Annotated in this window: 72 protein-coding genes and 2 pseudogenes (1 of these 74 cut by a window edge); 31 read left to right on the forward strand and 43 right to left on the reverse strand. The window is 49.2% G+C overall.

The genetic code is table 11. From position 1 onward, the window contains the following. Positions 1 to 136: 136 nt before the first annotated feature. A complete protein-coding gene (locus DFR47_RS19560; RefSeq protein ID WP_170137569.1) occupies positions 137 to 1507 on the forward strand; it encodes a DUF6538 domain-containing protein in 1371 nt (456 codons plus the stop codon). A 283-nt stretch (positions 1508 to 1790) separates the two neighbouring features. On the opposite strand, the gene DFR47_RS19565 is transcribed toward DFR47_RS19560, so the two are convergent. From DFR47_RS19565 to DFR47_RS19635, 16 genes are all read right to left on the reverse strand, one after another. Next, positions 1791 to 5402, reverse strand: coding sequence for an SIR2 family protein (locus DFR47_RS19565; RefSeq protein ID WP_113946199.1), 3612 nt, complete (start codon positions 5400 to 5402; stop codon positions 1791 to 1793). Between the two features lie 107 nt (positions 5403 to 5509). After that, complete coding sequence (locus DFR47_RS19570) at positions 5510 to 6607, reverse strand: ATP-dependent DNA helicase (protein ID WP_113946200.1); 1098 nt, start codon at positions 6605 to 6607, stop codon at positions 5510 to 5512. Next, positions 6604 to 7176, reverse strand: coding sequence for a hypothetical protein (locus DFR47_RS19575; RefSeq protein ID WP_147245649.1), 573 nt, complete (start codon positions 7174 to 7176; stop codon positions 6604 to 6606). Before DFR47_RS19575 ends, DFR47_RS19570 begins: the two co-directional genes overlap by 4 nt. 1 nt (position 7177) lies before the next feature. Beyond that, entirely contained in the window at positions 7178 to 7576 is a 399-nt protein-coding gene (locus DFR47_RS19580) for a hypothetical protein (protein WP_147245652.1), read from the reverse strand. Next, positions 7563 to 7988 (reverse strand): hypothetical protein, encoded by a 426-nt coding sequence (locus DFR47_RS19585; protein WP_113946203.1) that lies wholly within the window; start codon positions 7986 to 7988, stop codon positions 7563 to 7565. The genes DFR47_RS19580 and DFR47_RS19585 overlap by 14 nt, the downstream gene beginning before the upstream one ends. Continuing rightward, positions 7985 to 8302, reverse strand: a complete 318-nt coding sequence (locus tag DFR47_RS19590) for a hypothetical protein (protein ID WP_113946204.1) — start codon at positions 8300 to 8302, stop codon at positions 7985 to 7987. Before DFR47_RS19590 ends, DFR47_RS19585 begins: the two co-directional genes overlap by 4 nt. A gap of 2 nt (positions 8303 to 8304) precedes the next feature. Further along, positions 8305 to 8445 carry a hypothetical protein gene (locus tag DFR47_RS21890; protein ID WP_170137570.1) on the reverse strand — a complete coding sequence of 47 codons (141 nt, stop codon included), beginning with the start codon at positions 8443 to 8445 and terminating at the stop codon, positions 8305 to 8307. Continuing rightward, positions 8442 to 8870 (reverse strand): hypothetical protein, encoded by a 429-nt coding sequence (locus DFR47_RS19595; protein ID WP_113946205.1) that lies wholly within the window; start codon positions 8868 to 8870, stop codon positions 8442 to 8444. Before DFR47_RS19595 ends, DFR47_RS21890 begins: the two co-directional genes overlap by 4 nt. After that, positions 8845 to 9045 (reverse strand): hypothetical protein, encoded by a 201-nt coding sequence (locus tag DFR47_RS19600; RefSeq protein WP_113946206.1) that lies wholly within the window; start codon positions 9043 to 9045, stop codon positions 8845 to 8847. The genes DFR47_RS19595 and DFR47_RS19600 overlap by 26 nt, the downstream gene beginning before the upstream one ends. 10 nt (positions 9046 to 9055) lie before the next feature. Beyond that, positions 9056 to 9796, reverse strand: a complete 741-nt coding sequence (locus DFR47_RS19605; RefSeq protein ID WP_113946207.1) for an exonuclease domain-containing protein — start codon at positions 9794 to 9796, stop codon at positions 9056 to 9058. Continuing rightward, complete coding sequence (locus DFR47_RS19610; RefSeq protein ID WP_113946208.1) at positions 9793 to 10092, reverse strand: hypothetical protein; 300 nt, start codon at positions 10090 to 10092, stop codon at positions 9793 to 9795. Before DFR47_RS19610 ends, DFR47_RS19605 begins: the two co-directional genes overlap by 4 nt. A gap of 75 nt (positions 10093 to 10167) precedes the next feature. Next, the gene (locus tag DFR47_RS19615) at positions 10168 to 11400 is read right to left on the reverse strand and encodes a RecT family recombinase (protein ID WP_113946209.1); all 1233 of its coding nucleotides are present in this window, start codon (positions 11398 to 11400) and stop codon (positions 10168 to 10170) included. Next, positions 11378 to 12514 (reverse strand): exonuclease family protein, encoded by a 1137-nt coding sequence (locus DFR47_RS19620; RefSeq protein ID WP_113946210.1) that lies wholly within the window; start codon positions 12512 to 12514, stop codon positions 11378 to 11380. Before DFR47_RS19620 ends, DFR47_RS19615 begins: the two co-directional genes overlap by 23 nt. Continuing rightward, the gene (locus tag DFR47_RS19625; protein WP_113946211.1) at positions 12511 to 13791 is read right to left on the reverse strand and encodes an ATP-binding protein; all 1281 of its coding nucleotides are present in this window, start codon (positions 13789 to 13791) and stop codon (positions 12511 to 12513) included. The genes DFR47_RS19620 and DFR47_RS19625 overlap by 4 nt, the downstream gene beginning before the upstream one ends. Beyond that, positions 13788 to 14009, reverse strand: a complete 222-nt coding sequence (locus DFR47_RS19630) for a hypothetical protein (protein WP_113946212.1) — start codon at positions 14007 to 14009, stop codon at positions 13788 to 13790. Before DFR47_RS19630 ends, DFR47_RS19625 begins: the two co-directional genes overlap by 4 nt. Before the next feature lie 824 nt (positions 14010 to 14833). Continuing rightward, positions 14834 to 15484 carry a LexA family transcriptional regulator gene (locus tag DFR47_RS19635; protein WP_113946213.1) on the reverse strand — a complete coding sequence of 217 codons (651 nt, stop codon included), beginning with the start codon at positions 15482 to 15484 and terminating at the stop codon, positions 14834 to 14836. Positions 15485 to 15604: 120 nt separating this feature from the next. Between DFR47_RS19635 and DFR47_RS19640 the strand changes: the two genes are divergently transcribed. From DFR47_RS19640 to DFR47_RS19690, 12 genes and pseudogenes are all read left to right on the forward strand, one after another. Then, entirely contained in the window at positions 15605 to 15883 is a 279-nt protein-coding gene (locus DFR47_RS19640) for a helix-turn-helix domain-containing protein (RefSeq protein WP_113946214.1), read from the forward strand. A 17-nt stretch (positions 15884 to 15900) separates the two neighbouring features. Next, entirely contained in the window at positions 15901 to 16230 is a 330-nt protein-coding gene (locus DFR47_RS19645; RefSeq protein WP_113946215.1) for a hypothetical protein, read from the forward strand. 10 nt (positions 16231 to 16240) lie between these two features. Then, on the forward strand, positions 16241 to 16726 hold the full coding sequence (locus DFR47_RS19650) for a ribosome modulation factor (RefSeq protein ID WP_113946216.1): 486 nt from the start codon (positions 16241 to 16243) through the stop codon (positions 16724 to 16726). A 173-nt stretch (positions 16727 to 16899) separates the two neighbouring features. Continuing rightward, complete coding sequence (locus tag DFR47_RS22405) at positions 16900 to 17283, forward strand: HNH endonuclease (protein ID WP_113946217.1); 384 nt, start codon at positions 16900 to 16902, stop codon at positions 17281 to 17283. Continuing rightward, positions 17280 to 17849 (forward strand): class I SAM-dependent methyltransferase, encoded by a 570-nt coding sequence (locus DFR47_RS19660; RefSeq protein WP_113946218.1) that lies wholly within the window; start codon positions 17280 to 17282, stop codon positions 17847 to 17849. The genes DFR47_RS22405 and DFR47_RS19660 overlap by 4 nt, the downstream gene beginning before the upstream one ends. Further along, complete coding sequence (locus DFR47_RS19665; protein ID WP_113946219.1) at positions 17842 to 18426, forward strand: hypothetical protein; 585 nt, start codon at positions 17842 to 17844, stop codon at positions 18424 to 18426. Before DFR47_RS19660 ends, DFR47_RS19665 begins: the two co-directional genes overlap by 8 nt. Next, positions 18426 to 18776: pseudogene (locus tag DFR47_RS22195) on the forward strand (CHC2 zinc finger domain-containing protein); the annotation flags it as partial. The gene DFR47_RS19665 and the pseudogene DFR47_RS22195, both read left to right, overlap by 1 nt. A 75-nt stretch (positions 18777 to 18851) precedes the next feature. Further along, positions 18852 to 19538, forward strand: a pseudogene (locus DFR47_RS22410) (DUF7146 domain-containing protein); the annotation flags it as partial. Then, positions 19501 to 20898 carry a replicative DNA helicase gene (locus DFR47_RS19675; protein WP_170137572.1) on the forward strand — a complete coding sequence of 466 codons (1398 nt, stop codon included), beginning with the start codon at positions 19501 to 19503 and terminating at the stop codon, positions 20896 to 20898. The pseudogene DFR47_RS22410 and the gene DFR47_RS19675, both read left to right, overlap by 38 nt. A gap of 9 nt (positions 20899 to 20907) precedes the next feature. Next, positions 20908 to 21231 (forward strand): hypothetical protein, encoded by a 324-nt coding sequence (locus DFR47_RS19680; protein WP_113946221.1) that lies wholly within the window; start codon positions 20908 to 20910, stop codon positions 21229 to 21231. Next, positions 21216 to 21527 carry a hypothetical protein gene (locus DFR47_RS19685; protein WP_113946222.1) on the forward strand — a complete coding sequence of 104 codons (312 nt, stop codon included), beginning with the start codon at positions 21216 to 21218 and terminating at the stop codon, positions 21525 to 21527. Before DFR47_RS19680 ends, DFR47_RS19685 begins: the two co-directional genes overlap by 16 nt. Before the next feature lie 9 nt (positions 21528 to 21536). Then, positions 21537 to 22325 (forward strand): hypothetical protein, encoded by a 789-nt coding sequence (locus tag DFR47_RS19690; RefSeq protein ID WP_113946223.1) that lies wholly within the window; start codon positions 21537 to 21539, stop codon positions 22323 to 22325. A gap of 159 nt (positions 22326 to 22484) precedes the next feature. Here the strand turns inward: DFR47_RS19690 and DFR47_RS19695 are convergent, their stop codons facing one another. Together DFR47_RS19695 and DFR47_RS19700 are read right to left on the reverse strand one after the other, a co-directional pair. After that, positions 22485 to 22934: a hypothetical protein gene (locus DFR47_RS19695; RefSeq protein ID WP_113946224.1), complete on the reverse strand. Its 450-nt coding sequence runs from the start codon at positions 22932 to 22934 to the stop codon at positions 22485 to 22487. Between the two features lie 25 nt (positions 22935 to 22959). Beyond that, positions 22960 to 24567, reverse strand: coding sequence for a DUF4942 domain-containing protein (locus DFR47_RS19700; protein ID WP_113946225.1), 1608 nt, complete (start codon positions 24565 to 24567; stop codon positions 22960 to 22962). A gap of 88 nt (positions 24568 to 24655) precedes the next feature. Here DFR47_RS19700 and DFR47_RS19705 point away from each other — a divergent pair, with 88 nt between their 5' ends. Then, positions 24656 to 25669, forward strand: coding sequence for a hypothetical protein (locus tag DFR47_RS19705; RefSeq protein ID WP_147245656.1), 1014 nt, complete (start codon positions 24656 to 24658; stop codon positions 25667 to 25669). A 47-nt stretch (positions 25670 to 25716) separates the two neighbouring features. Here DFR47_RS19705 and dnaN read toward each other — a convergent pair whose 3' ends face one another. Next, the gene (dnaN, locus tag DFR47_RS19710) at positions 25717 to 26877 is read right to left on the reverse strand and encodes a DNA polymerase III subunit beta (protein WP_170137573.1); all 1161 of its coding nucleotides are present in this window, start codon (positions 26875 to 26877) and stop codon (positions 25717 to 25719) included. An 86-nt stretch (positions 26878 to 26963) separates the two neighbouring features. On the opposite strand from dnaN, the gene DFR47_RS19715 reads away from it, so the two are divergent. Next, positions 26964 to 27296, forward strand: a complete 333-nt coding sequence (locus DFR47_RS19715) for a hypothetical protein (protein ID WP_113946228.1) — start codon at positions 26964 to 26966, stop codon at positions 27294 to 27296. Positions 27297 to 27351: 55 nt separating this feature from the next. On the opposite strand, the gene DFR47_RS19720 is transcribed toward DFR47_RS19715, so the two are convergent. The 24 genes from DFR47_RS19720 to DFR47_RS19830 form a co-directional block, all read right to left on the reverse strand. Beyond that, positions 27352 to 27690, reverse strand: a complete 339-nt coding sequence (locus DFR47_RS19720; RefSeq protein ID WP_113946229.1) for a hypothetical protein — start codon at positions 27688 to 27690, stop codon at positions 27352 to 27354. A gap of 115 nt (positions 27691 to 27805) precedes the next feature. Continuing rightward, positions 27806 to 28330, reverse strand: a complete 525-nt coding sequence (locus DFR47_RS19725; protein WP_113946230.1) for a hypothetical protein — start codon at positions 28328 to 28330, stop codon at positions 27806 to 27808. Between the two features lie 24 nt (positions 28331 to 28354). Continuing rightward, entirely contained in the window at positions 28355 to 29218 is an 864-nt protein-coding gene (locus tag DFR47_RS19730) for a hypothetical protein (RefSeq protein ID WP_113946231.1), read from the reverse strand. Positions 29219 to 29250: 32 nt separating this feature from the next. Further along, entirely contained in the window at positions 29251 to 29589 is a 339-nt protein-coding gene (locus tag DFR47_RS19735) for a hypothetical protein (protein ID WP_147245658.1), read from the reverse strand. Continuing rightward, the gene (locus DFR47_RS21645) at positions 29555 to 29890 is read right to left on the reverse strand and encodes a hypothetical protein (protein WP_147245660.1); all 336 of its coding nucleotides are present in this window, start codon (positions 29888 to 29890) and stop codon (positions 29555 to 29557) included. Before DFR47_RS21645 ends, DFR47_RS19735 begins: the two co-directional genes overlap by 35 nt. Then, positions 29874 to 30065 carry a hypothetical protein gene (locus DFR47_RS19740; RefSeq protein WP_113946233.1) on the reverse strand — a complete coding sequence of 64 codons (192 nt, stop codon included), beginning with the start codon at positions 30063 to 30065 and terminating at the stop codon, positions 29874 to 29876. The genes DFR47_RS21645 and DFR47_RS19740 overlap by 17 nt, the downstream gene beginning before the upstream one ends. A 177-nt stretch (positions 30066 to 30242) precedes the next feature. Next, positions 30243 to 31394 (reverse strand): vWA domain-containing protein, encoded by a 1152-nt coding sequence (locus tag DFR47_RS19745; RefSeq protein ID WP_113946234.1) that lies wholly within the window; start codon positions 31392 to 31394, stop codon positions 30243 to 30245. A 413-nt stretch (positions 31395 to 31807) separates the two neighbouring features. Continuing rightward, on the reverse strand, positions 31808 to 32182 hold the full coding sequence (locus DFR47_RS19755) for a hypothetical protein (RefSeq protein WP_113946236.1): 375 nt from the start codon (positions 32180 to 32182) through the stop codon (positions 31808 to 31810). Further along, positions 32179 to 32511: a hypothetical protein gene (locus DFR47_RS19760; protein ID WP_113946237.1), complete on the reverse strand. Its 333-nt coding sequence runs from the start codon at positions 32509 to 32511 to the stop codon at positions 32179 to 32181. The genes DFR47_RS19755 and DFR47_RS19760 overlap by 4 nt, the downstream gene beginning before the upstream one ends. After that, the gene (locus tag DFR47_RS19765) at positions 32504 to 33505 is read right to left on the reverse strand and encodes an AAA family ATPase (RefSeq protein ID WP_170137575.1); all 1002 of its coding nucleotides are present in this window, start codon (positions 33503 to 33505) and stop codon (positions 32504 to 32506) included. The genes DFR47_RS19760 and DFR47_RS19765 overlap by 8 nt, the downstream gene beginning before the upstream one ends. A 41-nt stretch (positions 33506 to 33546) precedes the next feature. Continuing rightward, positions 33547 to 33918 carry a hypothetical protein gene (locus DFR47_RS19770; protein ID WP_113946239.1) on the reverse strand — a complete coding sequence of 124 codons (372 nt, stop codon included), beginning with the start codon at positions 33916 to 33918 and terminating at the stop codon, positions 33547 to 33549. Further along, on the reverse strand, positions 33915 to 34157 hold the full coding sequence (locus DFR47_RS19775; RefSeq protein ID WP_113946240.1) for a hypothetical protein: 243 nt from the start codon (positions 34155 to 34157) through the stop codon (positions 33915 to 33917). Before DFR47_RS19775 ends, DFR47_RS19770 begins: the two co-directional genes overlap by 4 nt. After that, positions 34154 to 34693 carry a hypothetical protein gene (locus DFR47_RS19780; RefSeq protein WP_113946241.1) on the reverse strand — a complete coding sequence of 180 codons (540 nt, stop codon included), beginning with the start codon at positions 34691 to 34693 and terminating at the stop codon, positions 34154 to 34156. The genes DFR47_RS19775 and DFR47_RS19780 overlap by 4 nt, the downstream gene beginning before the upstream one ends. Next, a complete protein-coding gene (locus tag DFR47_RS19785) occupies positions 34690 to 35082 on the reverse strand; it encodes a hypothetical protein (protein ID WP_113946242.1) in 393 nt (130 codons plus the stop codon). Before DFR47_RS19785 ends, DFR47_RS19780 begins: the two co-directional genes overlap by 4 nt. 43 nt (positions 35083 to 35125) lie before the next feature. Next, a complete protein-coding gene (locus DFR47_RS19790) occupies positions 35126 to 35314 on the reverse strand; it encodes a hypothetical protein (protein ID WP_113946243.1) in 189 nt (62 codons plus the stop codon). A gap of 214 nt (positions 35315 to 35528) precedes the next feature. Further along, a complete protein-coding gene (locus DFR47_RS19795) occupies positions 35529 to 36434 on the reverse strand; it encodes a hypothetical protein (protein ID WP_170137576.1) in 906 nt (301 codons plus the stop codon). A gap of 34 nt (positions 36435 to 36468) precedes the next feature. After that, positions 36469 to 36771 (reverse strand): hypothetical protein, encoded by a 303-nt coding sequence (locus tag DFR47_RS21900; RefSeq protein WP_170137577.1) that lies wholly within the window; start codon positions 36769 to 36771, stop codon positions 36469 to 36471. A gap of 36 nt (positions 36772 to 36807) precedes the next feature. After that, positions 36808 to 37110, reverse strand: coding sequence for a hypothetical protein (locus DFR47_RS19800; protein ID WP_113946245.1), 303 nt, complete (start codon positions 37108 to 37110; stop codon positions 36808 to 36810). 116 nt (positions 37111 to 37226) lie between these two features. Beyond that, the gene (locus tag DFR47_RS19805) at positions 37227 to 37466 is read right to left on the reverse strand and encodes a hypothetical protein (protein WP_147245664.1); all 240 of its coding nucleotides are present in this window, start codon (positions 37464 to 37466) and stop codon (positions 37227 to 37229) included. A gap of 261 nt (positions 37467 to 37727) precedes the next feature. After that, the gene (locus tag DFR47_RS19810; protein WP_113946247.1) at positions 37728 to 37919 is read right to left on the reverse strand and encodes a hypothetical protein; all 192 of its coding nucleotides are present in this window, start codon (positions 37917 to 37919) and stop codon (positions 37728 to 37730) included. 47 nt (positions 37920 to 37966) lie between these two features. Further along, entirely contained in the window at positions 37967 to 38293 is a 327-nt protein-coding gene (locus DFR47_RS19815; protein WP_113946248.1) for a hypothetical protein, read from the reverse strand. Beyond that, complete coding sequence (locus tag DFR47_RS19820) at positions 38290 to 38475, reverse strand: hypothetical protein (protein WP_147245666.1); 186 nt, start codon at positions 38473 to 38475, stop codon at positions 38290 to 38292. The genes DFR47_RS19815 and DFR47_RS19820 overlap by 4 nt, the downstream gene beginning before the upstream one ends. 91 nt (positions 38476 to 38566) lie before the next feature. After that, entirely contained in the window at positions 38567 to 38812 is a 246-nt protein-coding gene (locus DFR47_RS19825; RefSeq protein WP_113946250.1) for a hypothetical protein, read from the reverse strand. A gap of 132 nt (positions 38813 to 38944) precedes the next feature. Next, entirely contained in the window at positions 38945 to 39445 is a 501-nt protein-coding gene (locus tag DFR47_RS19830) for a hypothetical protein (RefSeq protein WP_147245668.1), read from the reverse strand. 1497 nt (positions 39446 to 40942) lie between these two features. Between DFR47_RS19830 and DFR47_RS19835 the strand changes: the two genes are divergently transcribed. The 16 genes from DFR47_RS19835 to DFR47_RS19910 form a co-directional block, all read left to right on the forward strand. Continuing rightward, positions 40943 to 41635, forward strand: a complete 693-nt coding sequence (locus DFR47_RS19835) for a hypothetical protein (RefSeq protein ID WP_113946252.1) — start codon at positions 40943 to 40945, stop codon at positions 41633 to 41635. Between the two features lie 89 nt (positions 41636 to 41724). Next, positions 41725 to 42201, forward strand: coding sequence for a hypothetical protein (locus DFR47_RS19840; RefSeq protein ID WP_147245670.1), 477 nt, complete (start codon positions 41725 to 41727; stop codon positions 42199 to 42201). Next, entirely contained in the window at positions 42095 to 44167 is a 2073-nt protein-coding gene (locus DFR47_RS19845) for a terminase gpA endonuclease subunit (RefSeq protein ID WP_374788384.1), read from the forward strand. The genes DFR47_RS19840 and DFR47_RS19845 overlap by 107 nt, the downstream gene beginning before the upstream one ends. After that, positions 44167 to 44418 (forward strand): phage head-tail joining protein, encoded by a 252-nt coding sequence (locus tag DFR47_RS19850; RefSeq protein ID WP_210207352.1) that lies wholly within the window; start codon positions 44167 to 44169, stop codon positions 44416 to 44418. Before DFR47_RS19845 ends, DFR47_RS19850 begins: the two co-directional genes overlap by 1 nt. Next, positions 44418 to 45992, forward strand: a complete 1575-nt coding sequence (locus tag DFR47_RS19855) for a phage portal protein (protein WP_113946255.1) — start codon at positions 44418 to 44420, stop codon at positions 45990 to 45992. Before DFR47_RS19850 ends, DFR47_RS19855 begins: the two co-directional genes overlap by 1 nt. Further along, positions 45985 to 48162 (forward strand): prohead protease/major capsid protein fusion protein, encoded by a 2178-nt coding sequence (locus DFR47_RS19860; protein WP_113946256.1) that lies wholly within the window; start codon positions 45985 to 45987, stop codon positions 48160 to 48162. The genes DFR47_RS19855 and DFR47_RS19860 overlap by 8 nt, the downstream gene beginning before the upstream one ends. 67 nt (positions 48163 to 48229) lie before the next feature. Next, the gene (locus DFR47_RS19865; protein WP_113946257.1) at positions 48230 to 48556 is read left to right on the forward strand and encodes a DUF2190 family protein; all 327 of its coding nucleotides are present in this window, start codon (positions 48230 to 48232) and stop codon (positions 48554 to 48556) included. A 102-nt stretch (positions 48557 to 48658) separates the two neighbouring features. Next, on the forward strand, positions 48659 to 48829 hold the full coding sequence (locus tag DFR47_RS21905; protein WP_210207353.1) for a hypothetical protein: 171 nt from the start codon (positions 48659 to 48661) through the stop codon (positions 48827 to 48829). 10 nt (positions 48830 to 48839) lie between these two features. After that, positions 48840 to 49262 (forward strand): hypothetical protein, encoded by a 423-nt coding sequence (locus tag DFR47_RS19875; RefSeq protein ID WP_113946259.1) that lies wholly within the window; start codon positions 48840 to 48842, stop codon positions 49260 to 49262. Further along, positions 49259 to 50017 (forward strand): hypothetical protein, encoded by a 759-nt coding sequence (locus DFR47_RS19880; protein ID WP_113946260.1) that lies wholly within the window; start codon positions 49259 to 49261, stop codon positions 50015 to 50017. Before DFR47_RS19875 ends, DFR47_RS19880 begins: the two co-directional genes overlap by 4 nt. Then, positions 50014 to 50604: a phage baseplate assembly protein V gene (locus DFR47_RS19885; RefSeq protein ID WP_113946261.1), complete on the forward strand. Its 591-nt coding sequence runs from the start codon at positions 50014 to 50016 to the stop codon at positions 50602 to 50604. Before DFR47_RS19880 ends, DFR47_RS19885 begins: the two co-directional genes overlap by 4 nt. 17 nt (positions 50605 to 50621) lie before the next feature. Continuing rightward, positions 50622 to 50846, forward strand: a complete 225-nt coding sequence (locus DFR47_RS19890; protein ID WP_113946262.1) for a hypothetical protein — start codon at positions 50622 to 50624, stop codon at positions 50844 to 50846. 128 nt (positions 50847 to 50974) lie between these two features. Then, positions 50975 to 51268 carry a GPW/gp25 family protein gene (locus DFR47_RS19895; protein ID WP_147245674.1) on the forward strand — a complete coding sequence of 98 codons (294 nt, stop codon included), beginning with the start codon at positions 50975 to 50977 and terminating at the stop codon, positions 51266 to 51268. Between the two features lie 13 nt (positions 51269 to 51281). Further along, complete coding sequence (locus DFR47_RS19900; RefSeq protein ID WP_113946264.1) at positions 51282 to 52154, forward strand: baseplate assembly protein; 873 nt, start codon at positions 51282 to 51284, stop codon at positions 52152 to 52154. Further along, positions 52154 to 53272, forward strand: coding sequence for a phage tail protein (locus DFR47_RS19905; protein WP_113946265.1), 1119 nt, complete (start codon positions 52154 to 52156; stop codon positions 53270 to 53272). The genes DFR47_RS19900 and DFR47_RS19905 overlap by 1 nt, the downstream gene beginning before the upstream one ends. Continuing rightward, positions 53272 to 54517, forward strand: the start of a protein-coding gene (locus DFR47_RS19910) for a DUF4815 domain-containing protein (protein WP_113946266.1). 1898 nt of this gene lie beyond the right edge of the window; the window shows 1246 of its 3144 coding nt (coding positions 1-1246); it begins with the start codon at positions 53272 to 53274; its stop codon lies beyond the right edge, outside the window. The genes DFR47_RS19905 and DFR47_RS19910 overlap by 1 nt, the downstream gene beginning before the upstream one ends.

Raw genomic sequence — 54517 nt, forward strand, 5'->3', positions numbered from 1 at the left:
CGCCGTCCGCACCACCCTTTAATCTACATTTTATTGTTTTCATTCAGCTTTTTCACTACGATTTGACAAAGCCGTTTCGTTCTGCAATTTTTTGTGTAAGAATTTGTGCAAGTTTCTGTGTAAGAAGATGTTGCGGATGAAGCCTTCTAAAACAAACTACAAGACAGGATCCCACCCTGATCGCTTCCTATCATTAAGAGGGGGAACGTATCAGTATCTGCGTCATATTCCTTCAGAAGTGAAAGAGATGGACAAGCGTGGCCCTGTGATACGCCTCTCCTTGCGTACCAATGATCTCGCAAAAGCTAGAGCACTGAGAGACATTCACGAGGAAGCTGACAATATCCTTTGGGCCTCACTTACCATGAATGAGGAAAACCCGTGGGAGAAACATGAAGCGCGTATTCGTCTGGCGCGTGCGATGGGGTTCAGCCATAGACCGGCAGCTGAAATTTCTGCAGGTTCGATCGAATCTATCCTTGAGCGTATTGAGGCAATCCCAAGAACAGCACAATCAAAACCAGTGATTGAAGCAATCCTGGGCGACGCAGATACACCGAGTGTCAGCGTGCGCGAAGCCTTCGACATCTATGTTGAAAAGATTGAGGCGCATAAGTTGCGCAGCAAAAGTGCCAATCAAAAAATCAGATGGCGGCAAAGCAAGCTACAGTCGATCATCAATTTCGTGGATGTCTGTGGCAACCTCGATATTCATTCCATTACAAGAGCGGAAGCTCGCAAGTTTTATGACTATTGGATGCAGAAGATTGCTCCAATGGAAGGCCAAGGAACACACTCTCCAGATACGGGCAACCGACGACTTGGCGATATGAGCGAGCTGTATAAGTCCTATTTCACCTACATAGAAAATCCGGACAAGGAGAATCCCTTCGAGGCTCTACGCTTTAAAAGAACGGGCAAGCTGCGCCGTAAGCGCCTTCCCTTCTCCCATGAATGGATCACAGACAAACTGTTGAAGCCAGGTGCATTGTCCGGCTTAAATGATGAAGCCAGAGGCATCTTCCTCGTGATGGCAAACATAGGTGCGCGACCAAGTGAGATCGCCAATCTTTCGGCCGACCGGATCATACTGGATCACGAAGTCCCTCACATTAAAATTGAACCGGACGATGATCCGGATGATCCTCGCGAAATCAAAACGGAAACGTCGATCCGCATCATCCCACTCGTGGGGCTGGCGCTTGATGTAATGAAAAAATATCCGAACGGGTTCCCACGGTATCGCGATAAAGGAGACACGCTCTCAGGCGCCGTTGGGAAATATTTGCGTGAAAATAACTTATTCGAAATGCCGCGGCAAACATTCTATTCGCTGAGGCACTCCTTTGAAGATCGAATGAAAAACGCAAAGATCGATGCGGAAGTCCGTAAAATTTTGATGGGGCATTCCATCGATCGGCAAAGCTATGGCGAAGGTGGATCCCTGAAGCTTCGCCAAGAAGCTATGCAAGCAGTGAGCCTGCCTTACGATCCTGTGATCGTTTAAGTCTGGCGTGCACAGCTGACATCTTGTTATCAGCAGACTGCATTTGCTCTAACTCTTGCTCAAGTCTTTCATATATAGGGAGATAGATATGGCCTTTATCTCCCATGAGAACCATAATCTCGGCCAAACGATCGAGCGCATTGTCTATCCGCTCTGGTGTTACAATCATCTCATAGGTTCCATAATTGGAGGGGGTATTTAACCAAAGTATGCTGGTAAATATTCTAGTCAGAAAAGGTGGACTTTGCTTACAGATAAAACAAAGCCCAAGATGCCATTTGGATTATTTATATTGTGTGGTGCGTCGTTTCAAAGACTGAAATCTTCGATCAATTTTAATATTATTATCTGCAGCATAAAGACGATCAAGTAACTCTGCCATATAATAATTAGTTTCTCCGTCTGGCCCACAGACTAACCAAAGCAGGTCAAGAACAGATGCAGGAAAATTCTCTGGCACTTTACTCTTTATAATCCAGTGAAGCCCCGCCAACTCACCTGAACCAACATGAAAGTATGGTCTTAATCTAGCGCAAGCTTCAGGAAAAATTTGACCTGCATATGCCACTAAATAAAAAAGATGACGATTATGAGCGTTATCAATATAGCGACGCTCCTTTGGCCATATGAGGTCAAAGAATGGGAATATAGTTTTTTCCCAGACCTTGGCTGGTTCATGTTTCAAATTCTGTATCCATCGCACAAATGCATCAAGCATACCGGAGCGGATATAATTAGGAGCTTCTTTTAACACTTGCCTTACATCAACAAAGTTAATACCCCATCCATCAGAATTATCGCCGTGTAGTGTGTGGATGGCTGGTCGCAACACACTTAATGCAGTCTGCGTAGAGAAGTTTGAATTTACTCCTCCTTCAATAACTCCAAGCAACACAACATCACGCGCAAATTTAGTTATTTCAGGTGTGATATTGCTATGAGAAACTAATACTGCGCGCAACGCACGCGCTTCATCAGTATTTTGATTAAGCAACGGTATCAGATATTTCACAGCCAACGCTTCATCAGCATGCAGTATAAAAGCAAGATCATGAATTAAAGCCGAACGGGCGATTACTCCAACTTGGCTTTTGTCCAGAGATATAGATATTAACCGTTCACACTGACGTTTCAGGTACGGTCCACTATTCTTAATTGTATGATTTAACTCGGCAAGGAGTACGTGAACGAGTCGACCTGCCGAACAATTTATCGCACGCTCATAAATGTTTCGCTTAAAGTCAATCTGCTGGTCAGTTTTTTTGATTGCAGCCCAAAGCCGATCACACCAATTCTCTAAGTTAGAGATATCTCGTCTCGGCCCTGAGACTAAAGTTTCTACAATATTGCTCGCAAGGATTTCAAGAGAGGAATCATCCAGCTTTTCAAGGTGAGCCAGAGCTTGAACAATCAAAACGCGACTTGTATCCTCTTGTTTCGGATCATTTTGATACGCTAATAATGGAAGAAAAATATTCCACAATTCGAGATTAGAGCCTTCTAATGAAGAGCCCTTCAGTACTTGAAACGCCCCCTGCAGGTCAGAACGACAATAATTTTCCCACCCCATTTTCTGATGTATATTAGGGCTACGAATTAAATCTGTTGCAACTTTTAGACGATCCGCAGGTTCAGCCTCAATAATTTGACTGCTATCACCTTCAACAGTGGTGATTCCACTACTGTAAGAATTGAAAAAATCGCTATCCTCAACCTTTCGATTTAGATATGAATGCCGTACTACTATTGCTTCAAGTTCCGCACGTCCTTGCTCAGAGAGTACCTCGGCCTCATCGAGCATGTTGAGATGTAACCACACTTTAATATCTAGAGAGTGTTTTCGCCAATCAACCTCTCCTTCAGCTATTGAATAGCGAGAATAGTAGGCTTCACCAGTACTTAAAATACGCCTTACAACAGCATCTAGAATTTCGGGATCGGCCTCAGCAGCTCTGTCACGTAGCAGCAAGGCGAACTCCCGGCGGATGGTCCAAAAATCCGTTTCGTTCAGGTCAAGTAAGAGCTGCAACGCTTCATTTGCAGAGCACGTCTGTGTATTACGAGCAGCATGAAGCATTAGTCGTTTACCCAAACGGCCCGGTAATGAGCGCCATTGCGATATCAAGTCTTTAGTGCGGTTTTGATCCATAGCAATAGCTTTTGGTAGACCTTGCACTATCATACTAAGAAGAAAAAGCATTCCATTGTGATGCTCATTTTGTTTATGCCTCTCAATAGAAGGCACTGTATAATCAGTGAGATCGTAATCTTGTAAGATTAACTCAATCTCTACTGCCTGGTACAATGTAGATCTTAGGGATTCAGTGCATAGTTCAAGGACGCGCAACATATGTTCTTCGCGTTCAATCAAAGTCTCAATAGTTTGGTTCGCATCATATTCATCAGTAACTATTAATTCTAACGATACATATTTTGAAATACGTAAGTTGGAACTGTGCACATCCTCTGGTGTAACATAGGGCCGTCTTGCTTTTAGCACAGGTGTAAGAAGCGCTATAGCTTGTGTTAATTCACGATCTAGAATCAAACCACTTCCAAATGCATGCTTTAACTCTAGAGCTCCACGATCGAATATGCGATGTCCAACGTGACTATCTGGTTTCGTTAAAAATAAAAGGCGCCACAATTTAAGCCAGAAAGGTGAGACTGAAGGTGTTTGCCTTAAAAACTGATCGAGCTTTGCAAGAAAATCACTTTCAAGAATATTACTCCACTCAATGGCAACCATATAACGTTGCCGGTCTTCAAAATTGCGGGCAACCCAAGAAGCGATCACCCTGGATGCATCTGTTTTGGTCCATAATTTATTCTCATCAAGTAAGTGAAACCAGCTTGGATCGGTCACGGCTGTAATAACAACCGGCCAAAGATCGTTGTGATCTGATAAAAGCCAAGAAAGTTCCCTTAACTGTTGAGGGGAGATATCAGTATTTTCCCTGGAGAGCATTTGCTTTGTGCGCTCAGCACTCAATAGCTGTGGAGTCTCAACAAGGTCTGCTAGTTGCGCAAGATCTTGCCATAGCGGCGAATGATCTTCTCCTCCCGTCTGGGGATTGCGTTTACAATATGATAAGGGGGTAACTGCTAATGTACCCCACCTCGCTTCTGCTTCATTAGGATCATGCTCGAAGGTATCGAACGCATAAACCGGTTTCAAATCAGGAAAGCGTGCTCGATCAGATTCAAGAACATTGAGAAAATAACGAACCGGAGCATCGTTAGCACTATAACCAATCAGAACAATTGTTTTGCAACGTGCAAGGTCAAAGAGAAAACGGGAAGCCCAGCCTGATCGCATATAAGCATCACCGTAATCTGCACTAGTCAGAATGAGTGGCGTTGAATCCAGATCAAGCTGCGTGTCTTCTAACCTACCGTGAATGTGAATGACGCCAGAAAAACTTGCTCCTCCTGGGGCAGGCAATGACTGACCTGCATAACTGGGTGTTCGAATATTCTCTGCTAAACTCTCAGAAGCGCGTTCAAGCAAAGTGTCGAAATTGGTAGTAACAACGACAATTTTGTTATTAATATCACGTGAAAGTCTTAATACAATGTTGTGTTGATTGAGGTTTATATTATCTGGAACCGCGAGTAATTCTGAGACGGTGCTGATCATGTTCTCAGGCTCAGCTAAACGGCGGCTAAGTGATCCTAGAACCTCTTCATATCGTCCTCCTATGAAAGAGCTTTCCTCAGAAGGATTTTTGTCGATTCCTAGTTTGCTATACGTATCTGCAACCAATGTTTCAAAACCTGGCAGCTGCGGCGCACTAATACCTGCACCACATAAAAATACTACTTCACCAGCCTTTAGCGCCTGAATAAAAGGACGAGGGAATTCGGGGCCAAGATTAGAAAAGCGCAAAGCCATAACGAAACCTTTCAATAATTCGATTATCTAAAGCGAATTCACACTGCGATTTATTGTTTTTACTCATAACTGATTCACAGGATTTTACTTCAATCATAAGGCCGACTTTAAATAACAAGTGTCAGGTGTTCGGCAGCCCGTGTAACTGCCGTGTAAAGCCACCGTGCTCGGTCCTCACGAAACACGGAGGATTCATCGAACACACAGACGTTGTCCCACTGAGACCCCTGTGACTTGTGGCAGGTGATGGCATAGCCGTAGGTGAATTGTTGCGTTCCGCGGAGCTCTGAATATGGAAGCTGCAGAGCAACCGCTTCATCTTGGAAAAACTCTTTTCGGACTTGAACCTTAAACGCTTTACGATCTGTGTCCGGATCATCAAGCAGCAGGTTAACCTTGGTTTTATGCAGCCGACTTTCCTGCACTCGCAGAATGTCGCCATTGAAAATCTTGACGAGCTTATCGTTGCGAAGACAGATCAATGGTTCACCCTTGTCGGGCGTGCTTTTCTTATGGCCAGCTAACTCTCTGAGCCGGTCATTGTACCGTTGCCGCGTATCATTACGGCCGACAATAACCATATTGGCATGAGTAACAGCATGCGGATCCAAATGTTTCCGCTCAGTGATAATCAGCCCATCGGTCTGCATTTCATCAAATTGCGTAGTCCCGGTTCTGATCTGAGTAGCAAGCCAGATGATAGGTGACTCTGCAGCTTGGCGATGCACCTCTGTCAGCATGTGGTCAGGCTTACCTGACGTGAAATAACCGCCGCCAGTTACTGGAGGAAGCTGTGCAGGGTCACGAAGGACGAGAACGGGAATCCCAAACGCGAGCAGATCTTTACCAATCTCCTCGTTCACCATTGAGCATTCATCAATCACTATAAGACTGATGTTCGCCAAGTCAGATGATGGTCGGCGCTGAAAACGCACCTCCCCATCTTCCATTTCCTGTGGTGAATAGATTAACGAGTGGATTGTTCTTGCCCCAACACAGCCTTTCGACTGCATCACTCGTGCCGCTTTACCGGTGAAGGCAGCGAATGCCACCTTCCCTCTGGTATTTTTTGCAAGGTCGATTGCAAGTGTGGTTTTACCAGTGCCGGCATAGCCAGCCAGATAAAAGACAGGATTGGACCGCGAGCGCATCCATGCACTACACTTCGCAAGGGCGCTCTCTTGTTGCGGAGACCAACTTCTCATGATGGATCCCTCCACCCTTTGAAGCCTTCCATCTCTTCACCCAACGCATTGAGTTTGCGGAGGGAGGTCACACGGGTATAAAAACCACCCCTGATGTATTTGATAGCCTCTTCCATACACTCAGAAAGTTTGGCCATGTAATGGCGATTGTATTTATCTGCTTCCAGACTGTTCGCGTTGACTTGTCGCAAGTGAATGACTTCCTCTTGCAATCTACGCAGTTCGCCTTTCAGACCTCCAGACATAGCGGCTCCAGGTAGCGGGGCATAATCTTCATCAATCCCCAGCACCACTTCCAAATAACGAGCTTTGCTGGCGGCTAATTTCTTATTGACTTCACTCTTGCGCTTTTGGCTTTCAGCCAGTGCATACTCTGCAGCTCTCAGCTTAGTCTCAGCAGTTGCAAGACGTTCCATTGTCGTGGCCACAGGAACGCGATCAGATACAAGATATGGCTTCTGACATGAATGTGACGACCATGAGCCGTAAGAAACGTGCTCTACACCAAAGCGGTCAACGCCATACCAAGTCATTGCTTCCATAGCTGGAGTAACGTGTGGATGAGCCATGTCACCCTCTCTTTCTTTTATTAGAATTTTTATTCGCCTCACCGGCGTTAATTGGCTGAATATCCAGCTCATACCCAAAGCCCCACACAGGCTTTATCCGCATGCGAGAGCCGCGAAGTGTTTGGTTCATCAAACAAAAATGAACGCTCAAAACTCTTCTGCCAGGTTCATCAAGTGGATAGTTTTTGGTGTGAGCTATGACATCCAGCAGAGCATCATGGGTCATCGGAGATGGATGCTTATTGTATAGGGCTAAGAACAATGCCCCTTTCACAATCGGGAAGTTGTAACGGACCTTGTCCGCAATAACTGCCGCACCATTATCAAGCACACGAATACCCTGACGGTCTGGAAGTGGCTGTAAGCAGCTCGGGCAACAGCGAACTTTATCCCTCGCCATCACTCTCTCCCAGCCAGACCCTTCCAACCACCGGATTTACTGCGCTTTGGAAAATGCTATCAGCAACCTCCTCCGCGATTTCCGGCGAAAATGGCCGGCCGATGAAAGGCTGCAATGCTGAGAAAATATGTTGCCATGTGTCCTCAACAGGCGCCGATGAAGCACAAGCAGGACACTCACCCGGATGGAAGTATGAGTACCGGTGTAAGGTGCATGTAGCGATCGTGAGGAATACAACATTCGGTTTCCTGGTGGGGCTTACGCTCGCGTTGGCCAGATCAGCTCGCACATATTCGTAGCAAAAAATATCAGCCGGCTGGTCCATGCCGACGATGATATGATTGCTGGAATAGGCCGTAAAAATTCGTGCTGGCATACGCTTATTCAATGACGTGTCAGGCTCAAAGGTCATATTGAGACCTCCTGCACTTTGACCACGCGATCATGCATGTAAATCACGCGGATCCGCTGACCTACAGTACCATCCACATTAACAGCTCGTCCTCTGTATCGTGTGATACGTCCGTCAACTACAGTGGCATCGTTAACAAGCACTCCGTGGGGATGTGCTTTTGTGATGACAATCTTATTGTGGTAACCAGACTGCCGTAATAAAGCATCTGTCAGCTCGCGTTCTGCTTGCGTAAATCGCTTGTCAGCTTCCTGCTTTTTCTGTGCGGCAAGATCATATTGACGCTTCATCTCTTTGACTGAGTGCTGTGTCATGGCTATTCACCCTTCACCACTTTGATTTTCGTGATGATCGCGTCCGGAATCATGTCCTTGGCAATTTTTTGGGCTTCATTGGGCGTCTCAGCGGTCACATCTAATGTGCCATCAACCGCCGTGTGAACACGGAACTTTCTCATTCTTTTGCATCCTTGCTGGGGGTGGTGTTCTTCTGGCGAAATGGCCGACTTGGCCATTTGCTTTTCTTTGGTGCAAGCTCTCCAGTTTGTTTGGTGAGCAATGTCTTGCGAAATGCCTCCTCTTTCGCGTTGACCCGGCGCATTTTAGCGATCTTTCCGATGTCTCCATCGGCGGTGGTAATCCGCTTCTCTCCACCACGACCGAATGTCTTGAGCTTATGTTCATGGATGAGAAGCATGTCGATGTATGCTGGGTCGTTGGCAGGCGGTATGGTATCGCCTGTCAACTCATTGATGGGTCTAAGGGCTAACGCAGGGTTATGATCGAACTGAACGTCTGCTGTGGTCAGTCCAAACCGGCGTAACGCTGCAGTTAATTTGACCCGATCGGGTATCGCCTTACGAGGCGGTCTCGTTTTGCTCATGATCAGCATTCAGCAGAGCTGCGATTTTCTGCGCTGAGTCAGGCTGAATACAGAGGCAGACGACACCACTATCGTCACCTTTGAGAATTTGGGCTGCTTTAACGCTATTCAAAGTCACATAGGTTTGGACTTCAGAGTGCTCGTCTTCGATAGTGATAGTGATAACTTTGTACATAGCTGCCCCCTTAGGCGAATGGAGTACCCGACATGGTCAATTTATTGAGCCAGTGACGAGCCGTATGAAGGATCATTTCCTTTTGATCCGCGCGAAAGGTGCGCTGTGGATCAAGACACCATCGGAGATATCCTATCTCCATCTCCTCCCAAGGCTTACCTTCATGGGTTCCGAAAGGTACGGCCTTCATTAAGATCGGTGTGTTCGTCAGCTGGATCAGAGCAGATGGATGCTTATCTTTGACCATCTTTGAAAGAATATGCGCAGTGACATAGGAGTCAGGGCCGGCTCTATGAGGTGGCATTGCATGTTCAGGCCACTGAAACTGCTCATCAACACCCAACCAATACCTCAGAGTTTGATTTGAATGCCCAGGCGCATCAGGCCATAGATGGCGCGCGCACTGCAGAGTGCATATCCATGGGAAAACTCCCCCGCTAAAGAAGCTTTTCTCAAACTGCGCATTGTGGGCGACAAAAATATCCCCCGGCATCATTCCTTCCAGAAGTAAAGCAAGAGCAGCATCTGGTGTAATCGCCTCGGCCACATCTTCATCGCTGATGTGATGTATGCCGCGAGCTTCCGGCGTAATTGGAACACCGCAATTTACAAACGCTGAGTATGGCTGCGAGACAGAACCTGTTACTCCATCGACATCGGTGAAACCGATCTCGCACAACCCCACTGGTGTACCTTTTTGACGGCGCTCAGGTTTATCAGTTGTTTCAAAATCAACAGATCGTAACTTCATACCTGCTCTCCCACGATAGCCACGGGAGAAAGAACGTGCTTCTTGAGCTCGGCCTTTGCCACCACCAGATCATTTTCAATGACTTTGATTAAAGCGCGGATCAGCGCCCCACCAATCTTTGGACTATTAGAAACAGTTGAAATTATGTTTCGGATTTCATCACTCGGGTGATCTGCCTTGACCACTAAACGATGCTCGCCACCATGAGCTTCAAATTGCTTCAGTAGGCGCAGATCGTTCTCCTTGGCCGAAATGGATGATGAAAGCACCTCGGCTGTATTCCCAAAACTCTGCATGGTATTACCTATCTAAATTAATAGCATGAGCCATGAGGCAGTTCAGTGACTGCCTCGCGTGGTCTCAATGCTAAGTTACTGATACTTTCCAACTTTTAGTTTATCGACGCCGAGCAATTCTTTGGCATCATGAACAAAAACTGCATGGTCAGCAGTCCATGGTTCGCCAGCAATCTCTTTATGAATTGACCAATCAACCATATCGATACAGGCCTTGATGAGCGGCTTGGCATACTCTGGAATGTGAGGTTGCCAGTTTTTCGCCGCCTCTTTCAGCACGCCACGGCGCTCCTCGGCCGAGATGGTTTTATCCGTTGCAATGGCCAGCACTTTCTCAACTGCTTCGACCAGTTTTTCTTTATCTTCACTGGCGATAGAGATATCGGGAACTTTAGGCAGAACATTTGTCTTTACCGGTTCCTGTTTCTGCTTTTGCGCATGGGCTTTTTTGCTGGATTGTTCCTGCACCGGCTGACCATTTTCAATAGGCTGCATTTCCTTGGCCTGAGATGCAGTGAACGTCAGAGCTTCAGATTGCTGATGCGAAATAGAGCGTGCTGGTTCATGCTCAAGGACTTGTCCAGTAAACGGATTTACCCGTTCGGCAACACGTGGCTGACTGTAATCAAACATCTCATCCTGACGCTCAATTAATGCACGGATCTTGTCGTTGTTAATTGAGATGTACTTTGCGCCACGACGAAGTACCGACTTACGATACATTTCGGTTGGCCAAATGGTCCATGCCGGACTATTCGGCGCCTTTGATGCTTTTCGCACTGCCTCAAAGTCAGCCATTGTCATAACTTCCGTGTGCATTACACGGCGCAGATTGTCACGAAACACTGCGTAGCCACCAATGATAGCTCCACGTTCTTCAATTGAAGCAAAGCGATCTGGCTTATGGCTCAGCGCATCTGGATCCGCCTCGTCATAAATAAACTCGTCATTCTTATGAACGACACTACAAGCAATTGAGAATACCCCACCAAGTTCTTTCATGCGTTTGATGATGCCCATTACCATTGGTTGGTAGTTGGCCAAGAAAACGCCGCTGGAATTTTTATAGGGTAAGATAACGGCTTCTTTTGAATCTGGGACAAGACCATCAGCTGCACATTTTGAAATCTCGCGACGAAGGCTTTCCTCAGAGCATTTCAAAATGTCAGGGTTTTGCTGAACAGCAATCAAGAAGACCGATTTAAGCCTGTCGAAGGTCTGACCATTATCAATGACAAGCGGCTCAACGACGGCGCGGATGTTGTCAAGTAAGGTTGCCGCACTATCAACGGTTATTTGGTTGCTCATACTGGATCCCTCGGTTGTAAGTCGGCATGACAGAATGGTTTAGTCGCAATGGGACTTGCGGCGGTGGCGTCCACAGCTGATCTGAGCCCCATAGATTTGTGTAAAAGCGGTATGTGTCGAGCGCAGCGGCAACAATGTTCTTTGCGTGCGCAAACATTTTGTCTTCAGTGTCAATGGATAGTGTGACCGGTACCATCGCGTTATCTTTACGCATCATGACCCACACCCAATCAGCACCATCTGCGGTCAGAAACTTGTGCAGATAATTACCGGCTGGAGGCGTACCGAATACCATGCCCAGCTCCAGAAGCTTTAACGCAGCATGATAACCTTCCATGTAAGCGGCAACTTGTACGTCATAGGCCATGTCATAGACTTTGCGGATCGCAGCATCTTCATCATTGCCACCTTTGTATGTGGCAAACGATTTAAGATCGACGATCAGGGCCTTGCTGCGTGTTGCAGTGGGCGCAAGAGAATAGTCAAAGCGGCACTTACGACGTAGCCCTCTTTCATCAATCCAAAAGATCGACATTTCCGCGGCACCATCAATCAGCGTACCGGCTTCCATCACCGCTGTTAGAGTAGGATCGCGTTGCATGTTGCTGACCGCATCCTCAATTTCCCTGACCATGCGATCCGAAAGCTCAACATAGTTCGGGTGATCAAAATGCCATTTGGCCAAGATCTCATCGAAAAACTCAGGACAATCATCCAGTTCTTTTGCTCGAGACATGAGGTCCAATTTATTGCCAGTCAGCTTTTGACCATGCATGCGCAGAAAATCTTTGATCTGATCAGCAGTATTTAGCGCCTTCGGGAAGTCGTTTGGTGTCGGTAATTTTGCATAGCGCTGATCAAATGCCGCCTTACCCTCCAGCACCCGACAATGCCACGCGTGACCCCATTTAAGATGCTCTGGTTCAGATACTTCTTTGTTAGGACGAAGACGGTCGTACTGCCATTTGCATGGCTTTGTGGCTAAGTCTTTGATTGAGGTGGAACCGAGTGAGTTATCAGCATGGTAGATCGCTTCTGGAAGGTTGAAGTAAATCCCTGGCGCTAGAGAGTATGTCCCGTCTGGATTGGCTATGAAATCAAGAGCCTCACTCATTCTGCTGCCTCCACTACAGAGGAAACGACAGCGCCCTCCTCAATAAGAACTGCAGATTCACGACCGGAAGAGACAGTTTCAATCCAGATCTGGTATCCGTTCTTCTCTGCGTATTCGCGAAGAAGATCCATGCTTTCCTCATCAAGCAGTGAGCCATCACGAACGCGGATCACACGTAAGGCTGGGTTCATTGCGCCGGCTATCGCCACAGAGGCACGCAGTTGCTCTGCATCACTGGCCTGATCAAATGGGTTACCATTGAGCAAGACTGAATCTTCGGTCAGCATTAAACCATCAATGGGAAGATTGGCCGCAACAACAGCCGCTGCAGATGCCTTTTTGATTTCTTCAATCTGATTGCTCAAAGCTTCAGCGGCCGTTTCCTTGTTCGACATCTCAGTCTTTAAGCGTGTGCGTTCTTCAACGCGAGCCGCAATGCTGTTTACATGGTCGGCCTTTGCGAGCCCGTCACGAATTGAGGTAAGGTCTATTTTGTCCTCAACGACAATGCCATCCAGCTGATCACGGAGCTCTTCAATGGACTGTTCATTATGGATGATAGCTTTTTCAAGCGCTGCAATTTCATCGCGCTTAGCTTGAATGCTGCCCTCAAGGTTGCTGATATCACGATTAACGATTTCGGCTTTACGAGCTTCTGCTTCAACTTTGCTGTTATGCTCCATCGCTTTTTGTAGATCGATGGTTAGGGCCTCAACACTAATGCGCGGTGGCAAGTCACCTTCAGGCAGTGTAATAGCGTCAATGCGTCCTTTGAGATCACGTACTTGGCGATTGATGTCTGTGCGGTTGTCAAAGAGTTCTTTGGCTTTTTTATCAGCCGCATTAAAATCGTAGTCAGGCACCAAGGCACGTAACGCCACGACCTGTTCGCTTGGTTTTTTGCGAGAGAAGGCGAGCGGATCAAATGTCAGATCACCAAGGAATTTATTTAGAAGTTCTTGTGGGCTGCCAAACTTAGCACCATCACGGTTTTCGACAGTCAGAGAGATCGTTACATCACCATCTTCTTTGACTTTGAATTTCTTGGTGACAACATAATCCCCTAGATCCAGACGAACGTATCCGCTTTCAGCACCATCACGCACCGGTTTGGACTGGATAATTTTATTGCCACCCATTGCCCAGAGAATTGCATCAAGGATAGAGGTCTTTCCCTGCCCGTTCTTGCCCGTGATTTCGACAAGATTGCTATCCGGTTTAATTTCGACAGCCACCAGACGCTTAATATTCTCGGCATTAAACTGAATGATTTTCATGAGTTCATCTCAATAGTTCTGATTGCAGCTCGGCCTTCCGCAATGAAGCGATCGCGGGTGACCTGTGGAAGGCGGCGCCAACGTCTGACGCAGGCCTGTTCAGGCGTTTCCTGAATTTGTTTTCCGCCCACGGTTGTGCTCATGCACGTTCCAAATCCGTGACGGATAAATGTTTGGTAAATTGCAAAGCCCACGGCTTCTTCCTGCTCGGGCGTCATAGGGAAATTCCATATGCGCGGCCTAGGGTGATAACCCTCGCCTGTTCGATTAAGGATGATTGGGATTCAGTGAGTTTATCGCCACGATGCCATGCACGAATTGCATCGGAAACAGCGGAGACTGATACACCTTCAATACCACTGTTGCATTTCTCATGAGATTTCATCATAGCCTCAAAGCAATAATTAATTCACAACGTATTGATGTATATAATACGTAGCGAATTAGATTTGTCAACTCGCGTATTAAATAATTCATAGCGTATTGACACTGAGGCGTATTTAGTTGCAGAAATAAAGAGGCCCCGCACCTTCTGACAAAGGCCGGGGCTTGACTGGTAAGTGAACTTCTTGGCGGAAGAACCAGTAAGTGGGAAATTACAACACTTAATGTTTCTATCCAACATCTATTTCATAGAGATCAGTTCGCCCTTGTGTATGACGGCAACCGGTTCGGCACAAAGGTGGATGATGAGTAAGGAACGGGATTCGATCTGACTCAAAGGGTTTCTGGCGGTGTCTTAGACACTGGTGATCTGCCCTGATCGACGATGATGCTATCGAAAAAGAGATCGATATGGTGGGGTAAGCAATGTGCCACCACCTGTGGGATAAGCGGCGGTCGGCTCGGTTGGGCATGATCTCTCCTCCTACCCAGGTGCTCTGCCATTTTAATTTATGGCAGGGTTCTTGGTTTGTGGGAGTCACAGCAGTCTCTCAATTGAGCATAAGAGAATTTTCCAATCATAGAGATTATATAAACAGGCTTCTTGTGGAATTGTTTATATACGCTGATAAGAAAAAGGCGGGAGCCCCGCCTATTTTTAAAGCATCGAAACTTTAGCTTTAACTCTCCCAATAATTTCAACGGCTTCCATAGCTCTTTCGAAGCAGTCGTATCGTGGGTTCCGACCGGTAATCCTAAGCGTTTTAGGCTCTGAATTAGGTATTACCTCGAGCATTTTTAAGGAAACTCCAGCTCCATCAAAGACGGCAAAAGCACCTGGAGGAGATGGTCGAGTATCAGAGGTATCGACAACTACACAGTCGCCGGGAAGCAGCGAACCGACAGCGCTCGGATCGGTTGGATCATACATATAGTCACCAACAACTTCGATAATTCTGGAGCTATCTTCTGGTATCCGGAACCGCTGAGAAAGAAACTCATTCGGCATATCAAGCTGCAGATCCGTAGCGAGGTCATTCTGCTCTTTAGTTTTCTTATACTGAACGAGCCCCTGCTCTTCAGATCCTTCAGTGTCATCGGTTGAATTGAAGATCAGTACAACAGGATCAATGCCTAAATGTTTGGCATAATGCTTAGCGGCCTCAGCATTGATACCACGCCCACCATTCTCATGGGCTGTATAGGTTATTGGATTAACACCCATGGCTCTTGCCGCCGCAGATGCAGATTTAAAGCCCGCATTCAGCCGAGCCTGCCTTAGTCTTTTATGCGCGTCTTGCATCTCCATGACACTAATCGCCTTTCCTCGGGAGCTGAATAAATTTTTGCACTCAACGTATAAAATTAATACGTATCGTATTGACTGAATATAATTCACACCGTATTGTTTACATCAAAACGGAGTAAAATGACAATGGAAATTAATTCAGATCGAACCGACACGGCATTGCCCAAACTTACAGGTAATCAAGTGCGCTTCATCAGAACGATTTTAGGGGAAAGCCAAGCGAAGTTTGCCAAGCGCTTTGCCATATCTGCAGCATCCGTATTTCGTATTGAAGCGAAGGGGGATGATGAGATGACAAGTCCAGAGATCATCCTCATTCACCAGCTTGCTGTTCGCTACAATATCGCAATTCCTGAGCGTCTACCTCGCTCCGGCGAAAGCGCTACACCTGCACCATAACGACACGGAGGTTGATTATGGCAAGGGGAAGAGAATTAATTTGGACTGATGAACTAGACCGACGCGTCAAACTAAAGCTGCAAGCTGGAATAGCGAAGACACGAATAGCAAAAGAACTCGGCATTCATCGCTGCCAACTCCTCCGACGCATTAAAGTCTTAGGTATTACGGACGACAATTTATTTGAAACGCCGAACTGTATGCCAGCCTCTCACTTAGAAGGCTTTAAGCGCGCAAGACGCGGCTTTCATGTTCCTGCTCCATTAGAGCCAACTTATTATGACCTCTTAAAACAAGGGGTTCCTATCGAAGAAGCCAGAAAAATTTTGAAAATCAAAAAGGATTAAAGGTAAGCAAATGGCAACGCTAGGTCACAACACTAAGACTGATCAGGAACTATACGAAGAGCAGAAGTTTCTCGAAGGCTTCAAAAACATCAAATCCCTTGAGTCCGATATGGCCGGTAAAAAGGGTGATATTGGTGCGGAGTATAAACGTCTCAAGGATTTGGGTTGGTCAAAGAAAGATATTGAATTTGCGAAGTCTCTTGAGGACAAGGATTCAGGGCAAATCATTGCTGACTTTGAGCGCAAAATTCGTATTGCCAAAATGTTTGGCCACCGAGCTGGGCGCCAGCTTGAAATGCTGGACGAAGATCGTACCCCACAGGTTGACCGTGCATACGATGAAGGCTTCGCAGTAGGCCGTCGCCGTGGTGACGCTAGCAATCCATACCATGCCGGCTCACAAGAAGCACAAAGCTGGCAGAAGGGCTTTAACGACGGCAATGAGCTGTCCAATAAAGATCTTGCCGCAGCTGTAAACGATCAGCAGCCGGACTAATTACCACCCTATCCCCGGCAATTATGCCACCAGAGAGAATACTTCGGCGCCAATGCGCCGGAGCTTTTATTGGCAGCACAGCTGCAGAACTCCCCACAATCTAAAAGGATCGAGCATGGATATGCGTCCACGCAATGCACGAATTCGATCTCTGACATTGAGACGGTGATCTCATGTCATGGGGCCGCTTATCGAATTACCAGCAGCGTAAATTAAACAAAGCCTTTGAACGTGCTGACAAAGAAGCAGCACTGAGAGAACAGAACGGTCGGTGCAAATACTGCCTTGACCCTCTCTCTGTTAAAGCAGCCACCCGCGATCATGTAATCCCGCGGGTGTCAGGTGGTCTAAACCACAAAGAAAACATCGTCGCCGCATGTGCGCCCTGCAATCAAGCCAAGGGGCATACGCCTTACGGAAAGTTCATGCGGATGATCAGCGACCCGAAGCCAGGCGAGCCAATTAAATACCGCCTGATCTGGTTCAGCCGACAACTAAACAAGCGAATTGACTTGATGGACATGCGTGTTGCTCGCGCCATTGGGAGACGTATATGACCGTTACATACTCCAACTACGAGCTTAAAAAGAATGAGCTCTATGAGACCGAAGCTTGGGCGACCAAGACTCTTCTCAAGCACTTCCCTGTGTCTGGCGTGAAGGTGTGGGAATGCGCAGCCGGAAACCACAAAATGGCAGACGTTCTGCGAGCTGCTGGTGCGGATGTTTTCACCTCAGATATCGCCACTTACAAGCGTGAGCACGATGGTATCTTTGATTTCTTATCTGATCGGTATGACTACGAAATATTTGATGCAGTCATCACAAATCCCCCATACGGCAAGCAGAACAAAACCGCTGTCAAATTTGCTGAATTGGCATTGGCGCGCTGTAGCGGCCATGTAGCAATGCTCCTCACTGCAAAGTTTGATAGCGGTAAGACACGCAGGCATTTGCTTCGGGACAACCCGAGGTTCTTAGCAAAAATCACATTACTTGACCGGATCAGCTGGGAAGATAACGGCAAGACAGGCACAGAAGATCACGCGTGGTATCTGTGGGGACCAAGGCCATTGTTTCGATCACCATCTCTTCAATTTTATGAGGGGAAAGCCGATGTCTGATACTCCTGGCAGCTTTATTGTTTTGGATCCCGGCCGGAATATGGGCTTTGCTTATTGCTTAACCGGTGGTGGTAACATGCGCCACGGCACATGGCGCTTCACCCAAAAATCTGCAGGCGAAGCGTATGCAACATTTGTTGTATACCTCAAGCGCACCCTAGAAAGCCTTCCGGATCCACTGATCGGCATCGAACTCATGACCATCGTTGAACATGAAGGTCAAAACGGCAAGTCTCATATTGATGCTCAGCAGGTAATGTTTTCGTCGGGATGGCCGACCCATGCCCAGACGCTTTGCCACAGCATGGGACTACGTGAACCGCAGTTCATCGCTATTTCAACGTGGCGCAGCAAAACTCATGGCAAAACGCGTGCCCCGAAAACAATCACCAAGCAAGCTGACCGTTCAAAATGGTTTAAGCGACAGGCACGGGATTATTGTGAGCGCCAAGGCTGGTCCTACAGCACAGACGATGAGGCTGAAGCTTTATGTATGCTTGATGCTCTACGTATTCTCAATGAGCCAGATCATGCCTTTGATCGCGGCCGTGCTTTCCAACAAGATGGTTTGTTCTAATGAGGTTCTCGGAGAGTTTTCTCTCCGATCTTCTTGATCGTGTACCGATATCTGAGGTGATCGCGACACGAGTATCATGGGATCGGAAAAAGACCCGCGTTAATCGCGGTGACTATTGGGGCTGCTGCCCCTTCCATGGAGAGAGCAGACCTTCTTTTCACTGTGAAGACCGTAAGGGGCGCTATCACTGCTTTGGTTGCGGTGTATCGGGCAATCACTTCAGGTTCTTCATGGAGTTGGATGGGGTCTCCTTCCCTCGTGCAGTTGAGATGGTGGCATCCATTGCCGGCATCAACCTGCCCGACAGCGGCAGAGATGAGAGCCAAGCCGAGAGGGTTGAGCGCGAAAAGAGAGAACAGCAGCGTAAGGCCAGAGATGCCAGACGAGCCAGACAGGAAGAGAAAGCAGCCGAGCGCAAGGCGGAGACCGTACGGTCAATCTGGACAGAGGCCAAACCGATCAAAGGAACCCCAGCTGAAGCATATCTAAACTCGCGCATGATCGAACTTTCGGACTTTCCTGATGGGTCAGAATGGGTGCCAAGTCTGCGCCATCATTCAAACCTGCTGTTTGAAGGCAAGAGATGCCATGCCTTGATTGGCGGGGTGCAGTCAAAGAACAGGAAGATCGTCGCTATATGGCGCATCTTTCTTGATGATGCTGGCAGACCTCTGCTTGGTGAAGATGGAAAGAAGGTCAAGCTCGGCCTCGGGTCGGCCAGCGGTGGCGCAGTCAGGCTCGGTCCGGTCACTCCAGTTTTAAAACTGGCAGAGGGGATCGAAACAGCTCTTGGTGTGATGCTTCTAACCAAAGGAAAGTCGTCCGTTTGGGCAACACTCTCCACTTCCGGAATGATGGGTGTAGAAATTCCAGAGGGCGTAAGACGGGTTGAGATCTACGCTGACGGAGATCGGCATCGCCGCCACAACAATACAGGCGCCGTGATCGAACCGCCCGGAATCGTCGCTGCAAAAAAACTTCAAGAGCGCCTTCTAAGTGAAGGTATTGAAACAGCTATTTATCCATCGCCAGAACCAGATGACTGGCTTGATGTGTGGGTTGAAAGAAAAAAAGATGAGCAACGACAACGCGCAGTCCATTATGTTCAATAACAACATTCTTGAGCAGCTCATACTCGGAGCAATCTTACAGAATGAAGCGAACTATTGGGAAATCAGTGACATCATAAGCATGGATCTGTTCGGAAACGACGATCACAAAAAGATCTATGCAATTATTTACGAGCTGGCCAATGATAATCGTGCAATCCGCGTTCCGATCGTAGCCGGCCGCCTCGGGACATTAAGCAACGAACAAGACGGCGAAACATATCTTTCAATGCTTTTGCATGTGGCGAGCCGTGAGGATTCTATACCTCTTGTGGACTTCGCCTATGAGCTGAGGAAGTCAGCCACTCGGCGCAAAGTAAAGGCGCTATGCGAGAGCGTTATTAAATCCATAGGCGATAGCAACCTTGATCCGGATCAGATTGTTGACCGAGCATCAGAACGTCTTGCTGATATCTCTCGCAATGCTCAGATAGAACACGAGTCAACAATCTCCAGTACCATCAATCAGATTTTCAATTCGGCCACACAGCGCGCTGCTGGCATGGCTTTGCGTCCCTGTTTAAAAGGGCTGGAGGATATGATCGGTTGCTTTTCACAGGGGTCGCTTGTCCTTTGGGGTGGAGCTCCCGGCTCTGGTAAAACCGCCTTTGCCATGCAGCAACTCTTATACTCCAGCGCTATACACCCCGCCTCTCTGTTCGAGTTGGAGATGGATAATATGTCTCTGGTCGCCCGATCTATTTCCGGCGACACCGGTGTTTCAATGCGAGATATTTTGAATGGACTGAGCGAGGATCAATTATCCTCTTTACTTAAAGCCAAATCTCATTTCGACAACCGAAAGTTAACGATCGTATCGCCTGCAAAAATGTCGATCCAACAGGTACGAAGTCGCGCTTTTGCACACAAAAAGAAATTCGGTCTCGATATTATGTGTGTTGATCACCTCAAGCTTCTGGAGCGCCCAAGTAAGACTCGCATTGATCCTGTGGAGCGTGCCTATGAAAATGCCCGTGACCTAAAGGCACTTGCCAAGGACTTAGGTTGCGTTGTGATTGGCCTTTGCCAATTTACCAAAGCCGCTCGGCAAAAGGAAAATCCGGAGCCAGAGATGGAGGATTTCTACGGCGGATCGTTAGAAGAACATGCTGATCTCATGCTCGCTAATTTCAATCGTCATGCTTGGCTTGAAAAGAACCCACCAGCCACGAAGAATGGCAAGATGTTTGAAGATTGGATGGGGAAGAAACAGCAGACCAAAGGCGAAATTGAAGTCTACAAGCTGAAAGATCGCTTTGGTTCTCCACGGGATCGTCACATCTTCGATTGGGATGGCAGGATTACTCAGTTCAAAGACAAGGCTACGCAAGAGCAATTTTTTGCTGATGCTGAATTGCTGTGAGGATAGGCCATGAACCAGTTTGAAACTTACACGCAGCGCGTCATCGGTGGTTATCGTGCTTTCCTTAGAACACCAGCTGATGCTTTTGCAAAACCTATCATGAGCAAAGGTGGGCGCCCGGAATTGTTTCCAAATAAGTTGGCAGCAGTTGAAGCTGTGATGTTGCACCTCGTACGGTATGTGAACGGCCATCTTTACCGGCACGGTGAGGTTGCCGGCGAGACAACCGCGACAGCAGATGCTGCGTTCAATCAGGTACTGAAACAAAAAGGTAAGACGCGGGTCATTACCGTTGCATACAGGGGGAAAAGCTCCAGATGTCAACGCAAGTAAATGGCAAAGGCAAACACTCAGAACGCGATCTCTATGTAGCTTGGGTGCTGTGGCTCATAGGAATGTCGGAGCCCAAAATTGCAACGGTTCTTATGAAGCGACCAAAGCAGATTTCTGGGATCATCAATAGATCACCCTACGCCAACCGCTCTGCGATGAGTGATGATGAACGTCAAGACAAGCTCAATGAGCTGCTGCTGATCAGAATAGATAGTAGCGGTCAGCCGGTCGATGGTGGCCTCCTGGACCGAATACCAATGCAGGTTATTCAACTCCGAGGCAGGCAAAAGAAATAAGGGATTGATATGACTGTAAACAAAAGACTTATCGACCGGCTGAGATTAGTAAGGGAGCAGGCGGCAGCTGAACCAAAAGCTGGCGTTCTGCCCTTGGTCGCGTTCTACGGCCGTGATCCGGCATCGGAAGAAACGCGTACCAAAATGTACGATATGGTGTCGCGAGCTATGGCTGCAGACGTGATCATTGCTCCTCCTTTGGCACAGCAAAACAATTACCTGTACCTTGATATGCAAGATGCCATCACCATCCTCAACGCCAAGGCCAGCCCGATTGAATTTTTAGTATCCAATGGAGAGATGGAACTTGGCGAGGATGAGGATGGTATGGGCGGTGTCAGATTTCACACAGCAATCCGGTTCCGCGATCTTGTTAATGGAGCGCAGATCAAGGGATTGAAGTCAGCAAATCTGGATGGTGTTGGTGGTGGCGGTTCTGCTCCGATCGATATCATGGCGTACCAAGTAGACTGCAGAAAGATACTGCGAAGGCTACGCGAAATCGTCAGAGAAGAATGGGTTTACCGAATGCTCGAAGCTGTTGTCGTCATGGATGAATGGCTGGACTTATGGCCAGAAGGACGCAGTTCGGACAAGCGTGGGGTGAAACGTAAGCAGAGATTGAAAACAATTATTGCTTTGCACTACGGATTAGATATCGCAGCTAAGGCGTTGGGGTATATGAATGAAGAAGCATTCATTCAGAGGTGGCATCAGGGGCCGCCGGTGATACCGCAGTCAGTACGTCATCATATGCGGGATCCCAGGGTTGCAAACCAGCTCGCACTGCTGACATAGCGAGACGCTCGGTAAGTGTAAGCTCTCGCTTTCCTCTATATGTAAGGCTGGCCGTGGTGGTATTTTTGATACCAATCTTCTGGCCAGCCACCAGAACCTGCTTGTTGTGAAAGCCCATGCGTGTAGCCCAAGCTCGAAATAGCGGTTCAATATAAGCCATTATGTTTCCTCATAATCTTCTGTGATCGCTTCAGCGATTTTAAAATTCTCGTCGTTACGAGCAATCAATTTAGCCAGAACGTGAACGGAATGCGGAATGTCCTGTTCACCATCCAGCCACTTCATAACCCGATGCTGCGGCACGCCGGCAATTTCAGCAAAGTATGTCGGGGTGATGTTGATATCGTTCAGAACATTGGCAAGTTCAGCACCGGTCAGTCTGCGGTATCCGCCTGCCTTGCGGGTATCAATTGTCCTGCTGTTGTAGAGACGAATAACCGCCTCCATTGCGGCAATCTCTGCAGCACGCTCATCATTGAATAGCTCAATGCCCCCGTCCCTTGTCCGCACCAATGCTGGTACGAGGCCTGGCAGAGAAAACTGACCCGCAAATTTATCATTACGAGGCAATGCCTTAGCGATTAGTTTTGAAGATGGTTTCTCTGCCATAATATGTATCCTATGAGCTATACGTTTAGCCGACGGCCGGCCAGGTTGGGCGACCGTAACGACTGCCCTTTGTTCCATTCTTACTGACAACGATGAAGCCGGTATTAACATTCGTTCCAACAGACGAGAATGAGTTCGGCGGCAAGTCGTTCCAATTAGCCCCCATGTCCTCCATTATCTGACGGAAAGCAATCGACTTTTTGGTTTGTCGAAACTCAGTACTGGCGGACATAATCGCTACAAGATGGCCATCAGGCTTGAGAAAATTAAGAGCATGCACAACGTGATCAATGTCTCGCTCACGATCAAATGGCGGGTTCATTACGATTAAATCATATTGCCCTGTCGTTACAGGATCTATCTGGAGAAAGTCGGCATTGATTACCTTGCCAAGACCGAGGCGCATCAAGTCCGGTATGAGGTGTGGTTGTATTTCAATGCAGTCAACGATGTGATCAGCTCTGTACCGTTCAGTATCCCAAGGTTTTTCATAAACAGGAATACAAGCACGGGCAAGATTACCGGTACCAGCCGATGGCTCCAGAATTTTCAGCCTTGGGCTGTCAACTCCGCGGTGCCAGATACCGGCATTACGCAGGATCTTATGCGCCGCGCTCTTAGGAGTAGGATAGAAACCGTAATACCTCGCTGGTGTTGTTTTCACATTGCCAAGCGGGTCTTCTTCTTTGACTTCTGAATCTCCAATGACCTCACCATAGTACTCAGCAAGAAGCTTGTTCACCTTTGTGACTAAGTCTTTTCGTGCGAACCATAGATGCGCGTTGCCATTTTTAAAAATACGAACCTTGAAATAATCCGTATCAATTTCTGACTGCCTTGCTCCTCGTCCAGATTCACGAGCCGCATCTATGGCACCAATTGTTCGTGTGAAATAATTCGCTGGCCGTCTTTCTTTACGAGCTGTGTCTATTTCGGCATCTTGCTTGCGGACTTCATCAAGCTTGCCATCGAGTATGGTAAAAGCTCGTTCAATATCGATAAGAGTAGAGCGCTCATCGCTATTGTAATTCCACCATCCATACTCATCAAAGCATCTGACTAAAATCACACGTGAACCAACTTTAAAGCCATCATGTGAACGGAAGCGCCGGTCCAGTTTGGCGAATGCATTGGCCATACCACGACGGAATATTGTTTCAGCGTCCAGCATGAAGCCTTCTAAAGTTGCGTAAATATTTTCCACCGTAACTGGTGGCATTCCCTTGGCAACTTCCTCCTCAGTGATCATCTGACCCGGTTCAGACGGCTCATCGATGATATGACTCATTTGTTTTTTGAGCTGTTCCTTGGCCTCTTTATCCATGAGGTGTTCCAGCTCTGTACGCTCGATCACCCATGCCCACACATTCAGATCAATGATCCGTTGTCGTTCCTTAATGTAATCATCGAAAGGAACCTTGCTGATTGGAGTCATTGCGATACGTGTCGATACTGTGTGTGCAGCGTTGTAAGCATTAGTGTTTGGAAATGCTCGGCGCGCCATGGCGATGGCTTCCACTTCCATTTCATAGGCCTGTTCAATGCCGGAATGTGCAGTCTTAAACATTTCAATTGCGTGATTTCGAGCAGCAACAATCTGCTCAATGGTATCGCGTGGAATAATAGCGTTCATATTTTCTCCATTATGCCATAGATGGCGGATTGCTTTTGTTTAACTTAATGATTACTCGGGTTAAGGAATATTTTATTAAGAGATGATCATGCGATTCAGTATACAAACTGCAGCTAAAATAATTGCCGGTATTGTCGGACTTATTTTTCAAGCTTTTCTTATGTATCTTACATGGACCGCAATTAAAAACTACGGATTCCAAAATATAGGCATTGTAGTAGATGATTACAAAATCGATATTCCACTATACATTTGGATTGTTTTTGCCATTTCAATAATAGCTATTAACTATCTTTTATTTAATTATATAACAAAAAAAATTAAAGATGAGGACGAAGTATCGCGTTGGGATACTTCAGAATTAGACCTTGTAGAACAAAGAATTAATAGGCGTATTGATTACCTTATTAATAATACACCATCTGAAAATTTATTAAGTCCAGATTTTTTTAGAAAAATCATTGAAGAGAAATTTGACGATGAAATTATAACTTCCGTTGATGAAGCGCTAACACGACGAGTTAATAAGGAAAGTAAAACTATTAGAACTCTTGATCAGCTCAATGGAGTGACGCAAGAACTTAAAATTAGATTGGAAGGACCAGCAGGCCGTGCCGAGAGGCATGCACATACTGCCCGACGCATGGCGTATATTATGGCTATTCTTGGTATTGGGATTGCAGGATATCGCATTTATTTGCTGACCGATTTAACAACTACACTAAAAGAAATATATGAGCTAACTGACGGATCTTCAATCTGGCCTTTTATCATTGCCCACTCAGCGCCATGGCTAGGCCTTGTTCTCTTAATTGAGTTCACGGCTTTACTATTTGTGCGCTTCAGTACACAAGCCAGCACTCAGCAGAGATACTTTACCGAAGCCTATACAGAACTAAAAGATCGCCATGCAGCACTCAGCATCATCATTGAGTACGGAACGCCTGAACAGATCATTACTTCTGCTCGCTCCATGATAATTTATGGCCAACGCCGATTAGCGGAAACGAGTGATGCAGAGACAATAAATGCTTCATCTAATTTGATTCAGTCCTTAACTGGATTAGTCAATGAAGCTGCGGCGAAGGTCGGTGTAAAATAAAGCTATGTGCGGCTACAGTTTAAATAACCACACATAGCATAAAGAGGTTAAACCCGCACAGGCATCAGGACATACGTTACTGCATCGTCCTTCGTGTCCTTAAATAACGCAGGTGTACCGGCATCACCGAAGAGCATTTTTACGTCGCCGTCGATTAATGAGAGTATGGCCAACAGGTATTCGCAGTTAAACCCGATGAGCAACTCAGTCTTATTGAATGCAACAATCTCTGTGGTTGCCGATCCGAAATCCGTATCGGTGCAGGTGAATGATAAAGCTTCGGATTTGAAGTGAAGATTAACCTGCTTGCTTTCTGAAAGAATTGCCGATGCCTGTTTAATTCCGGCGATCATATCCGAAACCATAGCGGCGACAGGATGATCATTTCCAGTTGGTATGACACGGATGTAATCAGGGAATTTCCCATCAATCACTTTGGATTCCAGAGCCTCATCCTCACCAATAAGGAATGAAACTCCGATATCTGCAACAGTGATGAGCGTGCTGTCTGGGCAGGACTTGCGACTTAATAGCCGCAATAACTCAATGATCGTTTTACGTGGAATGATCACGCCAGCATCGCGCATTGCCTCACTGCCATCCGGCGCAGGAAATTCATATCGCGCTAAACGGTGGCCGTCGGTCGCAGCGAATGTCAGCTCATTGCTGTGGTCTGGGATGTGCATATAGACCCCGTTCAAATAATAGCGTGTCTCCTCTGTGGAGATAGAAGGTGCCACCTTTGATAAAGCCCTATGCAACTGCGTTGAGGAAATTTTGAAAGAGCAATTTGATCTCTCAATTGCATACCGGAATGACCCTTCCTGATCAGCGACGGGAAAATCGCTGGTATCATGTTCATGCTTGAGGTCGAGGTTCAATCCGCCAATTACAGCGACTACCCTGCTCTCCTCTTTGACAAGCATTACATGAGATGATGCTTTTACTTTCTTGATTGTATTGAGAAACTTATTTGCATCGATGATACATTCGAAATCACGGGTGACATCACCAGAGACAAACTTTGCAGTATAAATATCAAGGTCAGTCCCGGTCACACGCACGCCATTTCTCATGGCTTTAATGTGAACCGTTTTTAGTATGTCCACAGATGTGCGCTTCTCAATAATTTTACAGGCGTTGGTAAGGGCTTCAATAAACGGTGCGTACTCAAGGCGGGCGGAAGTAATGTTCGTCTGCATATTCATATGTGTCTCCACGAGTGCCATAGTTGGCGGGTTCAGTTCATCTTAAGAAAGTCGTGCTTTTATCCCTTAAAGAATAGGGAGTTAGTATGCTGAAATTTGAAATTTCCAGCTCGGATGGAACGGGCACTTACACAGTCACCATTCAAGGACAGCCAGGCAGTGTAAAAATGTTCTGCACTTGTGCGGCGGGAGAAAAAGGAACCTCCTGTAAACATCGTCTTAACTTGCTTGATGGTGATTACAGCGCAATACAATCAAACAATGCAGATGAGCTGCAGGTGCTATCATCTTGGTTGCCTGGAAGCAGCTTAGAGCGCTCGATCACAGTTTTACAATCCGCAGATAAAGAGCTTGAAAAAGCAAAGAGGCAAGTTACAGCCGCTAAAAAACAACTTGGTCTAGCGATGCGGAATGGTTAGGCCAGTCACTTTGAATTAAAACAAAAGGCCGGACAATTAGCCCGGCCTTTTGTGATTAAAGAACATTCATTTTTTGTAGCTCGTCTTTATTTTGTTCCCGCCATTCTTTGGCGGTCTTGCAAAAACCGGCTACGTCTTTTTCGTACTGTTTGAGACTGCCGTCGTACTCAATCTGAGTTTCAGCCTCGATCTTGTCCTTATCCCAGCCCATTGTCATCCCGAGCCGGTAGATATGACCGGATAATGAGGCGTCATTGTATCTTTGCCCTACGCACTTTTCATTCGCCACAAAAAGCATTGAGAGCTTTTGGAATTGTTCCTGAGCCTCATTGGCAAAGGAAACATGAGGTGAAAGCATGGTTGCCATAGCAACGACTGAAACGATGATGCGCATAATGATCTCCTGATGCGGAGGTCAGTCTGGCATATTACTTAGGCATAACTCATGCCGGTGCGCTGCCGCCTCCATGATGATCATATGAAGCAAATCATACATGGGTTTGGCAAGATCAATATTGAGGCGTCAGTCCGTAATGGTGACCAAGGTCTTTGACAAACTCAACCGGATCAGCGCCCTGTTCAAAGGCAGCAAGCGTTTTATCAGCATGTTCGTTGATTAAGTCTTCATGCCCCCAACAAGTGCCGCCTGCCTTATATGCGATCGCATACCAGTTATCTTTCAATATTCCCGCCTTTACAGAACCCGCTGTGTTTCCAACATTCGGAAGGTCTTTCTCGTAAATGACTGGATAGCCATCTGCATCAACAGCGAATTTAAGAATGTGAGGGACAACCTCCCAATCAAAAGACATCTGATCAAAAATGTCAGGATCATCTTTGATACACAAGGAATGAACTTTCAGCAGCCACTGGGCAAGTTCGATAGACTGGTGACGCAATTCAAGAGTCCCTACGCCATCTCTGAGCTCAACCCATTTGTCGATTTTCTCATCCGGATCTAGCGTCCACTCGTTGATGCATTCCCATACACACAAGGCTGCATTTATTTCATCGTAGCTATATAGTTTGAGCATTACGTCTCCTAAACAGCAGCCTTGTTAAAGATCACGGCGGATACCGAGGAACACAGGGAAGCGCGGCGCACCATGAGTACCAACACCCTGATACTTGAAGGTCACTTTTTGACCGATCAGAGATTCCCGTTCAGACCAGAGCTGATCACGCTGGCTTTGTGTAAAGCCAGTACCAAGCTCGAATGCGATATCGTTCCAAACACACTGGATAGCACCGAGTGTATCTTTGCCTTTCATACCTGCCTTGGCAGATGACCGTTCCATCCGGCCAAACACATTGGTCTTGGCTTCATTGGTATTCTCCATCTGTTCAACGGTGCCGGTGATAGTGGCTTCGTCATCAGTGAAGCGCTTTACCTTCAAGAGAATGCCTTCCCGTGCAGTGGAACGGCCAAATTTATAGATGCCGTTCGGATTTCGAAGCATCGCACCTTCCCAGCCGAGTTTGTCGATACATAAACTCTCATAATGATCGAGATCGGCAATATTGTTTATACAGACAGGCATCAGCGGTTCAATGAGGTCGCAAGCAATGGCTTCCATTTTGCGAATACGTGAGGCATATGCGTCTTTCGGTTCAGAGAAGTTGTCGAAAGCTATTAGTTTAAACTCTGGTGTGCCATCACGGGACATGACTTTAGACTGCACAGTATTGAAATCATCACGGACACCGTCGGTATAGGTGAGGATTTCTCCGTCAAGATGAGCAAAAATCGGAGAGGCCAGTGCATCACGGATATGCACGTTTGGAATGGGCTTTAGAGTGCGAGAAACGACACCAACGTCCGGCATGATAAGGCAACGAATGCCATCGATCTTTGGGGTGGCGAGGTATGGGAATTTCAAAAGGGCAACGTCAGCCGTTGCCGCGAGAAGCGGTTTAAACATTGTATTCTCCAATGTGCATGATTGCAGGATAGTCAGCAGATGTAAGGATCATTGCCGGTCGAGGCGTGCCAAGTCTCGCCGTTGCAGTTAACTGTAATGCTTACGAGAGCATCAGGGCCGATCTCATCAACGATAGCGGCCGAATAATCGATATGGGCTTCAGTAGCATAGTGGCCAATGCCTGACTGAACAGCTCTCATGGCCAACATTTGGCCGGTCTCTGCCTCTAAGTGCTGAGCCACCCAATGCATAATATTGCAGATGAGATCACCGGCAATCGTTTCTGGATCTTCTCCATCCAGCCCTTGGTCAGAGATAAATGCAGTGAGAAACTCACTAACCGATGCAGCCCTCTTTTGGTTGTTCATCATTTTGATTTCCTTGGTTGCCATGATTGGCGGGATCAAAGGGCGGTAAGGGCTCAAGATGCGCATACTCACCACTCTCACAGTTATTTTCTATGGTTACATGCCGAAGCGGCAAACCAGTGGTTAGGATGAGATGGGTTCGATAAATATCAATCCGCTCTTGAACGGATATGAAGCGCTCGCCAGTATCAGGGTATGGCTTATGCTGATTGGACTCCCATATGAGGTATTCTGCGTATTCAATCAGATCAGCGTGCATATCTCTGTCGGCTTTGAGGCGAACAGCCTCACCGATGCTGACCATTCAGCACCTCATTAAGATCGACGATTTGGCAATCTCCGCCGCTGTCATGCTCAATGACTTGGTAGACTGTGGCCATAGTGTCCGGTCGGCGCACTAAATCATGCGCCTGCTGGGCTGCTTCATGCGCTGTTGCAGCGTGGATATGGATTTCCCATGAGACAAGGAATGTCTTCATAGTGCGACCGCGCCCAGATCCTCAGATTGATGTGGCTCAATCTCTGCATTGCAGGCAGGGCATCGGTCATTACACGCACATGACCATTCATCCTGCCAAGCCACGTCGCACGCTTCACAATGATAGTGGTTGAGATAGGTCGCCATATCACCTTCCTTATTTGCCATACTTGGCGGGTCAGATTGAAATATTGATCGTCTCACCGAATGGTGGATTGATCTGGTTGAAATCTTGAGTGCGACCATAGACACCCCAAAGAACAGGATGTGGCGGCTCATCACCGAAATCACTGACATACATATCTGTGAGATAGATTGTTGCCCGTGCATCCGGATACTTCTCATTGATCTTACGGAATGTATCTGAGAATGCGGTACCGCCGCCGCCTGTAGGGTCTAAGGTAAGCTCGTCGCCAATCTCAAACTCTTGCACATTATGCACCTTGGCATCGGCATAGATGACGGTTAGTCGATCAACTGCACCTTCACCAAAAGCGCCGTTTATCTCAGCAGCAAAGTCCCGAAGAATATCGCCATCAATAGAACCAGATGTATCTACAGCGATGACGATGTGGCTGACTCCATCCGACACGGTACCGGGTGTGATGTATCCCAGCGGCAGGAGACGACGGTTAGGCCTTATCCATGAGAAGTCCCGCGTTATGGATTTATCAATGAACCGACGAAGAACAGCGCGCCAATTCACTTTCGGCGTTAGTAGCTCGTCAATGATGCGCTGAATACCCGCCGGCAGATTACCTTGCTGGGCGGACTTGGCAGTCATTGCCGCTTGCCTGATCTGTGTTTGCATTTCTGCACGAAGCTCTGCTTTGGCTGCTTCGTCATGCGGCGCGCATCCATCCTTTGTGCCACCGCAACCGCCTACATCGCCCTGCCCTTCATCAGAGTCATCGCTGTTGTTTTCATCGTCGAGTATTCGGTAGATTTCTTCCGCAGATAGTCCGGTGAAACGCTCCTCAAGTAAACCGCGTTGTGGCATCCGACCAACTTTGCACTCAACCAGCTCGCCATTGATGGCGTAGTCACACGCTTTATTCCAGCGACCAGGTTTGCGGTGCTGGCGTCGAATGTGATGCTCGAATGCGTTGTGCATGACCTCATGAGCGAGGACAAACATCAGCTCATCTTTCTTGAGACCGAGCACAAATGGTGCGTGATAGAACAAGTGACGCCCATCGACTGCCATTGTGTCGATCTCAGGGTCATCTGTGGCGTCAACCTTCTTCATTTGCAGCATGAGAACACCAAAGAATGGGTGATCCCAAAGCAGTGAGGACTGTGCCCTGAGGATGTGGTCTTCGACGTTCATGTCACTATCCTTTGAGTGATGGGAGTTTCATATTGTGGATTGGCCAGCTCTGGCCATGCACATGAAGTTGATATCCAGACATTGTCTGGGTGCGTGGCGGTGGGGGATTTATGATCGATGCGGCCATGATACGGGCAATTGTTTTGCCACTCAGCTTGGAGCGTAGGTGCTCCGTCATACTGGCGGAGACTTTCACCTTCTGTGGCCGAATGCGTTTACTGATGTAACGATGGCAAGTTGCGCTGAATTTCCGAGTATGAGGGTCGTACCTCAAAGTGAAGGAGCGTGCACATCTACTGTCTATCCCGAACTTTTTCTTTCGCTTTGACATGAAGCGCCATTCGAGTGTGGATGGCCTTCCGAATTCTCGGATCGGCCCCACGATACGGGATAGGATAAGATTGCGATCCATTTTATTTCCTTATGATTGCAAGAGCAGACGCCTTGGCGATTGCTTCAGGTGAAAGTCTGGCCTTGAGTAGATCGACCACACGCCCCTCCAAGACGGGATCGTTATCACGAAGGAACATCTTGTCGTGGACGCACTTGACTCCGTAATCTGATAGCGATTGTTCAATGGATCGCATTGTCCGCCCACCCAAACCTTGGCCGACGACATTGCCTGACGCACTAAACTCTCTGGTCTCAGGATTGAATATCAGAACCCAATGGGCAGTCGTGTAATCACCCCTGATGCCGTTGAAGTACCATCGCGCCGTATGGGTGGTGCCTTTCTTCACAACTTCATAGTTGAACGGCCCGTATATCTTTCTGACGATTGCCATCATTGCCCTCGATATTGGAGTGAGAGTGCGACCGCTTTAGCGATTTGCTCCGGTTTTAGTTGCGACCGCAAAATGTTGGTAACAGAACCTTTGTAACTAACTGGCTCGTCTGGAGCCGAAGCGAATAGCGATTTCTGCCCCATTGCTGCAGCATATTTAATCGCTTGTTCGCGTTTGATGTTGCGGACTGAAAACTTCCGCGTGATGAAACAATAGGAGAGTGACCACGCAGCAAATGCACCGTCAGTCCGGACACTGGAGAAGAGCCAACGCATACAGCTGGCCTCTTCAATGGTTTGGTAGGCGCCATAGACAGCCTTGATCTTAGCCAAGGGTCACATCCTGATTACGAACTGCCCAATCTGTGAATGCACTGGTGTGAGATAAGGCCGGATCGCGGCGCACAGCATCGACTGCGAACATGATTTCAAACTCACGAGGCAGGCGCTGCATGTATGCCATGCCATTGTCGAAGGACTTGGCATCGACTTTACGAGCTAGCCCCGTTGCAATTGCGAAACGTGCAGCCGGTTCTTCAGGGATTTTTGCGCTGTTCGGGTTAGCAAGCACCAGATCCAGTGAAGGCAGGCTCATGTATGTACGAATGAACCCTTCCAATTCAGCCGCAGCACCGTCACCAACAATAGCCGAAATACCCTGCATACGTACGGACGATGGCAGGTCGATCATCTTGGCAGCTTGCTCCCATGAACGTGGAGTAGGAAATGAACGCTCATCGTTCTTCGGCATGACATGCATCAGTGCTGGCCGGAAGCGCAGGAAAGCGATCAAGCGCGGGTCAACGCCCTTGTTGGAGAAATGCTCAATATGCACATTTGTATGATCGGCGCTGTAGTCGGCATCAACATCAATATGAGCGAACCGGTTAGCGAGTGCGGAAGGCATTCGTTGTGCAGCGGCACGGTCAGACTGTCGGTTACCAGCAGCAATCACGCGCCAGCCTTTTGGCATAACATAATCGCCAACTTTCCGATCGAGAACTAAACCAAACATTGCAGCCATCATTGATGGGGCAGCGGCATTCAACTCATCCAGAAACAAGATGCCTTCAGCACCATCACGTTCAACTTGAGGAAACTCGTCAGGAACCTTCCACGCTGTGGTGTCACCGGAAACGTCAGGCAAGCCCATAAGGGCGACGGGGTCACGCGTTGAAGCGCGGAAGTCGATAGTCTTCCATCCACGCTCAGCAGAAATCTGACCAATTATAGCCGACTTGCCGATGCCTGGGGCGCCCCACAGGAAGGTTGGGATATCGGTGTCGATAAATGTGTTCAGAAGGCTAGCTGCAGCTTTGAGGTGCATTGATATCTCCATATTTGCCATGAGTGGCGGTTTTGTTCGGGTTATTTCCAGACCTGATAATCTGGGAAGAGGATGGCTGGCCCAGATACGGCCGGCAAGGATTCAGGATCACGCCATGGTTCATTCGACAGGACGTTGTTGCGGTAGATCTCAGTCGCCCTGATGTTGCGGATATGCCTGCCGTTTATGGCTGATGTTTCACCTACAAACATATCGCGATACTCGCCCTCATAGAGGACATTCACGCGCTCGAAAGGCTCGTCGAACATTCTGCCGATCATAAGCATCAGGACGGCTCTTATGTTCTCCCCTTTCCCAATTGCCCCCTTATGCTCGGTCTTGGCTCCAAGCACAGGGATAAGCAGGAAGCGGATTGTCGGCGCAGATGGCGGCGGCAAGTTGCCGTGGCTCATGTGGATTCCTCCACAAATTCTAAACCATCCACGTCACCAATGGTGATAGCGGGGCTGATGCTTAGGTCTGGCAAGCAAGGATTATCAAAGGCTAAACCACAGAACAAATCTCTGTTGTCACCCATGATCTCGACGCATCCGTTTGTCATTATAGATGCTCTGGCATGCGCAGCCTCCGCAGTTTCAGCCTTCACATAAGCCGTGCCATAAAGTGTGATTGGTACGCTGAAGATTTTCATGCCGCCTTCTCCGCAAATATTTTCAGCCATACCTGCACAGCAGGAGATGCAGTGAGTGGCGGGAAGTCACCCCCTGCTTGCAATTCAGCTGTATCGATTAGACGTTGAATGCTCGTGATTGGAGTATCGGTGGCGAGCGCCTCTTTAAGCTCACGGACTGAAATCAGCGCTCCACTAAATGCATAGTGGTCAACCGATGTGTACTTGAGCTCTCCATGAACGGTATGAGTGCGTTCAATAGTATTCGCGCCGCTTTCATTCTCCATGTGCGCCATCTTTTGCAGCGATGGATATTTTTCGATCAAGGGGTCAATATCGTCGAAATTTCCGCCATGTTCATGAGTTGCATCTATAAGATCCAATGTCATGTTGCCCTCAATCGCCCTACGCATAGCCGATTGTGCCAACTCAATGCTGCTGATGAATCCACCTTCTTCATCGTCCAAAACCTCAGAAACAATAGCTTCAACCAGAGCAACTGCTTGCTCCACAGTTTCGATATGACCACCAAGAGAAAGAGTTAGTTTGCAACTCATGGAGTAACCTCCTTAAATGAGATGTAACACTGGTCTTCTGGCGTCTCGCTCCATTCAGTGTCATGCATTGGGTTGCCTTCAAGCGTCCCTGCAGCTGCCCAAGCGGTCAACAGTTTGAGGTGAAGGCTCATAGCTTCCTCTTCTGATCGGGCAAACACCTCTTCGGTGAATATGGCAGTCACCTTGTACGAGCGGCCATCTGGATAGTCGTGAGTGGTGTTTTCCTTTTCCGCGCAGCCTTCAATTACAGTGAGCAACTGCGGGTGGATGTCGTCCACAAAGGTGCCGATGTCAGCATCGGGATAGCGTTCACGAAGGCTGACAATAGCCGCTGATGCTGAGCGTAGCGACAGGATGGCTTCGTTGAGTTTCTCTTTTACAGAGGTCATAAGACGCTCCTTTCGCATGATTGCGTGGGTAGTTGTTGGGAGGTTATGTGGCTGTATTAAAACAAATCCCTTTAACTTCAGCGCCGCTGCTATTCCCTGAAAACTCTCCAAATGGGTCTTCACTTTGCGCCCATGCATCAAGAGCTTCAGCTTGTGCTATCCCTGCATCATCAGCTTCGATTTCCATGGTGTAAGTAATCGTTTCTTTCAGCTGGATTTGATATTTGGGCATACGTTCCCTCTAATGGTAGGATTATGGGGTGCACGCAGGTCGAAGTTTTCTGATGAGCCAACTCGCTCGTCACATCTGAGATTGACCAGAAAACCCTGCTCTAGCTCATGCTGTGCAAGGCTAAGTGCCTCATCTATAGGAACCACAAAGCGAGCCACATGATCCATCGAATGATGGCCACCCCATATATCAACAATTGTTTTGCGCTTGGCTGTCATGCGAAATACTCAGAAACGCTCTGGAATATTTTCGCGGCTTCATCCGCAACGTCGCGGCGGATCGCGGGGTTATCGCGCAAGGTTGAAGCGTTATGTTCAGCCAAAGGTTTCAGCCTATCAGCCATGGCGGTCAATTCTGGATCACCGGTGATATTCAATGCCGGCAGCACGCTGATTAGGTCGCGGATATTTTCGACCAGAGAGTCACGGAAAACGCCCTCTGATTTCTCCCCTTTGTGAACAGCTGGCTTATAAGCGTTCAGGCGCTCCACCATCCGGCCGGTAACATCGGCAACACGCTTATAAACATCTTGCACGGCGCTTGCGGTTGCATCGGCAACATTGCGCTCAATATCCTGTCTGATGAGTTCGGCTTGAGCATCGCTCATATCCACGCGGAAGTCGGTGGCGGTTGGTACCGGAAATACACGGCAATCAACACGAAACTTTGCGCGGAGTTCATCCGCTGATGGATAGTCATCCTGCTTAAACAAAGAACCCAAACGCTGTTGGGCATCATTAACGTAATCGGGATAGGAAGAGATGAACTCATCAACGGCACGTTCAAATTTTGTGGTTTGCGCCCGGATCCAGCTCATATGAGAAAGATAACCATCACTGGCCATAATCCGCCCACCTTTGTCCATCCATGGAAGTGTGCGCTCATGAAATTCAGTGCGCGTGGCGCTCACGATTGACTGAATTGTTGCGAGCGCTTCTTTTGGCAACAGCAGCTTGTTGTAGCGGCCTGCATCGGCGGCCGCATTGTGTTGCTGGTTCACTTCATTGGTCACCTTACGATCAATTCTTCGCCCTTCCCATTGTGAGATATTGAGCGAGACAATCATTGCGCGGGTTGCAAGTACCGATGAGACGGAATGGACAGGTGAGATCATATTCACGGAATTTCTCCTATATTTGCCATGAGTGGCGGGGTTAAGCAGCAAGCGCCATGCGGCGTGCATTGCAAAGATCATTAACTTCAGCAGAGTAAGATGGCCAACGACCAACGGTATCGAGGGAAGCATAATTGTACCAGAAACGGCCATTGTGCGGCGTTGCTTTACACAGCACGCCATGGCCATTGATTACACCGTCCAGATCACCATTCGGCTTAAAGATTTGGATTTCTCTGCCCTTTACTTTGTAGAAGCCAGATGCGGTGCCATCAGGCTGAAAAAGAGTAGCTGTTAAAGCGTTTGCGCCGCACACGAAGCGGCGGCCATTGAGAATAATCATTGGCTTTCTCCATAGGCGCATATTTGCAAGTATGGTTTAAGAGGCGATGCGGAATTGTGTGCGAAGGCACATCGCCACCTGATCGGGCGTTAGCATGGAGACAAATAAGTCCACCAATTTGCGCGGCAGTGATATTTCCGACAGATAGTCGGACTCATCGACCTCACTTCTTTGCAGCGTTGCATGAAATGACCGATGTCGGACATCGTAGGTCAGTGTAATTAATCGACGTCGGTTATTGCGTCCATCTTCCCAGACGTACCAGTCGAAATAATCGTCATCGTTCATTTGAGTTGGTTCTGTACTCACGAACAAATGTCTGTATCGTTGCGCATCCATGTTTTCTCCTTTGGTGCATGAGTGCGAGTAAAATTATCGGCGCCGTAAAAGCATCCGGTAAGCGAAAAGTGTCGCGCAGATATAGAGCGCAATTATTGTGAGTACGGACGCAACAATCATTCGGCCAAAACCTGATTAACGCTTTCAATCACAGTCAAAAGCATACGGTTGTTGTCGAGCGTCCAGTCCTGAACAGGTGTTGTGCCGATCTTGCGCAGACGCAGCATTTCGGTCTGTGCATTGTGCAAATGAAGCTTGAGCTCATTTAAAATTTTCCGCTCAATTGGTGTGGTAATCATAACGGTCTTTCGCTTTTCAAAATGATGCGCGTGCTGGTTTCGTGGGCTGGCAGTCACGCGACTTTATCCAGCCAAAAGCAATTCAGCCGGCTTTAAAAGTCCGGCGCATAGAGCACCTCCATGTTTGAGGGATCGGTGTGTGTCGCCATCATCGTGGCGTGTGTTGGTCGTTCTGCTGAGTGTTAAATGATAGACAAACGACCAAGGATGCTTCAGCTCACATGAGCAGGGTCAGAAAGGCTGTAATGAACGCAATCATTGCGCAGCCAGACAAAAAGTCCTGAAGCCATGGCAAGCAAATTTGGATGATATCGCGCATCATGGCCGGACAACCACATGTTTTGATGAACCGGCAAGCAAGCGAGCAGCAGCAACAGCTTTTGTGCGGTCGCTGTATGTGGTCAAACATTCAACCACGCCGTTTGGCAGGTGAATTGAAAGCGCCCAGCGACTGCGTGTGCGGCGGCGTTGACTGGCGACAACATAGGTGTACGGGATCACCGGTTTCATGTGCGTATCTCCATTTTGCATATTTGCAGGGTGCGCTGTGCGCGGGGTTATTCTCCGACAGGAATGCCGGTGCAGGCCTCAACATTTTGATCTGTGGGAAATTCGGCGGCCAGACGGCACGCTTCAGAATCTTCAGGCAATGAAAGCACATAGGCTTCCGCGGCACCGGTTACAGGTACGCAAGAAGTCCATTCGCCCTCACCTGATGAAACAGCCAGATCAAAGCAAGTTTCAAAATCATCAAGATCCTTAAAGGTCTCGATTACAGAGGACTCGGTCATGTTCCGGTCAAAGGCGACGATGACATAATGCGTTTCCGCACTGGCAAAGGTTGTCGCTGACAACAGGGCTATAGCTGTGAGGATGGTTTTCATTGGATAGTCTCCAAAATACGGCGCGACTGGAGACGCATGCGCATATCGTCTGACAACCTGACAGCAGTTTCCACTTCGCGCACGAAAGCCATGCGCTGACGTTCACGAAAGGTCTGAAAATGCGGATGCTTGAAAGGCGGCACATCGACATGCCGCAGGACAGAGTCCGAGCGTTGAACCATGACAATCTCCAATTTTCGCATAATTGCGGGTACAAAAAAGCCGTGGGCATTGCTGCCGCACGGCTCATTATTTGTGAGGGTGTGTTTCGCGTTATGCGAGCTTTAACAGCGTTGCAAGCGCGCCAATACCAATGACCATAACGCCGCCAAGGCGCACCGTGATCATTAAAGCCTGACGTTCTATCAGGTGTTTCAATTCCGCAATATCTGTCTTTGTTGCGACTTCTGACATGACATAATCCCGTGCAACTTCTGCATGTGCCTCTGCCTGCGCCTGATTAACTCCGGCATTGGTGAGGTGTTTAACAAAAGCAAGTGTATCAATATGCGCTGTCATCAGTCTAATCCTTTTTTGCATAATTGCAGGGTTGGCATGAAGCCGCGAAAAGGCACGCACATGCCCTTGCGTAGCTGCATGGAAGGTGCGCCCCAGCCAAGGGGGAATGACTAGGGCGCATGAAAGCCAAGATTAAGCGGCGGCTTTCATATCAGAGGAAACAACAGACAGGTGGGCAGACTTCGCCACACGCAATACGCCTTCCATAGCTTTAACAACTTGCGGTGAAGCGCCGTTATCTGTCAGCTTTTTCAGTGATGCTTCAATGTGTTTGATTTCATCAAAAGCCGTGTCTGCTTTGGCTTTTGTTGTTTTCTGGTAATTGGCCGGTGCAATTTCCATTGCCTGAACCATGTCAGACGCTTTTGACTTCGCATACACAAATTCGCCGCTTTCACCGTCAAAAGACACTTTGCCGAACGCCATTGCCCAGGCACGCAATCCCCCGCGATAGTTGGCCGGAGTGACAGAATAAAGAGCGTTCAAATATTTAGGATCATTGTGCAATTCCACATGGTTTAAAGCGGAATAAGCAATCTGGTGTTCCCGCTCTGTAAATGTCGCGATAGCCTTGGCGCGGCCAGCGATAGCGGATGTAAGAGCTTTGCCTGTCAGAACCTGAAATTTAGCCATGATATTAATCTCCATAAAGTGCCATAATTGGCGGGGTGGTACGATTGCACCAAAAAACAGCCCTTTGAGCGGTTCATTGCTACAATCGAAAAGGCCGGAAAGCCTATTGAGCAGTTCCGGCCTATCTTTGAATCTTTTGTAAATGTCATATGGTTTTCGGTTTTTGTGATTAGTTTAACGTCTAGCTTCAGCTCATCCGAAAAGAGTTTGATTCACTAGACTGCCCTTGCCTGTTTCGGTTGTGGATTGCAGTTTGAAGGGTTCTAGCCTTTACCAGTTATCTTTCCGCCACTTTTAACAAGCCGGAACCTTTACTGATGCAAGTGATTTAACGTCCGCACCTTGCCGCGCGTCCTTCCCCTAATCCCGCTTTTGTTATGGCGGATAAAGCCTTGTGCTTTGGGTTGCCCGATTCGAAACTGCTTTAATGTTATTCCCGCGTTCCTGTTCAATCCCGTAAAACCACACTGATTAATCAGTCACGTTTCCCGTTCACCTAATAAGAAACAAGGGCAAGAAAGCCGCTTACTTATTTTCAAAGAACCTGCCGACCGGTTGCCCTATCGGCGTATCGTTTCGGTTTGTTTCCGTTTCGATATGCTTAGAATAATTCATATCGTATTGAACGCAAGCGCAATTTTAAAGATTATTGCATTTATTTTATAAGTTATTGTTTTTATTGATATTATTTCAATGCGAATTGAATTGATTAAAAGCACTCCAAAACCAAAATATATATTTAAATCAATGATTTAAGAAAATACGGCACATCGCTACAAAAGGCGAATCAATACAAAACGTATTAGAATCACCATGCATCACATGACCTAAGCTAATTACGCTCAAATCAGCCTGTGCTGTCTTATTAAGGGGGTGGGGTTACAATAATCGGGCATTGCACTGACTCAATAGAGCGAGTCATACAAATGCTCATAGGCCATTACTGCGACCACATGGCGCCGCACCGGCTACCATCACTAATCACAACACATCACCATAAGCAGACAGAGAGAGTGCAAGCGGGAGCGGAGCGGGAGCAAAGCCTTGTTACCCTACTGCATTGCTATCGTACGCCCTGCCCGTCTGCATACGCTCATGTGTGCTCATGCCTGCATCTGCATTGCCTCTGCCCCTGCATCCGGCACATGCAACCAGCGCCCGCCCTGCCTTCCCTGTCATTATTCAATGGGATCAATGGGTTAAACCCCCGCCACGGTTAGGTTCTTCCGAGAGCCCCCCCCACCCACCGCGGGTCCGACGCAGCGCAGCATTTGAGCGCTTTTGATGTTTTCGATTCCTTGGTTCCGATTCCTGATTTCCGGGGGTCGGAGTTGCTCGGTCTGATGCCAGACTTTTGAGCAAAATTTTCTACGGAGCTGCGGGTCGGAAAGAATTTTTATTCTCCGAAATGGCTCAGCGCCGAGTGGCTCCGTAGAAAATTCTTATCGTTTGTTGTGGTTTTGGCGCTGTGTCGCTTCAGAGGGAAAGGCAGCGGCTATGAAACTTGTTATCGGGAAGTCGAACCTCAGCGCTCTGGCCGATTTGGAAAAGCTGGCAAAGAGACTGGAAGGTCCGAACCTTCACAATGAACTTCATCGTGGTGTTGTCGATGCTGGCCGTAAGACCAAGACGGTGGTTCAGCGTGCTGTTGCAAAGCAGATGGGTCTCAAGGCTGGCCGGTATCAGAGCTATGTAGCTGCCAACACCAGAGGCATCCCGCGCAAGAATATTCTCGCTTACGACATCTTTGGTGTGAAGGGCGGGTTGAGCGTCGATAACTACAAAGGGACGCGAGCAGCCAGTACAGGGAACAAGCTGAATGCAGGCAGAGCCACTCTGGAAAGAGGAACGGTTCGGTCGAGTGTTTGGAATAACCCTCGCATCTTCAAGAGATCCTTCTCCGATGAAAAGACCGGTGGTTTCTTCGCGATACTCCCGGCAAGCGAAGGTTCATCGAGCGTAGCTCCGAAATCACTTTGGACATGGGGTAACAAGCCAAACCAGAAGCGAGGAGCTGATGGGAAGTTTGCCAAGTCCGGGAAGAAGTACGGGAAGGTGCGACAGCTGTTCGGACCATCTCTGCTGAAAGAGATCCCGGAAGATCAATCGCTGGCGACATTCATGACGACGGGACCGCAGCATCTTGAGCGGGAGGTCATGAAGCGCATCACAAAACTTATGAGGTTCTGATGGCTACGAAGAGGCCAGCGGCTAAGGCTGCGTCAACCAAGAGGGCAAAGGCGCCAACCAAGGCTGCGGCTTCGACTAAGCCGGCAGACATGATCGTCAACCAGACTGCGATGGCCGAGATCCTTGGGATTACGCCACGCAGACTGCGGCAGCTTGAAAAGGAAGAAGAGGTCATCGTCAGTGACGGCGTGGGAAAGTTTCACGTTGGTCGGGTGGTTCAGGCGTATGTGGCCTATCGGTCAGAAGGCGCCGTTCGTAAGTCTGGCAGCGAGAGCATGGATCGTCTCCGTGAGGAGAAGATGCTCGACATACGCCTGAACCGCATGAGGAAAGACCGAGAGCTCATCTCACTCGATGAAGCTCTATCCTTCTCCGATGAATTGGTTGGGCTTTTCGTTTCGTACTTAACCGGATTGCCAGCCGAGATTACAGGGGTGCCGCGTGAGCGGCAGAGGCTGCATGACATTATCGACAAAGGCCGTCTCAAGCTCGCAGATCGTCTCTCCAAAAAAATCGGTACTTTACGCACGGGCAGTGAAGATCCTGACGCCGAGGATGAGGATTGATCCGGTAGAGTGGGCGATCAATAACAGAGAATACCCTGAGTCAGCAGGGCATCCCGGACCGAGAAACCCTCACAAGACCCCATACATGGTGCCATTCGCAATGGCTGTGCATGGGCGAACGCACAAGCGTGTCGTGATGGTTGTATCGGCGCAGTCCGGGAAGACTGAGACATTTATGGATTTGATGGGTACTCGTCTCGATACCCAGCCTGTTCCGATCATTTACGTCGGACCATCGAAGCAGTTTATCACCACGCAGTTCGAACCGCGTCTTGATGACCTGATGAAGAACACGGATCTGAAAGAGCTGTGTGCTCCGAAATCGAAACAGCTGAAAACCAAGAAAATCATCAACGGCGTTACGCTGCGACTGGCTCATGGCGGGTCATCCACAGCGATGAAGTCAGACCCGTTCGGTGTCGCATACACGGATGAGGTCGATGAGCTGAAGGCCAACTTGAAGGGTCAAGGTGATCCGGTCGGCCTGATCGACGCTCGTGGTGACACGTACCCTGATTTTGTTCACGCCATCACATCAACCCCGAGCAGAGGGGTGGTCGAAGTGGAGACAGATCCTGAAAGCGGATTAGAGTTCTGGTCAGAGTCAGACCCTGAAGAGATCGAGTCAACTGTTTGGCGCCTGTGGCAGTCAGGCACGCGGTATCATTGGGCTTGGCCTTGTCCACATTGCCGGGAGTATTTCATCCCACGCTTTGCGTGCATGGCATGGGAAAAGCCAAAGACACCAGATGGTCGAGAGCTGCCATCAAAAGCAAACCTCGCGCTGAAGACAGCTCATCTCGTGTGTCCGGTAAATGGCTGCCTGATCTACGACGAAGAGCCATCCCCCGGTGAGGCATTTGAAACCACGAAAGAGTGGATGAATGCCCGCGGTGTTTATGTAGCTCCGGGTCAATCGATAGATCAGGACGGGAACGTCATTGGCGAATCCCCTGACAACTGGACACTGAGCTATTGGGTTTCAGGCTTATGCTCTCCCTTCAAATCATGGGGGGATCGCGCTGCAGCATACGTCGAGGCCGTCCGTGGCGGCGGTGATGTTCAGGCTGCCAAGAACCAAGGCTTTGGGGAGCTGTACTCTCCGGGCGGTGGGTCTGCTCCTGAGTGGGCTGAAGTGGCCGCGTGCGCATCCGATGATTACGTCATGGGCGAAGTCGTTGGTGATGTGAAGCGCGTTACCCTCACGGCCGACGTCCAGAAGGATCGAATAATCTACACGGTTCGTGGATGGGGTGCTCACGGTACGTCATGGCTGATTGAAGCTTCTGAAATTTATGGTCAGACCGAAGAGCAAGAGGTCTGGGATATGTTTGCGAACGTCGTCACAGATCTCTATGACGGCCTGCCGCTCAGTCTGGTCTTGGTGGACTCCGGTTATCGTCCGGGCAAGAAGTTCGTCGTTCCAGAGCATCGCGTTTATGCGTTCGCTCGACGGTTCCCGAACTTGGTTCGTGCGACCAAAGGCTCGTCATCAGCGATGACTAAGCCAGTCGTCACCAGCAAGATCGACGTCATGGTCAACGGGAAAGAGATCAAGGGCGGCCTTGAGCTTCTGCGCCTCGATACGGATTACTTCAAGTCGTGGGTACAGCAGAAAGTTCGATGGGAGAAAGGATCTCCCGGTGCTTGGTATCTGCCGCAAGACATCAGCGAAGCGTACTGCAAGCAGATCGTCTCCGAAGCTCGCATTAAAGCTCCGGGCGGCAAGGTGAAGTGGGTACAGCGTAACAAGGAGAACCATTTCCTTGACTGCGAATCCATGCAGGGCGCAGCCCAGCTGATCCTCAATCTTACAAAACTGCGAGATGGTCCTCCGCCAGTACGGAGGGCTGTCCGTGAAGAACAACCTGTAGCCCCTCCAGTAGAGGCACCGGCACGGCCGCAGGCGAATACTGCGCCTCGTCCGTCAAGCGTGTGGAACGGTGGGAGAAAGAGCATCTGGTGATGAGCTCCGACAATGAAAGCGAAGGCTCTGGCACTCAGGGCTTTCTGCACACACCGGGAGAACGGGCTGCGTTCCTAAAGGATCTTAAAGAGGCCTATTACACCGGCGCTGTGCGCGTGCGGTTCCGTGACAGAGATGTCACCTACCGCAGCCGCGAAGAAATGAAAGCGATCATCGACGAACTTGAGGGCGAAGTATCTCCACGCATCCGTCGAAACGTGATCTTGACGACTTTCGCAAGGGGATACTGATGGCGAACCTTCTTGATAAAGCCATCGGGTATGTAAGCCCGAAGGCTGGGGCTCAGCGTGCTGCAAGTCGCAGGCGTATGGAGCTGCTCCGGCAGATGCGATCCTACGAAGGCGCTTCTGGTGGTCGGCACGCTGCGAACTGGTATGCCCCTTCATCCACAGCAGATGATGAGATCGGGAAGGCAGGTAAGACCCTGCGCAACCGGTCTCGTGAGATGATCCGGAATGAGCCTCTCGCTCAAAAGATCGTCACATCTCATGCAAACAATTTTGTCGGGTATGGGATCACTCCTCGTCCAAAGACGGGGAATCCAGATCGAGACAAGAAGGTCATGGATCTGTTTGATGAGTGGTCGAAGGTTTGCTTTACCGGTACCAATATGGGGTTCCACGGCGGCATCTATCTGATGGCTCGCATGATGGTAGGCGCTGGTGAAGGATACGTTCGCAAGCGCACCCGTAAGAAGTCAGACGGCCTACCTGTGCCTTTGCAATTGCAGATCCTCGATGCTGAATTTTGTGATTGGTCTAAGGCCGAAGTGCCATCGACCAAGCCTTTGAACTATGTCGTTCAGGGGATCGAGTTTGATGCGATTGGCAACCGGTCTGGCTACTGGATGCACCAAAGTAACCCGTCGTCGGTATGGGGTTGGTTGCGAGGAAGTCTTGGGCTGAACAGTAAGTTTATCCCAGCTGATGAGATTGTCCACTTCTATGAGGCTCAGGACAATCAAGTTCACGGCGTTCCGTGGCTGACTCCAGTCATGACGGAGATCAGAGACCTGAAGGATTATGAGCTTTCGGAGAACATCCGGAAGAAGATCGAAGCCTGTATGGTCGGGATGGTCATCCCCGGTGAAAACGAGACTGACCCAGCTGACCCGAACATCGGCCTCCATGAGACGGCTGATCCGAATAAGCGACAAGATCCGGCGTCCGTAACAGACATGAATGGCTTCCCATTCGAAAGAATGGAGCCGGGCATGTTTGGTGTCCTGAGGAACGGCAAGGATATCAAGTTCAATAGTCCAGCCGTTTCAGCCGGCGTTGAGCAGTATATCCGCACTCGTCATCGCAGCATCGCCGCTGGTGTGAGAATGCCATATGAAATCATGACAGGTGATTTCAGTCAGGCAAACTTTGCGTCCGGCAAGTTGGGCATCCTCGAATATCACCGATTTGTCGAGACCGTTCAGTGGCACATCTTCATCCCGTGCCTGAACACGATTTGGAATTGGTTCATTCAGGCAGCAAAGCTTGGCGGTAAGATCCCGAACAACTGGGATGTTCCTGTTGAATGGGCTCCGCCTGAGCGTGAAAGCATCACTCGTCTTGATGATGCCCGTGCTGATCTTATCGAAGTCCGTCTAGGCAAGCGCTCAATGCAAGACGTCATCTCGTCAACCGGTCGAGATCCCAAAACCGTTCTCAAGGAGATCGATGATTGGAACATGATGACCGATGAGACGAAGAGCAAAGTCATCCTCGACAGTGACCCTCGTAAAATCGCTCTGAACGGCCAGCTGCAGCAGGCACTCATGGGAGACAATAGTAAAGGAGGCAGTGATGCCTGATGCAAACACAGAGATCCGTATCGAGCGTCACCGGTCTTACGTTGAGGTTCGGTCGGATTCATTCAACGAGGCTGACCGCACAGTTGACGTCTGCTGGACAACCGGCGCGGCAGTAAAGCGGTACTCGTGGGATGAAGGGTACTACATGGAAGAGCTGGTCGTGGATGCGAAGTCCATCCGTATGGATCGCTTCAGCTCCATGTCTCTCCTCGATACCCACAAACAGTATTCTATGGAGAGCCGTCTTGGAACGGTTGTTCCCGGAAGCGTCAAGATTGAGAACGGTCGCGGTTACGCCAAGATTAAATTCTCTCGCAATGAGAACGCGGAATCCATCCTCCGCGACCTACAGGACGGACACCCACTGAATATTTCAGTCGGCTACAAAATCCATCAGTACGAAATGACGGAAGGTAACGAGAAATCATTGCCAATCCTTCGGGCTACGGATTGGGAGCCGATGGAGTTGTCCGTCGTACCTGTACCGGCAGATGCGGAGGCGACCTCCCGCTCAGAGCCAACCAATGAAAACGTCGAGATCGTCAAAGTCCGGCGCTCAGTCAGCGATGCGGATAAGACCGCACACATCACGGAGACTACCCCAATGAATAAGCGTGAAGCAGCCAAGACCTACAAGGGCTCCCAGCTCGAAGCTCTTGCCATCGGCGCTGGCATCACCCGCAGCAACGACGAAACCGACGAGCAGCTGAGCGTTCGCCTTTTGGCAGCGTATGACGCTGAAGACGAGGCAAAGCGCAAGGCTGATGAAGATGCAGCTAAGCGCAACTCTGAATCCACCAATGGCACACGTAGCGCGGAGCTGACTGCTCCGGTGACGACAGTCGTCAATGGCATCAGCACTGCAGAAGCTGCTGAGCTGTCACGCAAGGCAGTCGCTAACGAACGCAAACGCACCAACGAGATTGAAGCTCTTGGTCGCACTGCTGGATTCGATCCGGACAATGAACTTGTTCGCAATGCTGTGGACAGCGGCACATCCGTCGAAGATTTCCGCAGCTCTCTGCTTGACGCCATGGTTGCACGTCAGGGCAGCGCACCAACCCGTACTCAGGTGGAGACACGCGGAATGCAGGATCAGACCGAAACAACCCGCAAGCTGATTTCGAACGCCATCCTGCATCGTCACGGTATCGTAGACAAACTGGAAGATGGCGCAAACGAATGGCGCAATCTGTCAGCTCTGGACACGGCAAAAGAGCTGCTGATGATGCGCGGTGAAAAAGTGCGCGGCATGTCCGTCCATGAAGTCGTTGAGCGTGCTCTGCACACCACGTCTGACTTCCCGATCATCCTTGGCGATATTACCCGTCAAACACTGGTGTCTGGTTACTCCGGCTATGCAAACACTTTCCAGCTGATTGCCAAGCGCAACGTCCTGACAGACTTCCGTGAAGTTAAGATGGTCGAAGTCGGCAATGGTCCGGATCTGGAAAAAGTCAACGAGCATGGCGAATTCAAGCGCGGTACATTCCGTGAAAGCGAAGAAGGCCTGCGTATCGCAACTTACGGTAAGGTGATCGGCCTTTCCCGTCAGATGATCATCAATGACCAGCTCGGTGCATTCACCCAGCTGATCGGTGATTGGGGTCGCAAGGCTGCCAAGCTTGAAGGCGATATCGTTTGGGATGTGGTCATCAAGAATGCCAAGCTGAAGGACGGTACACCACTGTTCCATGCTGATCATAAGAACCTTGCCGGCACAGGCACTACTCTCGATCAGGCATCTCTGGAAGCTGCACATCAGGCATTCCGCCAGCAGAAAGATATTGATGGTGACGCTATCAACATCTCTCCTAAATTCCTGTTTGTCGATTCATCGAACGAAATTACAGCCCAGAAACTCATCAATGGCGTTTATGTTCCGACAACGACTGGCGAGATTGTCCCGCAGGTCATCCGTTCCTTACAGCCGGTCTATGAGCATCGCCTCGATAAGATCGCAACAAAGGCTTGGTTCCTGTTCGCATCGATTAATGACACCATGGGTCGGGGTCTTCAGTACGCTCACCTCGCCGGCAATGAGACCCCGTTCTTTGATCAGCGCGTGGGCTTCGATGTTGACGGTATCGAATACAAAATCCGTCACGACTTCGGTGCCGGCGTAACCGATTACCGTCAGGGTTATAAAAATCCGGGTGTTGCTCGCTAATCCATACGCTTTTAACGGCGCTGGCTCGGGTCAGCGCCTTTTTCAATTTTGAAAACAGGAGCGCCCTATGCGCAATTTCATTCAGCCTGGCAAAGTTCTCAATATTGTCGCAACAGCTGCTGTGGTTAGCGGTAGCTTGCAGGTCATTGGAAAAATTTTTGGCATTGCCGCAACGTCGGCAGCAGCCGGTGAAGAGTATGAGCTCAGCACTGGTGGTGTTTATGAATTACCGAAAAACGCGCCAGAAGCGTGGACTGTAGGTAAAGAGGTTTTTGCAACGCCTGGCGGTATTGCGACCACAGAAACAACAGGAAACACCAAGATTGGGGTCGCAGTTATGGCTGCTGATGCCGGAACTGGCGTTGGCCTTGTTCGTTTGAACAGCAACTTCTAACCAGTGGATGCGGCGTCCTTTATGGCGCCGCGCTCCATTTGGAGGAAAGCCGTGAAGAATAAATACAAAGTCCTAATGGACACCGTGATCCAAGGTCGCCCCATGCTGAAGGATGAGTTCACCCATCTGACGGATGAAGAGGCTGTACCTTACAAGGATGCAGGTCTGGTCAGCGGCGGCAGCGCTACGTCGGAGACGGTAGCGCCGAAGAACGATGCTCCTCAGACAGGGGAAGCTGAAACTGGAGCAGTCAAGAAGAAGGCTGCCAAATAAGGATTCAGAGATGGCGATCTTCGATCGATTGGACAAACACACAAGTCGAACGGTCGATGCGATTAATGCCATCCCGTTCATTTTGACACCATACCTATCTTCCCCGAATGGCCGCGGCATTGTCGATCCTAACCGCAAGGTCATTCAGGGAAAGGGAATCTTCGACTATTACGAGGTCGAGTATGGCCTCCAGCTCGGTGTGCGTCGATCGTATCGTGAGGCGAACGATATGCGTTCGCTTCAATCTGGGCGTGAACCTTATCTCTCTGTTGATCGCAAGTTTTTCAAGAGCCTAGATGACGAGGCAATACAGGGCGATCTGATAAAGCTCCCTACGAGGCCAGAGCTTCCTACATTCCAAATCGTCGCAGCTCATCGTGATGGTCTGGCAAGAGTTATTCTCACAATGGTTCAGGAAGGTGCTCAAGCATGAGTGTTTACCGAACAATCTTACGTCTTGCTGCGGTGTCAGCCATGAATAATTATTTGGAAGCGCCCTACCCTACTTTGGCTGGTCATCTGATTTTCGACTCCAAGATTGAACCGGTTGAGGATTGGACAAAAGAACATGCGTTTCCATGTGTCGTGGTCTACACAGACTATGACAAGGACCAGTGGACAAAATCCGGAAGAACCTATGCGGATCGAACGATTACTCTGACGCTAGAACTTCTTGTTGTTCAGAGAGGTAGCGGGAATGGTGTGGCTGGAGATCCGTATAAATTGGAATGCCCGGCCACGGATAGCGAAGTTGAAACGACGCTCGACATTCTGGAGGCACAGGTGTTCCGGTCACTGTCGGCGAGCAATGAAGCGGCAGACGCGTTCAACTACCTTGGCGTTTCATATGTCAACACTGTAAGCCGTCGCGGCGCCTCAATTGAGGGTGGCCTGCGCCTTGCAGCCCGGCAAATCACACTTGAAATGAAAACGGTACGTGAGACATACACCACGATTCCGAAAGAAATTGAGGCGTTCCTCGCCAAATTGGAAACCGCTAACGATTACAAAGATCGGGTTAAGGACTTTCGAAAGGTTCTTCTGTCCGGTGCGAATGAAACGCCGGTTGAAACAGTCACGCACCTCCTTGGATATTCACTGGCAACAGCAGCTCGTCTCGGAGCGCCTGAGAAGGGTTTTATACTCCCTCCTGACATCAAGTACATTTTGAGTGGAGGAGAGCCATGAGCCTTGAAACCGTCTTCGAGCGCTTAGTCATCCGCATAGAAGAGATGGAAGCTAGCATCCGCAGGATGAGCATTGCACGGAACAACTTGTTCCGAGAAGGCGAAGTTGTCGAAGTCGATTACGACAATGGAACAGTCGTTGTTGAGGCTATGGGCATTCGCAGTAGCTCTGTTCCGTGGGTGGAGCAGTCCGGAGCTATCAATGAATGGACGCCTCCCTCGGTGGGGCAGCGTATGGTTCTTGTCTCCCCGGATGGGGATATGGGGATGGGCTTCGCACTGAAGGGTGGGTTTACCGATAATACCCCAGCGCCACACAATAAGGGCAGCGAGAAGCGCGTGACCATTGGCGGGGCTGTGGTGACGCAAACTGCAGATGGCATGTTCATTCAAGTTGGAGGGGCAAAGCTATCCTTCACCGAAGATGGCATGAACATCGATGTTGGCGGATCAACATTCTCCTTCACTGGAGTTGGGTTCGAACAGTCCGGTGGGGTGCAGAAGCATAACGACAAGAATGTCGGTAGTGACCACATTCATGGTGGTGTCGAGCGCGGTGGCTCTAACACGTCTGGCCCAGCAAATTAACCTGAAAGGTGACCTCTATGAAGAAAGAATATTTTGCCAACACCACTGGCATGATCGAAGGCGCATACCGCAACAAAGGTGATTCATGCGGAATGATGACAGAGCGTGCAGCGAAGTATCCGCTGATGGCGGGACTGATCACAGATAAGAAGCCAGTGGCAGCAAGTGCTCCTGTCGCAGAAGAGCGCAATGTGCCTGAGAAGGAAATAGACCCTACCCTTCTGGGCAAGAAGACACGCTGATGGCTCGGGTAGGTATTGACGCCACTACGGGTCGATGCCTCGTTGGGTGGGATCACTGTCTCCAAAGCATCATCAAGATTTTAACAACAGAGCTGCGCGAACGAGTTCAATTGCGCGGCTTCGGATCTATGTTAGCCCGTCTCCTTGACCGGCCGCAGAACCCAGAGACCGTCATTGATTTCTATATGGCAACTGCCGAGGCGCTTGAGCCACGCATGATAGAGGGGAGACAGCTTGGTGAGCCGGGCTTTGTTCTTCTACAGTCAAGCGTGAATCTCAGCGTGCCGGGTACAGTCAGGCTCGAAGTTGGTGGCGTCTTCTTTGAGAACGGGCATCTTGGAGATTATTCAAATCCCGTCGAAAGAACTGCCATCCTATCCATTGTGGTCGCGGAAGGTCAGGTGTCAGTCGGCGCTCTGTGAAAGGAACGGGCGCATGTCCCTTGACCTATCGAATTTCCCTCAGCCAGAGGTCATTGAGACGCTCGATTACAACAAGATTTATGCCGAGGAAGTTGAGGATTTCAAAGCGCGGTGGGAAATAGTTCGGGAGAAATATCCGGAGCTGCCTCCATACAACGTGGAAATGCTGGAAACAGATCCGGCAAGCATTCTTCTCGGGGTTGATGCCTATCGCGATCTTATGCTCCGTGGGCGCATCAACAGCGCGGCCAAAGCAAACCTTGTTGCGTTCGCCACCGGATCGGATCTAGATCACCTCGCAGCGTTCTATGGCGTTGTGCGCATGACAGGAGAAACGGACGATAGTTTCCGTGATCGACTGCTGATTGAAATCAAGGGACGCTCAACAGGTGGCTCCTCTTACTGGTATGCGGCAGCAGCAAGACGCGCTGATGTTCGGATTAAGTCAGTCGTGGTTTACCGCGAAAGAGTTCTTCCGGTTATTCATATAGCTGTCCTCTCAAGTGAGAATGGTGGCATCCCAGACCAAGCCATGCTTGACGCAGTGAAGGCAATCGTCACGAGCGATCAGGTAAGGTTGGTTAACGACACCATTATCGTTGAGGCAGCTGTTAGCTCACCAACAGATATTGAGGCAGATATCTGGCTTCTGCCGAACACAACAAGCGCAGTCATCGAGGCATTGCCCGGCAATCTGCGTGAGGCATGGGCCAATGAATCAGGTGTCGGCTTTGACCTTGAACCATCATGGGTTGAGGCAAGGCTGCATGTGCCTGGAGTTAAGCGAGTTCGCGTCATCACTCCGGCTGATACTGTTGTGGCTGACTCAGGTGTGGCAATTGCTCTTGGTGAGATCAAGCTTAATTTCAAAGGGTATGATTACTGATGTCAAACCGGCAAGCGTTACTTCCAAGTAATGCAACGGCGCTGGAAATTACCTTATCTCAGGTCATGGACAGAATGCCGGAGATTAATGCCGGTATTGTTGCATTGAAGGGGTTCAAGTTCGACCCAAATAACTCTGTCATCCCATATCTCATTCAGGAATATGGGCTGGAGGAAATCGAAGAGTTCTTTCCGATCCGTAGAGAGGTCATCACTGAAGGCGTGAAATGGCGTCGTCTTATCGGCACGCCGGAAGCTGTTCATATGGCACTGCGATGGATCGGGTATCGTGCTGCAATCGAAGAAGAGTGGGTAGGTCGCAAGAAGTGGAATACCTTCCAGCTCCGGTTCAGAGACTTGCCAGCGGCCGATCATCCTGACCTTGAGCGCATCGAGCGTATCGCTGAAATCTCCACTCCATTGCGATCACGGTTCCGTAGAGGGGTTCATCTTTATGATGTCGGACCTCTGATTGGTGACTGCACACGGCTCAACTGCACCATGTTGGAGCGGGAGAGCGGCGTATCTTTGAAGGCTGACGGCCCGATTTGGTCTTTTGGTAGAGTTCAAGAAATTGAACATACTTTGACTGAGGCCGAAGGATTGTCTCTAGGCAACTGGATTGCTCCGATTGAGGACGGGTCTCTTACCTTTCTCGACATGACATATCCATGGCTTGCGGCAACATTCCTGTGGGTTTCCTTGCCAACAGTTCAAAGGCAAGTGCTGATGGCCAGCTGGTTCGCCGGTAAAAGCATGCATGTCCGGCTCACAAGCAGAGACGGACAGACGATTGGCTACCGCATGTGCAGGGCATCACATGCCGTCAGGCAGAGGGCGTCCGCTCCTTACACTGTGTCAGGTAATCATTACGAGCCGTTCCTCGGTGGCACCATGCTTTACGTCGAAGCGATGACCGACTTTGAGGATCAGAGCGGGGTCAATGCGGCTCACGTTTCCATCATTGTCGGAGCTGAGAGGGCCGCAGGTGTTAAGCCCGGGAAGCTGTGGCTTGAGCCTGATGAGCTTATCGGAGGCACGGAGATCGTCAGCACTCCAGTATCAATCCCCTTGCGCACAACGGTTCGTGAGCAGGTCAAGTTTCTTGTGAGGTTCTAATGGCTTTTGAGCACGAAAGCGGCTTGCCGCATGCACATGACCGCGCTGCCGGCAAATCCGAGTGGAAGGGACTTGTGTTCTATGGCGACCGTCCTTTCATTCAGGCCGCCGAACTTAATGAAATGCAGACTATCCAGCGCGGTGTTCATGACCGTGTGTCTCGCCTTGTTGCGAAGGATGGTGATCGTATCGCGCATGCCGAAGCGTTCATCGATCTTGATGCTCGCACAATCACGCTGACTGCTGGCAGCATTTATGTTGCCGGTGATGTCTTCCCTGTCAGTGAGGCTGTGATCCATAACATCCCGCTGACCGGCCGTCTGGAAGTTGGTGTGAAGCTGAAGACAAGCCAGCTCACCTCGGAAGACGACCCGACATTGCTTGGCCTCGTTCCGGGTACTGCGGCTGAAGGAGAGCCGGGCGCTGCGCGAACGATTCAAGCAATCGCATGGGCGCTCCCCTATGATGAGACGGAAGGTGCCTTCAGTGCGGTGTACGTCATTCAGGACGGCACCATCCTTGATCAGACCGGACCATCAATGCTGGAACCGGTTATGCAGCAGCTTGCTATCTATGACCGGCCTCATGGTCACTATGTCGTGGAAGGCTGCCGTGTGACGGGTCTTGGCGCGAATGCTGGTGGGCAAGAGTTTTCGATTGAACAGGGAGAGGCAAACATCTCCGGCTTCAAGCGCACTCGTCATGCTGCCATTCGTTTGTCAGAGCAAGAGATCTGGGATGAAGGGGCAGTGCCGGGAGAGACGCACACCTATCCGGGCGGTGCTTCCTACACTTTCAAGGTTAACCAGCCGCCGATCAGCATGATTAACTCCATCCTGATCACCAAAGAGAGAACCGTAATGGTTACTCGCGGTTCCATTGCCAATGGCGTGGATGGGCTTCCTGACTCATCGGTCACTCAGATCATGAACATTCCCGGATATACTCAGGGTGTTGATTATCAGCGAATGGGCGATGCTGTTGATTGGGGCTTGCCCGGCAATGAGCCTACGCCCGGAACGTCATATGAATGTACCTACCGGTATCGGACGATCATTCAGGCGGATAGCTATACTCATGATGAGATCACTGTTTCAGGTGGAGCGACAGGTGGTGACGTAATCGTTGCCTACACAACTCGCCTGCCTCGCATTGATCGCATCGGGTTGCGAGAGGATGGATCTGCGGTTTACATCAAGGGCGTCTCTGCCCGTGCGAACCCTGTTCCACCTATTGTTCCTTCGG

The organism is Pseudochrobactrum asaccharolyticum, from assembly GCF_003314995.1.
Classification (GTDB): domain Bacteria; phylum Pseudomonadota; class Alphaproteobacteria; order Rhizobiales; family Rhizobiaceae; genus Pseudochrobactrum; species Pseudochrobactrum asaccharolyticum.

Coding starts and splice junctions, on each gene's coding strand:
- DFR47_RS19675 (WP_170137572.1), top strand. CDS start 19,501: ATGAGCAACGACAACGCGCAGTCCATTATGTTCAATAACAACATTCTT.
- DFR47_RS19895 (WP_147245674.1), top strand. CDS start 50,975: ATGTTAGCCCGTCTCCTTGACCGGCCGCAGAACCCAGAGACCGTCATT.
- DFR47_RS19850 (WP_210207352.1), top strand. CDS start 44,167: ATGAGCTCCGACAATGAAAGCGAAGGCTCTGGCACTCAGGGCTTTCTG.
- DFR47_RS19865 (WP_113946257.1), top strand. CDS start 48,230: ATGCGCAATTTCATTCAGCCTGGCAAAGTTCTCAATATTGTCGCAACA.
- DFR47_RS19695 (WP_113946224.1), bottom strand. CDS start 22,934: ATGGCAGAGAAACCATCTTCAAAACTAATCGCTAAGGCATTGCCTCGT.
- DFR47_RS21645 (WP_147245660.1), bottom strand. CDS start 29,890: ATGGTCAGCATCGGTGAGGCTGTTCGCCTCAAAGCCGACAGAGATATG.
- DFR47_RS19575 (WP_147245649.1), bottom strand. CDS start 7,176: ATGGCTCATCCACACGTTACTCCAGCTATGGAAGCAATGACTTGGTAT.
- DFR47_RS19815 (WP_113946248.1), bottom strand. CDS start 38,293: ATGAAAACCATCCTCACAGCTATAGCCCTGTTGTCAGCGACAACCTTT.
- DFR47_RS19780 (WP_113946241.1), bottom strand. CDS start 34,693: ATGAGTTGCAAACTAACTCTTTCTCTTGGTGGTCATATCGAAACTGTG.
- DFR47_RS19790 (WP_113946243.1), bottom strand. CDS start 35,314: ATGCCCAAATATCAAATCCAGCTGAAAGAAACGATTACTTACACCATG.
- DFR47_RS19855 (WP_113946255.1), top strand. CDS start 44,418: ATGGCGAACCTTCTTGATAAAGCCATCGGGTATGTAAGCCCGAAGGCT.
- DFR47_RS19580 (WP_147245652.1), bottom strand. CDS start 7,576: ATGGCGAGGGATAAAGTTCGCTGTTGCCCGAGCTGCTTACAGCCACTT.
- DFR47_RS19820 (WP_147245666.1), bottom strand. CDS start 38,475: ATGGTTCAACGCTCGGACTCTGTCCTGCGGCATGTCGATGTGCCGCCT.
- DFR47_RS19625 (WP_113946211.1), bottom strand. CDS start 13,791: ATGAAAATCATTCAGTTTAATGCCGAGAATATTAAGCGTCTGGTGGCT.
- DFR47_RS19765 (WP_170137575.1), bottom strand. CDS start 33,505: ATGCACCTCAAAGCTGCAGCTAGCCTTCTGAACACATTTATCGACACC.
- DFR47_RS19770 (WP_113946239.1), bottom strand. CDS start 33,918: ATGAGCCACGGCAACTTGCCGCCGCCATCTGCGCCGACAATCCGCTTC.
- DFR47_RS19775 (WP_113946240.1), bottom strand. CDS start 34,157: ATGAAAATCTTCAGCGTACCAATCACACTTTATGGCACGGCTTATGTG.
- DFR47_RS19755 (WP_113946236.1), bottom strand. CDS start 32,182: ATGATGGCAATCGTCAGAAAGATATACGGGCCGTTCAACTATGAAGTT.
- DFR47_RS19700 (WP_113946225.1), bottom strand. CDS start 24,567: ATGAACGCTATTATTCCACGCGATACCATTGAGCAGATTGTTGCTGCT.
- DFR47_RS19825 (WP_113946250.1), bottom strand. CDS start 38,812: ATGACAGCGCATATTGATACACTTGCTTTTGTTAAACACCTCACCAAT.
- DFR47_RS19840 (WP_147245670.1), top strand. CDS start 41,725: ATGATCGTCAACCAGACTGCGATGGCCGAGATCCTTGGGATTACGCCA.
- DFR47_RS19645 (WP_113946215.1), top strand. CDS start 15,901: ATGGCAAGGGGAAGAGAATTAATTTGGACTGATGAACTAGACCGACGC.
- DFR47_RS19705 (WP_147245656.1), top strand. CDS start 24,656: ATGCGATTCAGTATACAAACTGCAGCTAAAATAATTGCCGGTATTGTC.
- DFR47_RS19900 (WP_113946264.1), top strand. CDS start 51,282: ATGTCCCTTGACCTATCGAATTTCCCTCAGCCAGAGGTCATTGAGACG.
- DFR47_RS19660 (WP_113946218.1), top strand. CDS start 17,280: ATGACCGTTACATACTCCAACTACGAGCTTAAAAAGAATGAGCTCTAT.
- DFR47_RS19740 (WP_113946233.1), bottom strand. CDS start 30,065: ATGAAGACATTCCTTGTCTCATGGGAAATCCATATCCACGCTGCAACA.
- DFR47_RS19605 (WP_113946207.1), bottom strand. CDS start 9,796: ATGAAGTTACGATCTGTTGATTTTGAAACAACTGATAAACCTGAGCGC.
- DFR47_RS19560 (WP_170137569.1), top strand. CDS start 137: ATGAAGCCTTCTAAAACAAACTACAAGACAGGATCCCACCCTGATCGC.
- dnaN (WP_170137573.1), bottom strand. CDS start 26,877: ATGAATATGCAGACGAACATTACTTCCGCCCGCCTTGAGTACGCACCG.
- DFR47_RS19830 (WP_147245668.1), bottom strand. CDS start 39,445: ATGGCTAAATTTCAGGTTCTGACAGGCAAAGCTCTTACATCCGCTATC.
- DFR47_RS19615 (WP_113946209.1), bottom strand. CDS start 11,400: ATGAGCAACCAAATAACCGTTGATAGTGCGGCAACCTTACTTGACAAC.
- DFR47_RS22405 (WP_113946217.1), top strand. CDS start 16,900: ATGTCATGGGGCCGCTTATCGAATTACCAGCAGCGTAAATTAAACAAA.
- DFR47_RS19720 (WP_113946229.1), bottom strand. CDS start 27,690: ATGCGCATCATCGTTTCAGTCGTTGCTATGGCAACCATGCTTTCACCT.
- DFR47_RS19610 (WP_113946208.1), bottom strand. CDS start 10,092: ATGCAGAGTTTTGGGAATACAGCCGAGGTGCTTTCATCATCCATTTCG.
- DFR47_RS19600 (WP_113946206.1), bottom strand. CDS start 9,045: ATGTACAAAGTTATCACTATCACTATCGAAGACGAGCACTCTGAAGTC.
- DFR47_RS19585 (WP_113946203.1), bottom strand. CDS start 7,988: ATGACCTTTGAGCCTGACACGTCATTGAATAAGCGTATGCCAGCACGA.
- DFR47_RS19680 (WP_113946221.1), top strand. CDS start 20,908: ATGAACCAGTTTGAAACTTACACGCAGCGCGTCATCGGTGGTTATCGT.
- DFR47_RS19860 (WP_113946256.1), top strand. CDS start 45,985: ATGCCTGATGCAAACACAGAGATCCGTATCGAGCGTCACCGGTCTTAC.
- DFR47_RS19905 (WP_113946265.1), top strand. CDS start 52,154: ATGTCAAACCGGCAAGCGTTACTTCCAAGTAATGCAACGGCGCTGGAA.
- DFR47_RS19730 (WP_113946231.1), bottom strand. CDS start 29,218: ATGTTTAAACCGCTTCTCGCGGCAACGGCTGACGTTGCCCTTTTGAAA.
- DFR47_RS19835 (WP_113946252.1), top strand. CDS start 40,943: ATGAAACTTGTTATCGGGAAGTCGAACCTCAGCGCTCTGGCCGATTTG.
- DFR47_RS19800 (WP_113946245.1), bottom strand. CDS start 37,110: ATGGATGCGCAACGATACAGACATTTGTTCGTGAGTACAGAACCAACT.
- DFR47_RS21890 (WP_170137570.1), bottom strand. CDS start 8,445: ATGAGAAAGTTCCGTGTTCACACGGCGGTTGATGGCACATTAGATGTG.
- DFR47_RS19650 (WP_113946216.1), top strand. CDS start 16,241: ATGGCAACGCTAGGTCACAACACTAAGACTGATCAGGAACTATACGAA.
- DFR47_RS19665 (WP_113946219.1), top strand. CDS start 17,842: ATGTCTGATACTCCTGGCAGCTTTATTGTTTTGGATCCCGGCCGGAAT.
- DFR47_RS19595 (WP_113946205.1), bottom strand. CDS start 8,870: ATGAGCAAAACGAGACCGCCTCGTAAGGCGATACCCGATCGGGTCAAA.
- DFR47_RS19785 (WP_113946242.1), bottom strand. CDS start 35,082: ATGACCTCTGTAAAAGAGAAACTCAACGAAGCCATCCTGTCGCTACGC.
- DFR47_RS19845 (WP_374788384.1), top strand. CDS start 42,095: ATGACATTATCGACAAAGGCCGTCTCAAGCTCGCAGATCGTCTCTCCA.
- DFR47_RS19685 (WP_113946222.1), top strand. CDS start 21,216: ATGTCAACGCAAGTAAATGGCAAAGGCAAACACTCAGAACGCGATCTC.
- DFR47_RS19880 (WP_113946260.1), top strand. CDS start 49,259: ATGAGTGTTTACCGAACAATCTTACGTCTTGCTGCGGTGTCAGCCATG.
- DFR47_RS19725 (WP_113946230.1), bottom strand. CDS start 28,330: ATGCTCAAACTATATAGCTACGATGAAATAAATGCAGCCTTGTGTGTA.
- DFR47_RS19745 (WP_113946234.1), bottom strand. CDS start 31,394: ATGAACGTCGAAGACCACATCCTCAGGGCACAGTCCTCACTGCTTTGG.
- DFR47_RS21900 (WP_170137577.1), bottom strand. CDS start 36,771: ATGATTATTCTCAATGGCCGCCGCTTCGTGTGCGGCGCAAACGCTTTA.
- DFR47_RS19810 (WP_113946247.1), bottom strand. CDS start 37,919: ATGAAACCGGTGATCCCGTACACCTATGTTGTCGCCAGTCAACGCCGC.
- DFR47_RS19690 (WP_113946223.1), top strand. CDS start 21,537: ATGACTGTAAACAAAAGACTTATCGACCGGCTGAGATTAGTAAGGGAG.
- DFR47_RS19875 (WP_113946259.1), top strand. CDS start 48,840: ATGGCGATCTTCGATCGATTGGACAAACACACAAGTCGAACGGTCGAT.
- DFR47_RS19890 (WP_113946262.1), top strand. CDS start 50,622: ATGAAGAAAGAATATTTTGCCAACACCACTGGCATGATCGAAGGCGCA.
- DFR47_RS21905 (WP_210207353.1), top strand. CDS start 48,659: ATGCTGAAGGATGAGTTCACCCATCTGACGGATGAAGAGGCTGTACCT.
- DFR47_RS19590 (WP_113946204.1), bottom strand. CDS start 8,302: ATGACACAGCACTCAGTCAAAGAGATGAAGCGTCAATATGATCTTGCC.
- DFR47_RS19715 (WP_113946228.1), top strand. CDS start 26,964: ATGCTGAAATTTGAAATTTCCAGCTCGGATGGAACGGGCACTTACACA.
- DFR47_RS19735 (WP_147245658.1), bottom strand. CDS start 29,589: ATGATGAACAACCAAAAGAGGGCTGCATCGGTTAGTGAGTTTCTCACT.
- DFR47_RS19640 (WP_113946214.1), top strand. CDS start 15,605: ATGACAATGGAAATTAATTCAGATCGAACCGACACGGCATTGCCCAAA.
- DFR47_RS19885 (WP_113946261.1), top strand. CDS start 50,014: ATGAGCCTTGAAACCGTCTTCGAGCGCTTAGTCATCCGCATAGAAGAG.
- DFR47_RS19565 (WP_113946199.1), bottom strand. CDS start 5,402: ATGGCTTTGCGCTTTTCTAATCTTGGCCCCGAATTCCCTCGTCCTTTT.
- DFR47_RS19620 (WP_113946210.1), bottom strand. CDS start 12,514: ATGAGTGAGGCTCTTGATTTCATAGCCAATCCAGACGGGACATACTCT.
- DFR47_RS19635 (WP_113946213.1), bottom strand. CDS start 15,484: ATGGAGATGCAAGACGCGCATAAAAGACTAAGGCAGGCTCGGCTGAAT.
- DFR47_RS19630 (WP_113946212.1), bottom strand. CDS start 14,009: ATGACGCCCGAGCAGGAAGAAGCCGTGGGCTTTGCAATTTACCAAACA.
- DFR47_RS19570 (WP_113946200.1), bottom strand. CDS start 6,607: ATGAGAAGTTGGTCTCCGCAACAAGAGAGCGCCCTTGCGAAGTGTAGT.